The organism is Ochrobactrum sp. RH2CCR150, assembly GCA_014138095.1.
In the GTDB taxonomy this organism is placed as follows: Bacteria; Pseudomonadota; Alphaproteobacteria; order Rhizobiales; family Rhizobiaceae; genus Brucella; species Brucella gambitense.
Genome location: JACGXE010000005.1, coordinates 342257 through 399927, shown reverse-complemented (window position 1 = coordinate 399927; position 57671 = coordinate 342257). Strand labels below are relative to the sequence as shown.

Genomic DNA, 57671 nt, shown 5'->3' with positions numbered 1-57671 from the left:
AATTCGGCTGACACCGTGGCAAGGCGTGATCCTGCCAAATGTCGATGCAGCACGTTGCGACGATGCCATCCGGCAACTGCAAGCGCTGGGCCTTTCGACCGACGCCAAGGCACCACAATCGCGACTGCGTAGCTGCGCCGGGTCGAAGGGCTGCGTCTCGGCCCTTTCCGACACGCAGACCGATGCAAAAGAACTGGCGTTGCTCCTTGACGGCGACAGCGCAGAAGCGGTCCATCTCACCGGCTGCGCCAAGTCTTGCGCAGCGCTTGCGACACTACCTTACACGCTACTGGCCCGCACTCCGGGCCGCTACGATGTCTTTTTTGCAGGCAAGGCTGGACCATCCCGTTTCGGACGGCTATTGGCGACAGATGTGACCATCGACGCTGCCGCGCGCCTTCTCAATTCACCAGAGCGGAAACCATGACAGATTACATTCGCGACGGACAGGCCATCTATGACCGCTCCTTCGCCATTATCCGCACTGAGGCGGATCTGAGCCATATCCCAGCCGATCTTGAAAAACTCGCTGTGCGCGTCATCCATGCTTCCGGCATGGTGGATGTGGTGAGCGACATCGCCTTTTCGGACGGCGCTGGTCTGGCAGGCAAGCAGGCACTGGCCAGGGGTGCGCCGATCCTTTGCGATGCACGCATGGTTGCCGAAGGGATCACCCGATCGCGTCTGCCTGCCGACAATCCGGTCATCTGCACGCTGAACGACCCTTCCGTGCCTGAACTGGCAAAGAAAATCGGCAATACCCGTTCTGCCGCAGCACTCGATTTGTGGTTGCCGCACCTCGAAGGCAGTGTCGTCGCCATCGGCAATGCGCCAACCGCGCTCTTCCGGCTTTTCGAAATGCTGGATGCTGGTGCGCCCAAGCCCGCGCTTATCATCGGTATGCCGGTGGGCTTTGTCGGAGCGGCGGAATCGAAAGACGAACTCGCCGCCAATAGTCGCGGCGTGCCCTATGTCATCGTGCGCGGACGTCGCGGCGGCAGCGCCATGACTGCCGCAGCGGTCAATGCTCTCGCTTCGGAGCGCGAATAATGACGACAAAGGGCAAGCTATTCGGTCTGGGTGTCGGCCCTGGCGATCCTGAACTCATCACACTGAAAGCGCTTCGGTTGCTCAAAGCCGCCCCCGTGGTGGCCTATCACGCCGCCAAGGGCAAAAAGGGCAACGCACTCACTATCGTTGAGGACTATCTTTCGCCGGAACAGGTTCTGGTGCCGCTTATCTATCCGGTGACCACGGAAAAGCTGCCCGCGCACATGGACTATGAGCAGATCGTCAGCGATTTTTATGGTGAGATCACGACAACAATTGCCGGTTATCTCGATCAGGGACAGGATGTGGCCGTGATTGCGGAAGGCGACCCGTTCTTCTATGGCTCCTTCATGTATATCCATGACCGGTTGGCGGAAAACTATGAAACCACAGTGGTTCCCGGTGTCTGTTCGGTTCTCGGTGCTTCGGCTGTGCTTGGCGCGCCGCTTGTTTATCGCAACCAGACCCTGTCGATCCTCTCCGGCGTCATGGAAGCCGACGAATTGAAGCGCAGGCTTGCCGATACGGGTGCTGCGGCAATCATGAAACTCGGCAAAAATCTCGACAAGGTGCGTGACGTGCTGACCGATCTGGGGCTGATGGACCGCGCGCTTTATGTCGAGCGCGCCACCATGGCCAATCAGCGCATTGTACCGCTATCGGATGTCAGCGGCAGCGATTGTCCTTATTTCTCGATCATTCTCGTTCCCGGCCAGAAATGGAACGGCGCATGAAGCCGGCTATCGTTGCGCTGGCGGAAGCGGCGATCCCGACAGCGCGCCGTATTGCCGATGCGCTCGATCAGGCCGAAGTGCTTGGACTTCAGGAACGCGTCACGGGTGCGGACAGAACATTCGCCCATTTCGGTGACACCATACGCGCCTTCTATGAAGAAGGCCGCCCGGTCATCGCGCTCTGCGCCGCCGGTATTGTCATTCGCGCCCTCGCGCCGCTTTTGCAGAACAAGCGCATTGAGCCGCCCGTTCTAGCGATTGCCGAAGACGGCAGCGCTGTCGTGCCGCTTCTCGGCGGATTGTCGGGCGTCAACGACATGGCGCGAACCATCGCCGCTGCACTTGAGGTCGCCCCGGCAATCACCACATCCGGTGAATTGCGGTTCGGGATCAATCTGTTGCACCCGCCAGCGGAACTGACGCTTGCCAATCCAGATGCGGCAAAAGCCTTTACCTCCGACCTGCTGGCAGGCGCGAAACTGCATCTCGATGGGCGCTCCCGCTGGCTGCAAACGTCAAAACTGCCGTTCTCCGACGATGGCAGGCTTGCCATCAGCATCACGCCGGAAAACCGTGCACCGCTGCCAGGTGAGCTTATTTATCATCCGCAGGTCGTTGCCGTCGCAATCGACCAGCCGACTGACAATATCGCGGAAGCAATCATGAGAGCCTTCGACGAAGCGGGGCTCGCTCCGTCATCGCTCGCGCTGCTGCTTGCCCATGAACGCCATTGCGCTGCGCCGCAAATCCATGACGCGGCAAGCGCGCTCGGTGCAGAACTGCGCTTTGTACCAGCCGCTGAAAATGCGCTTGCTCTCGCCCATCTTTCGGTCGAGCAACCGCTGCGCGTGGCAGAAACGAACGGCGTTGTGCTGGCCGTCGCCCCTACCCCAGCCGACGTGCTGCGGGTCGGGCGTAAACGCGGGAAGCTGGTCGTGGTCGGGCTTGGCCCCGGTACGCGCGATCTGATGACACCTGCCGTGCAGCGCGACATCGAGCAGGCGGAAGATATTCTCGGCTACGAGACCTATGTGCGCATGGCTGGGCCGTTTCATGCCGGTCAAACCGTCCACATGACGGATAACCGCGAGGAGATGCAGCGCGCGCGCCATGCCTTCGAACTGGCGGCATCTGGCCGCACTGTGGCGATGGTATCGTCCGGCGATCCCGGCGTTTTCGCCATGGCGGCGGCTGTGGTCGAGGCGCTACATGAAGCCGAAAATCCTGCATGGCATGGGGTCGAACTGGTCATTCAGCCGGGCATTTCGGCTGCGATGGCCGCAGCGTCACGCATTGGTGCACCGCTCGGCCATGATTTCTGCATTCTCTCGCTGTCTGATAATCTGAAGCCATGGGACGTGATCGAAAAGCGTCTGGCGCTGGCGGCTGAAGCCGATCTCGCAATGGCCTTTTACAATCCGATTTCCAAGGCCCGCCCGCATCAGCTTGGCCGCGCACTGGAAATCCTACGCCAGCATCGCGCGCCGCAAACCCCGGTCGTGCTCGGTCGCGACATCGGCAGACCAGCAGAGACCACCCGCGTCACAACACTTGGGCAGTTGACGCCTGATGATGTGGATATGCGCACGGTGGTGATCGTCGGGTCATCCCACACGCAGCGGTTTGAGCGGGCAACAGGCGGCGAATGGGTCTATACGCCGCGCTGGTATGGCGAAAAGCCGGATAAATGATCAAACAAAAAGGCAGGGAAATCCCTGCCTTTTTCGTAACTTATCCAAGTTTATTGAATCAGTTCTTCTTCGCCTTGGTCTTCTTCGGCGCGGCTGCTGCGGCAGCGTCCGCCTTGGCGGCTGCGGCTTCAGCGGCAACCTGATCAGCACTCTTCGGCGAGGTGTCGATAACGGCACGCACGCCACCCTTGGCAGTGAGCTGGCAAACTGCGGTGCGCAGATCCACCTTCAGGTCCACATCCGTGCCGCCATTGGCGCCCGGGCGGGAATCGACAGCGCTGATAGCGTGCTCCGGCAGGAAGTACTTGTTGGCAGCAGCCGTGATGCAAGGCTGCGCCAGAGAATAGTCGACCGTCTTTACCGGGGTCGGGATGAAGCTCGGCAGCGAAGAGCTGGCTGCAGGCACCGGCGAGTCAGTCTTGCCGGGGGTGATGGCAACCGGTGCAGTCGTCGTACAGGCGGCAGCAAGCGGCGCCAACATGGCGATTGCAAAGAAACGGGCTCCGGTGCGGACTCGTCCGTACATAATGGTCTACCTCATAAGGTCTGCTGGATAGGTAAAATTTTAATTTCGATAACTATTCGCTTTTAGCCGATTGTCGAGTGGCAGGAACGCCACAGAGCCGGAATTTCGATTCGCATCCACAAAACTGTCGTCACTGTTTTGCGAGAATCCAGTTCAGCATCTCCCTCCAGTCGCTCATACGGATCGGTGTGCCGTGGTTGCCGGACTCAAACCGCCGGAACTGCACCGGATAGCCCGGCGCGCGCTTGCGGATATCTCGATAGAAAGCTTCTTGCCGATCAATTGCGAAAACCGGATCGCGGCTGCCATGCCCAAAGAAGACCGGCACTCGCCGCTTGAACGTCGCCGATGTAAAGAACCCGTCATCCCACAGCGAACCGAGCAGAATGAGCCCGGCAAGCCGAGCACCAGCTTTTTCATCGGACGCGATGCGCCAGCACAGCGAACCACCCTGCGAGCCGCAGGACAGGATCAGCGGTGCGGAAGGCGATGTTGCTTTCAAGGCGTCGATCAGTCCGGCGATCTGCGCTTCGCCCGTATCGGCGAAATCCTTGAAATCCGGTGTGACATAGAGACCGCCATTCAACGCAGCCAGATTCTTGACGCGATTGAAATTGCCGCCAAAGGTGAAATCATTCATTCCCTGCAAGCGGTTGCCGCCGCGCCCGTGCAGATAAATCACGATGAAGGACGCACCTTGCTGCTTACCAGCGGCCATCGCCTTCACCGGTCCAGCCGCAGTCTGAAAAGTGACATCCTTTTGATAGGCGCGCGCCTTCAGCGAGATATAGCTGTCCTTGACGCGCTTTTCCGGCACGCTGTCTCGACCGTTGATATCGCGCATCTCATTGTAATCAATGACTTTATAATCGCCGTTATCCGCGCTGCTCAACACGCCGGGATAAGCGAAGGCATCGTCCTTGAAGGGCGGCAATGGCCCTTGCGCGCAAGCAAGGGACACCGACAACAACAGCGCAGCAATGCCTCCAAGCCCGGCCCGCGCTGTTGCGTTCAATCGCTTCTTCATTCTGCCTCCTCCCCTCCGGTCAGCCGATCACAAGTCGAGCGTGTGATAGCGCCGGTTCAGATAGATGAGCGCGGTTGCATCGGGGTTTGAGCGCAGGGCAATCACTTCGCCGAAAAGCACATGATGCGTCGAATGATCCTGAATGCTGACAACCCGGCAGTCAAAAGCCGCCAGCGCATCGGTCAGTACCGGTGCGCCGGTGGCAAGCGTGTCCCACGTCGCCAGTTCGAAACGCTCATTCTGCGTCAGGCCGATGCGCCCTGAGAAGGCGTCGGCCAGCTGCTGATGCGTTCCGGCCAGCGTGTTGATGGAGAAAACGCCATTTTCGATGAACAGGCGATTGTCCTCGTGGACCTTCTGAAGGCAGATCAGCACGGTTGCCGGAGCGTCGGATACGGAACAAGCCGCCGTCAATGTCAGGCCCCGCCGCCCTGCCGGACCATCGGTCGCCACAATCTGCACCGCGCCAGCATAATGGCTCATGGCATCGCGGTAAGCCTTCGGCTCCACAGATGCCGCACTGGAGATGATGTTGTTTATCGTTTGCACGTCAGAATCGATCCATTGCCGACCGTAATATTTAGCCAAAATACTGGCATAGATTACGGGCATTGCACAAAGGCGCGGAAACCGCTACCCACTTTTCGATCACATTGCCACGAATTGTATAAAGAAGACCAATAACGTGATTGAGTCTGGGAAGCTTCCCGTTGCCACTCTGACAAGCCTTGCCATGCTGTTGCTGGCGGGATCGGGATTTGCTTATGCGGATAATATCCAGATTGGTCTGGCCGCACCGTTGACCGGCACCTTTGCTCCTTTGGGCAATCAGCTTGCACAAGGCGCACGCGCAGCCGCTGACGCAAAGGGTGCAGATCTCATCATCTTCGATGATCGTTGCGATGCCGAAGGCGGCAAACAGGCCGCAGAACGCTTCATCGCGCAAAATGTTCGTATTGCATCCGGCTTTCTCTGCGCCGAGGCGCTGGAGGCGGCAGTGCCCATTCTGGCCGAGCGCAATATTCCGGTTATCGTGTCGGGCGTCAGCGAGCAAACACTGGTCGAGCGTCGCGCCGCTTCGCCCTTGCCGGTGTTCCGCCTGAGCACGGGACTGGAGAAAGAAACGCAGGCGACGTCGAGTTTTCTCGGTAGTCTCTGGCGTGCGCAGCCTTTCGCGGTGATTGACGATGGCACTATTGAAGGGCGCGAGCGCGCAAGCCGGGTTCTGGCCAACTTGAAAGAACAGCAATTACAGCCGGTTTTCACGGACACCTATCGTCCCGGTCTCGAAAACCAGAATGCGCTTGTTGCCCGACTGAAACGCGCTGGCGCGACGCATGTCTATGTCGGCGGCGAGCGCGATGATGTTGCCGCTATTGGCGCAAGTGCTGCTTCACTCAATTATCCGCTGGTCATCGCTGGCGGCAGCCTGCTTGACGCCGCGCCCGGCGCACAGCGATTGAGCGACGGCACATTGATGACAGCGCCGCTAAAGCCGCAGGATCTGCCGACCGCGAAACCGGCGATCGACGCGCTGCATCAGGCGGGCCGCCTTGTGGAATCCTATGCGATTACCGGCTATGCAACTGTGCAGATCGCCGCCGATGCCGTCAGCAAAGCCGACGAACAAAAGCAGCCATTACTCGACACGCTGCGCAGTGCATCGTTTGAAACAGTGCTCGGCACGATCAAATTTGATGGTACCGGCATGCGGACGGACAACCCGAACCGCCTGCAGCGCTACGAAGGCTCGCGCTTCATACCAGCCGATAGATAAGTCCTACGATGCTGGCGGCGATCAGCAACCCTGTCATGAGGCTCATGGTCGCCCAGAACAGGTCCAGCGCGGCGTCAATATCGGTCGCTTCGGCTTCGCGCTTGCCCGACGCATTGAGCATCGGCCCTTCCACTTTTTCTTCGCCATATTGACGCGGACCGGCCAATGCCAGATTGAGCGCACCGGCAAAGGCAGATTCCGGCCAGCCCGCATTGGGTGAGCGATGCAGGCGCGCATCGCTGCGCATGACCGATAAGGCGGCCTTCGCTGCCCCCTTGCTGCGGGTGAGCGCGGTCGCCAGCGCAGCCAAAAGGCCGGTCAGGCGCGCGGGAATGTAATTGGCAACATCATCCAGCTTTGCAGCAAAACGCCCGAAGTGGCGGTAACGATCATTGAGATGTCCGATCATCGAATCGGCGGTATTGATCATCTTGTAGGCGAACAGCCCCGGCAGACCGCCGACAAGAAACCAGAAAGCCGGAGCAACAATGCCATCCGAGGCATTTTCCGCCAGACTTTCAATGGCAGCGCGGCTGACGCCACCTTCGCTCAACTGATCAGGATTGCGTCCAACGATCATCGAAACTGCCTTGCGCCCGCCCTCGATGCCTTTGTCACGCAGCCCGCGTGCAACCTCGCCGACGTGATCGGCGAGGCTCTTCTGTGCCAGTAGCACGGCAACAATGAGGATTTCCGCCACTGCCCCGGCAGAGCCAGCAAAGGGCAGCAGGTTTTCAATCAGCAGCCCCGCCAGAATACAGGCCGCGACCAGCGCTATGGTCAGCCACATGCCACTCCGGCGCAAAACCGCTTCTGGCAGCGTGCGGTCGTTGAAACGCTTCTCGCCCCAGGAAATGGCCTTGCCAAAAAGCACCACCGGATGTGGCAGTCTGTGCCAGAGCTGTGGCGGGTCGCCGACAACGCGATCAAGAATGAGCGCCAGCGAAAGGATAATCAGCTTTATTTCCATGGGTTTAACCGATATTCATGAATCACTTTTTCAAGCTGCTCTTCCCAGACAATGATTGAGCGCAGTTTCCAGACGTGCGAGATCGGCATCGTTATTGGCAAGGCCAATACGCAACCAATGTGGAGCATAAGTAAACTTGCGGACAAGAATATGCTCCGCACACAGTGCGTTGTACAATGCGTGTGCGTTGTCGTGGGCAACCAGTGAGAACAGCGCCGTGCCGCCGACTTCCCACAATCCGCACCGCGCAAGCACATCCGACAGTCTTCTGCGCCGAATGTCTATCCGCATGCGAAAAGCCTGCAATGTCTCGCCACCTGCAAAGGCGTCGGAAGCAATGACTAGCGCCGGTCCCGGCACCGCCCATGGACCCAATCGCCGCGCTATTGTCGCGACAATTCCAGCTTGCGCGACGGCAAACCCCAGACGCACACCAGCGAGACCGAAAAACTTGCCGAAGGATTTCAGCACGATCAGCTGCTCTTTCGACGCCATCGCTGCGACGCTCACTTCGGGATGGGGATCGGCAAAAGCCTCATCCACCACCAGAAAACCACCTCTCGCACCCAAAGTTCGGGCCAGAGCGAGCAATTCACCCGCAGCAATCACTCTTCCATCGGGATTGTTCGGATTGACGATCACCGCGACCGTCGCATTGACCGGAATATCGGCAATGCCAGCGCACTCTACGACCTGCCAACCCGACGCCGCGAAAGAAGCCGCATGTTCCTGATAAGTCGGCGTCAAAATAGCAACTGTCGCAGGCTTCGTCAGCGTCGGCATGATCTGGATCAGCGCTTGCGTGCCGGGTGCGGCAACGATAGGTGCGTCTTCCGGCAGCCCGTAATAGTCGCGCGCAAGCTTACAGGTTCCCTGCAACAGCCGATCATCCGGCAAGCGGTTCCAGACCTCGGCTGGAATGTCCGGCAATGGATAATGCTCAGGATTGATCCCGGTGGAAAGGTCGAGCCAGTCGCCCGTCATACCGCCGAAACGTGCAATCGCCTTGTCCAGCGCGCCGCCATGTTCAATGTTGGATATCACGCATGCTCTCCGGAAAAATCGATGACATGCATGAAGGAACCGGCGACCGGTCCGACCCGTAGACCGGCTTCGCCCAGATCGTCCCCCACCGCATCTCGGACTTTGAAAAGCCTGTCCGCTGCGCCTTCGCGCGTGATGCTGGCATAATGAAACTCGTGACTCTTCAACGGTACCTGCCAGGGCGAGCCATTCAACGGTTCCAGAACGCGATAACCAAGATGCAGCTTGCGTTTGGTAAAACTGGTTTGCAGCGGCAAAAGACCCAGCATCGGGTGCTGTTTGCCGCTGGCATCTTCCAGCGTTTCGCCCAGCACCATATAGCCGCCGCACTCGCCATAGACGGTCACGCCGCGCGCCGCCGCAGCCTTGATACTGTTCTGGAAATTCTGCGCGGCGGCAAGACGTTCCGCATGGAGTTCGGGATAGCCACCCGGCAGATAGATCGCATCGGCGTCTGGCGACGGCGCTTCATCGGCCAGAGGTGAGAAGAAGGAAATCTCTGCACCGCGCCTGCGCCATCCCTCGAAAAGATGCGTATAGGCAAAGGCAAACGCGTCGTCCCGTGCGATAGCAATGCGGCTTCCAAGCGGCGGAAGACGCGGCACATTGGCCATCTGATCGAAACGCTTTGGTGCCGACCAGATATGTTTTAGTGCGGCAAGATCGATATGCGCTTCAACCACATCTGCGGCATGGTCGAGAAAGCGTTCCAGATCGGCGTGTTCGCCCGCCTGCACGAGGCCCAGATGGCGTTCCGGCAAAACCAGTGCCGCATCGCGCGGCAATGCGCCTAGAACCGGAATGCCAAGCGGCTTGAGCGCATCGCGCAACATGGTTTCATGACGAGCGCTACCAACACGATTAAGCACGAGGCCTGCAACGAACACATCCTTGCGGAACCCGCTGAAACCGGAGACCAGCGCCGCAATGGAATGGGACTGTTTCGCGCAATCAACCACCAGCACCACCGGCAGATCGAGCAGCCTTGCCAGATCGGCGGAAGAACCCTGCCCGTCCAGAGCGCCGTCGAAAAGGCCCATCATGCCTTCTGCGATCAAAACCTTGCCGCCTTCGGTCATCCGGGCCGACAGGGCGCTGATCAATTCCACGCGCATCGCCCATGGATCGAGATTGAAGCAATCCGCACCGCTTGCAGCCTTGTGATAGGCGGGATCGATATAATCTGGCCCGGCTTTCACTGGCGCCAGAGCCACACCGGCCCGCTTCAAGGCGCGTAACAAACCAAGCGTTACCGTCGTTTTGCCCGAACCTGATGCGGGGGCGGCGATCATAAAACCCTTCATGCGCTCTGGCCTCCGCGTCTGATATCCAGCGGATCGCTGACAAGCTGGCGGCCTTGCGCAGCACCTATCCAGTCCAGACCATTGCGCAACCGGACCACCTCCCCGACCACCACGATGGCTGGTGGTTTGAGCCCTGAAGCTTCCACGTCAGCGGCAGCATGCGCCAGCGTCGTTTCGAGAACGGTCTGTTCCGGCAGGCTGGCATTGCAGACAAAAGCGACCGTTTCGTCAGGCGAACGTCCGGCAGCGATCAGCCGCGCCGTGATGAGATCGATGTGTTTCATTGCCATATACATGACAATAACCGGTGACGATTTTGCGATGCCATCCCAATCAATGCGGTCGGGCAGCAATCCCGTTGCATCATGCCCGGTCAGGAAAGTCACCGACTGGTTGATATCGCGATGCGTCGCGGCAATGCCCGCATAGGCCAATCCGCCGATCCCCGCCGTAATACCGGGGACGATGCGGAATGGCACGCTATGCTCCACCAGCGTCAGTGCTTCTTCAGCCCCCCGACCGAAAACAAACGGATCACCACCCTTGAGGCGCAGAACCTTTTTGCCCTGCCGCGCCAGTTCCACAAGCCGCAGCGAAATATCACGCTGTTTTGGTGACGGCTTGCCGCCCCGCTTGCCCGCATATTCCAGCACCGCCTGTTCGTTTTTCAGCGAAAGACAGGCTTCGTCCACCAGCGCGTCGTAAACGATGACATCTGCCTGTTGCAGCGCATTGACGGCATGAAGCGTTAGCAAACCCGGATCGCCCGGCCCGGCACCGACAAGCCATACATGGCCCGGCTCCATCGCTGGCAGGGCAATGCCCCGTTCTGTCGTCGATCCGATTCCGCTCATTCTCTTCAACCATTAATAAATCTGGCGGCACTGCTATCAGATACCTTATAAGGCATCCATGACCGACGAAACCGCAGATCCCAATAAAAAGCTTGGAAAAAGCGAGCTTAGGCGTGGCTGGACCACCGGCGCATGCGCAACCGCTGCGACCAAAGCGGCGCTGACAGCGCTTATCACCGGTGAATTCCCCGACCCGGTCGGAATCATCCTGCCAAAGGGCGAAGTGCCCTATTTCCAGCTGGCCTATGAAGGGCTCGGCGACGGCTATGCAATGGCGGGTATCGTCAAGGATGCGGGCGACGACCCGGATGTCACGCATGGCGCGACGATCATTTCCACCGTCTTCCCGGCACCGCCCGGAACCGGTGTGGTCTTTCGCGCTGGCGAAGGTGTTGGCACCGTCACGCGGGCCGGATTGCCAATTCCGCCCGGTGAAGCTGCGATCAACCCGGTTCCGCGCCGCATGATGACTGAAATCTGTGAGGAAATCTGCGCCGAGTATGGACTGCCTGCTGATCTCGTCATCACCATTTCCGTGCCCGATGGCGAAGAAATCGCCAAGAAAACATGGAACCCGCGCCTTGGCATTGTCGGCGGCATTTCCATCCTCGGCACCACTGGCGTCGTACATCCCTTTTCGTGTTCTGCCTGGATTCACTCCATTCATCGCGGCATCGATGTGGCGCGCGCAGCAGGCCAGAAGCATGTGCTAGGCGCGACAGGCTCGACATCGGAAGATGCCGCGCAGGCGATCTACGATCTGCCCGATTTCGCCATTCTCGACATGGGCGATTTCGCAGGCGGCGTGCTCAAATATCTGCGCGACCACCCGATCGACAAACTGACCATCGCAGGCGGCTTTGCCAAACTTACCAAGCTCGCCCAAGGCGCGCTCGACCTGCATTCGGCCCGCAGTCAGGTCGATATGGGCTTTCTGGCAGAGGTTGCCGAGCAGGCAGGCGCGCCGGGGAACCTCAAGGACCGGATTCTCTTTGCGAATACCGCCAAGGAAGTCCTTGATATGACTCAAACAATCGGCATCGATATCGCCACGCCGATTGCCGTCAAAGCGAAGGAAACAGCGATCGCAACCTTGCGCGGTGCGCCTGTCGAAGTAGAAATCATCATGACTGACCGGGTGGGAACCGTCCTTGCCCGCGTCTAGACCCAAAGTCCTCATTCTGGGCGGCACGACCGAAGCAGCACAGCTTGCGCAGGAGCTATCCGCCCTGCCAGTCGAAGTCGTGACCTCCCTTGCGGGACGCACCGCCAATCCGGCACCCTTGCCCGGCCCGGTGCGCAGCGGCGGTTTCGGCGGCGCAGACGGCCTCGCCGCCTATATCGCGGCTGAGAAAATCGACTACGTCATCGATGCCACACACCCCTATGCCACGCGCATTTCTCAAAATGCAGTGACGGCAACCGCCTTGACTGAAACGTCCCTGCTCCGGCTTGAACGCTCGCAATGGGTGCAACAGAATGGCGACCAGTGGATCATCGTGGCCAATGAAGAAGAGGCAGCAAAACTTATCCCGGCGGGGAAACGCGTCTTCCTCGCGCTCGGGCGTCAGCATATTGCGCCTTTCGCAACCCGAGCCGACGCGCATTTCATCATGCGCATGATCGACCCGACCGACGCCCCTTTGCCTGCGGATTGCGAAGTCCTGCTCGCCAGACCCGGTGACTATGTGCAGGAAAAACAATTTCTGATGGAAAAGCGTATCGGGCTGATCGTCTGTCGCAATTCAGGCGGCGACACGTCCTATGCCAAGATCAGAGCCGCGCGCGATCTCGCCTTGCCCGTCATGATGATTGCTCGCCCACCGGTCGTGGCTGAACACGTCACGGAGAGCGTGGAAGAAACGATCCGGCTAATCCGCTTACGATTCGGACTTTGACCGGGCCGCATGGCTATGCGCCTCATGATAAAGCGCCGAGTCCCGAAAATTCTTCGGATCAAGCCCGCGTCCGACAAAAATCATCGCAGTCCTTTTCAGATCAGCGGCTTCGGCCTTTCCCGCAATGTCCGACAGAGTGCCGCGCAGGATGAGTTCATCCGGCCAGCCGACACGATAGGCCACGACAACAGGGCAGTCCGCACCATAAAGCGGCGTCAGCTCACGTTCGATCTTGCCAAGATTGCGGATCGACAGGTGGATAACCAAGGTGGCACCCGAACGACCGAGTGTGGCAAGGTCTTCACCTTCCGGCATAGCCGAGGATTTCATTGACGTGCGCGTGAGGATGATCGTCTGGTTAACTTCCGGGATCGTCAGTTCCTGCTTCATCGCCGCCGCTGCTGCTGCGAAAGCGGGAACGCCCGGTGTCACATCATATGGAATGTCCAGCGCATCGAGCCTGCGCATCTGCTCGGCGACAGCGCCATAGATCGACGGATCACCGGAATGAACGCGGGCGACATCCTGCCCGTTCGCGTGCGCTGCGGCCATTTCAGCGATGATTTCATCGAGCGTCATGGATGAACTGTCGACAAGCCGCCCATCCGCCGGAGCCGACGCAACCACATCCTTTGGCACCAGCGATCCCGCATAAATGCAGACGGGGCATTTTTCGATCAGCCGCAGGCCGCGCACAGTGATGAGGTCTGCCGCACCCGGACCGGCGCCAATGAAATGAACGGTCACGTCTTTTTCCTTGTTCTCCTGCCCTTCGAATGCATTCGGCGAGAGAACAAAGTCAATTACTTTTCAGCGCCTTTCGGCATCAGATCCTCGATATCGTCAAAGATCGATTGCCATTCTTCTGGCGACAGCTCGAAGAAATTGAAGCTACGCAGCAAAAACGCACCCTCATTCGCGATGAAAGCGAGACGCGCCCGGCGGCCTTCGGGCGTCGAAACATCAAGCCCGTTCCACTGCTTGCGGTACCAGTCGCGGGTATCGTCCAGATGCTCGGTATTGGGGGTGAGGCTCGTCATCATTGCCGCGAAACGGGAATCATCTTCCGCATCGCTATCGCGCGTCACCTTGATATGCGCCGCGATATGCGCCAGCGGATCGGCCCCACTCCCTTTAACGGCATCGACTTCCGCATCGAAGCGGTCGCCCCATCGCGCGATCATGGCCTTCAACAGCCCGTCCTTGTTCTTGAAGCAATATTGCACGCCGCCCTTGGTCACGCCTGAAGCCTGAGCCACCGCGTCCATCGTCAGAGCCGCGACGCCACCTTCCGTGACGAGTTTTTCAGCCATGTCCAGCACGTGATCGCGATCAATCGTGCGGGGACGTCCCATCTTGTGCAACTTATTACTTTCCATACGGATGGATTTATATTATGTCACCCGGCTCGACAAGTTTAAATACAACCGTATTGAAAAGGTGAACTCCGATGTTGCCGCAAAATCGCTGGCTGGTTCTTGCAATCGTTTCCAGCGCGCTGTTCCTGATCGTCGTGGACATGACTGTGCTCTACACAGCCCTGCCGCACCTGACGCACGATCTGGCAGCCAGTGCTTCGGAAAAGCTCTGGATCATGAATATCTACCCGCTGGTGGTGGCGGGCCTGCTGCCCGGTCTCGGTACGCTGGGCGACAAGCTTGGGCACAAGCGCATGTTCATGACCGGCCTCGTCGTATTCGGTGTGGCATCGCTTTGCGCAGCCTATTCGCCCACCCCCGAAGCGCTCATCGCCGCGCGCGCATTTCTGGCCTGTGGCGCAGCCATGATGATGCCTGCGACGCTTTCAATCATCCGCCTGACCTTCACCGACGAGCGTGAACGCTCGCTTGCCATCGGCATCTGGTCGGCTATTGCGTCCGGCGGCGCGGCTCTCGGCCCGGTCGCGGGCGGCGTACTGCTCGAATATTTCTGGTGGGGATCGGTGTTCCTCATTAACGTGCCGGTTGTTGCGATTGCGTTTCTGCTGTCGGCCTACAATCTGGAAAATCGCCCCCTCGGCTCCGCGCGCAAGTGGGATCTTGTCGGCTCGATCCAGATCATGATCGCGCTGATTGCGCTGACTTATGCGGTCAAGGAACTGGCGAAGCGCGATGCATCAATGACTGTCTTCGCAGTCGTTTTCGCCGTCGGAGCCATCGCCGCCTTTATATTCGTGCGCAGACAGTTTTCTGGCAGAGAACCGCTGATCGATTTCTCGCTCTTTCAGAACCGGCTGTTTTCAATGGGCGTGTTCGCGGCGCTGGTCGCCTCGGGAGCAATCACCGGCATGGAGCTGGTCTTCAGCCAGCGCTTGCAACTGATCGAAGGCTTCTCGCCCTTGCAGGCGGGTCTCGCGATTCTGCCAATTCCGCTTGCCGCCTTCGTGGCGGGTCCACTGGCAGGCATGCAGCTCCCTCGCATCGGCGCGGGCCGATTGCTGACCGGCGCACTTGGCACCGCAGCGCTCGGCGTGATCGTCTATATCCTGACCTTCAAAGCGTCCGGCTACGGCTATCTCATCGGGCTTGCCTTGCTGGGCTTCGGCGTTGGCGCTGCAATGACCGCCGCGTCCTCCGCTATCATGGGTAATGCCCCAGCCGACAAGGTCGGCATGGCGGCATCCATCGAGGAAGTGTCGTATGAGCTTGGCAATGCGCTGGGCGTCACGATCTTCGGCGGCATCCTGTCGGCCTCGTATACGGCAAGCATCGTGCTACCTAAAGGCAGCACCATTGCGCCTGTCGTTCGCGACAGTCTGGATGAAGCGCTTCTGGTCGCCCAGAATTTGCCAAAGCTGGAGGCAGAAACTCTCGTTGCTCTGGCCTCAAGCGCCTTTGAGAACGCTTATGTGGCGGTGATTGTTGCGACCGCGGCCTTGCTGCTTTTCGCAACGATTGCGACCTGTCTTGTTCAGCGTCGTCGCAAGGCGGTCACAGTCTGAACGACTACACGGTGGTCCGGCTTCACGCTATCGCAATTGCGGCGGTGGCGTGAAGCACACCAGTCTTGTGAACAATCAGTTGGGCTGACGGTCCCGCCCCGGCAAGGGCGGCAGCTTCCGCTACTCCATGGCAACCGATGCGCCTGAATACTGCTTCGGACGGATTGGCGAGACGCGGCGTTTCTTCTTCCAGACGCCCGGCCTCATAGAAGCGCAAGGCGCACCCGTAATGAGCCGCCAGTTCCGTCCAGACGGACTCACTGGCTTTCGATGCCAGTGTGGCGATCATGTCGGGCTTGGGCAGTCCGCATTGCGATAAAACACTACCCGCAAGCGCCATCAGCTCAGCAAGCGTCGCGCCTGAAGAGCTGCCCATTCCCAGAACGGAAAGCCGTGCCTTACGCCCCACAGGGCGAGCCCCGTTGTGCCTGCTGCAATTCTTCATGCTTGATGCCCAGCACATCCGCGACGCGCTGGATCAGCACCGTTTCCGATTTGTCGATGCGGTTATCGGCACAGGCAATCGTCATCAGATCGCGCAACAGCGAGAGGCGACGTTCGGGGGCCATTTCGGCCAGCATGTTTGCCGCCTGCTTGGTCGTGGTTTCATAAGCGAAATCCTTCAGATATTCGGCCACTTCCGGAATATCTTCCGCAGCGATACCGAAATTCTTGAAGGCGATTTCCTTGAAGGCCGCGATTTCCGCCGGATGCTGGTCACCATCGGCGAACACGACGTGCAAAAGCAGCAGTAGTTCCGAAGCCAGCGCCGGATCATCGGCAACACGCTGCACGGCGCTCTTCTTGTTCAAAAATGCGCTAATGCGGTCGAAGATGCTTTCGCTCATAGGCGCCCCTCCGGGTTCGTGGTTAGAAGCACATCATTAATGCTGGCGCATCGGGAAAACAACGTTATGTTGCGATAACAGTTCCCGGACCCTCCCCATGCCAGAATTTCTCGACTCACTCACCCTGCTCCTGACGGCTGCTGCGTTCATCGCTGGCATCATCGATTCCATTGCCGGCGGCGGCGGTATGATCACCATTCCGGCTTTGCTGCTCGCGGGCATTCCCCCGGTTGAGGCGCTGGGCACCAACAAGCTGCAAGGTCTGTTCGGCTCGTCATCGGCGACAATCGCCTATGCCCGCAAGGGACACGTGAATATTCGCGAGCAATGGCAGGAAGCGCTTGCTTCGCTGGTCGGTTCTGTTTTCGGCGCGCTGCTCGCAACGGTCTTGCCCGTTGCAATCATGCGCACGGCGCTGCCGCTGCTGTTGATGGCAATCGCACTCTATTTCGCCCTGAAACCGAATATCGGCGATATCGACCGTTCCCGCCGCATTGGCCCGTTCCTGTTTGGCATAACCATCGTGCCGCTGATCGGCTTTTACGATGGCGTATTCGGCCCGGGCACCGGATCGTTCTTCATGCTCGCCTTTGTGGCGCTGGCAGGCTATGGCGTGCTGAAAGCAACAGCCCATACGAAGCTGTTGAACTGCGCCTCCAATGTCGGTGGCTTTGCGACTTTTGCAGCAGTCGGCGTCATCAACTGGAAAATCGGCATCTGCATGGGCATTGCGCAGTTCATCGGCGCGCAAATCGGCGCGAGCCTTGCGATGAAGGTCGGTTCGCGCATGATCAAGCCATTGCTGATCGTGGTCAGCCTCGCGCTGGCCGTGCGCCTTTTGATGGACCCGACCAATCCGCTCCGGCAATGGGTCGGTTTTTAAGCTTTTAAACCCTCAGCGCCACCAGAACGACGCCGCAGCCGATCAGCACAATACCGAACCAGTTGATGGTCGACATGCGCTCGCCGAGAAACACAGCACCGAACAGCGCCACAAGCACCACCGAAAGCTTGTCGACGGGTGCAACGCGCGCCGCATCGCCAATTTGCAAAGCACGAAAATAGGCAAGCCAGGACGCCCCGGTCGCCAGACCGGACAGGATGAGAAACAGCCACGACTTGGCAGAAATCTCGCCCGGCCTTTGCCATTGGCCGGTGATCGTCAGAAACAGGCACAGCGCGCCGATAATGACAAAGGTGCGGACCAGTGTTGCAAAGTCCGAATTGATGCCCTGAATGCCCACCTTTGCGAAAATCGCGGTCAGCGCGGCGAATACCGCCGACATCAGGGCCCAGAACTGCCAGCTTGCTACCATAATCAGAACTCTATCCCCTTCTGGGCTTTCACGCCCGAACGGAACGGATGCTTGATCATTTCCATCTCGGTGACAAGATCAGCCACCTCAATCAGCTCATCTTTCGCGTTCCGACCGGTCACGATAACGTGCTTCATCTCGGGCTTGGCTTTCAGCACTTCGACGATTTCTTCCACGGGCAGATAATCATAGCGCAGAACGATATTCAGTTCGTCGCAAAGCACCATGTCGATATCTTCATCCATGATCATGGCCTTGGCCTGTTCCCATGCGCCACGCGCCATGGCGATATCGCGGCTGCGATCCTGCGTTTCCCAGGTAAAGCCTTCGCCCAATGCCGAAATGGTCACCTGATCGGGGAATTTTTCCAGAACCCAGCGTTCGCCCGTGTCCCACGATCCCTTGACGAACTGCACAACACCGATCTTCATGCCGTGACCAAGCGCACGGAACACCATGCCGAAACCGGCAGTGGATTTACCCTTGCCCTTGCCCGTATGGACGATCACCAGACCTTTTTCCTCGGTCTTGGTGGCCTGAATCTTGTCGCGCGCGGCCTTCTTCTTGCGCATCTTGTCCGCATGGCGCGCATTCAGCTCATCTTCGGTCATCGACAGAAGTTTTTCAGATTTCTCAGCCATTTATCGCCCTTTCCGGATTCAACTTCTGAAGACTTTCCAATATGAACCGTGCCGAATTCGAACGCGGCGTCCAGAAACCACGCTCGACAGCATCGTTCAGCTTTGCGGCGGTTTCCGCCAGCGCTGCCGGGTTCTTTTCAGCCATGAAATCATGGACCGCCTTGTCGGCGATATAGGCCTGATAGACCGCCTCGAAATGATGGTTGCCAACCTTGCCGGTCGTCGCTGCAAAGGCGAACAGATAATCGACCGTCGCTGCGATTTCCGCCGCACCCTTATAGCCGTGGCGCATCACCCCTGCGATCCATTTCGGGTTGGCGGCGCGCCCGCGTACAACCCGCGAAAGCTCTTCTTCAAGCGTGCGGATCACCGGTTTTTCCGGCCGTGAATGGTCGTTGTGATAAACCGTTGGCATAGCACCGGTCAGGTTTTCAACCGTCGCAGCCATGCCGCCCTCGAACTGATAATAGTCGTCACTGTCCAGAAGATCGTGTTCCCGATTGTCCTGATTCTGCACGACGGCCTGCACTGAACGCAGGCGCTCTTCGAGAAGGCCGCGCTCTGCCTGCCCCTCCTCGCCTGCGCCATAGGCATAGCCGCCCCAGACAAGCCAGGCTTCCGCCAGATCATTGCGCCCGGCCCAGCCGTTTTCGTCGATCAGCGCCTGTAATCCAGCGCCATAAGCGCCCGGTTTCGAGCCGAACACGCGATAACCTGCACGGCGTTGCGCTGTCTTTTCGTCGGCTCCACTGGCTAGCAGACGCGCCTGCTCTGCCGCCATGCGCGCCGCAATCGGATTGTCTTCCGCGTCTTCGCCGAGTGCTCCCACCGCACGCACCGCCTTGTCGAACAAGGCGATCTGTTCGGGAAACGCATCACGGAAAAAGCCAGATATGCGCAAGGTCACGTCAACACGCGGACGCCCGAGCATGGCAAGCGGTACGATTTCGTATCCAGTGACGCGGCGCGAGGCCATGTCCCAGACGGGCTTTACGCCGATCAGCGCCAGCGCCTGCGCAATGTCATCACCGCCGGTGCGCATATTGGACGTGCCCCAAGCCGTGAGGCCGAAAGAGGTCGGCCATTCGCCATGGTCCTGCGTATAGCGCGTAACCAGCAATTCCGCCGATTTGCGTCCCAGTTCCCACGCGGCTGGCGTCGGCACAGCACGGCTGTCGGTCGAGAAGAAATTGCGCCCGGTCGGCAAGACATCGGGCCGTCCGCGCGTTGGAGCGCCGGATGGTCCCGGCGGCACGAAGCGCCCTTCGAGCGCAGTCAGCAGGCCTTCAATTTCTGCGGGGCCACAAGCGATTACGCTGGGGCGCAGATGATCGGTTATGGCTTGTAGCACGGCGCCGGTCTGTTGCCAGCCTTGCGGACAGGCCTGTTCGCCCGAGACGAGCCTGGCCGCCAGAAGTTCGATGCGCTCCACCGTGTCGCCCGTTATGCGCCAGGTCGCCGGGCTAACTTCAGCCAGCAATGCCGGCTTCGGCCCTGTCCACGGATCGGCCATGTTGCAATCGAGCGGATCGAAACCTTTATCCAGCCCTGCATCAGCGGCAATGGCGCGTTGCAGGCTTTGGTCACCGACACTTCCGCCCAGCGAAACCGGCACGCCACGCGGAACGCGGGCCAGCGCGACCAAAAGATCGGTCAAAAGCCGTGCCTGCGGCGCTTGTCCGAAAATATGCAACCCGTCTCGGATCTGCATTTCCTTCAAATCGCAGAGATAGGCGTCGAGCTTTTGCAGCGCCATGTCTTCATCGTCATGGTCATGAATGCCTGCGTCACGGTCGAGACCAATATCGCGCACCAGTTCGAGAATCTGGCCCTTGAGGCGTAACAGACGGCGCGGATCAACGCCCGACGCTTCATAATATTCATCGACGAGCGCTTCGAGGTCCTTCAGCGGACCATAGCTTTCGGCACGGGTCAAAGGCGGCGTCAGATGATCAATGATCACCGCGCCCGCACGGCGCTTGGCTTGGGTGCCCTCGCCCGGATCATTGACGATAAACGGATAGATATGCGGTGTCGGCCCGAACACAGCTTCCGGATAGCAATTTTCAGACAGCGCCAGCGCCTTGCCTGGAAGCCATTCAAGATTACCGTGCTTGCCCATGTGAACAATGGCATCAACATCCGCTATCTCACGTAGATAGGCATAGAAAGCGATATAGCCATGCGGCGGCACCAGATCCGGCGAATGATAACTTTCCTTCGGATCAATATTGTAGCCGCGTGCGGGCTGAATGCCGGTCAGTGTTTCGCCAAGCCGCATCAGCGGCAGCGCAAAAGCGTTGCGCTCCTCGTCGAAAAATGGATCAGCCTCCGGCTTGCCCCAGCGGGCGGTGATTTCCGCCTGAATCGCATCGGGAAGCTTTTCGAAGAAAGCTTTGTATTGATTGAGCGAAATGGTTTCGCGAATCTCTCGGCCATCGCGCGCGGCATTGGTCGGCCCCGCCATCAAAAGCTGCATAAGCGCATCGCCATCCGCAGGCACTTCGCCAGTCTGATAGCCTGCACCAGCCATGGCTCTTAGCGTTTCGACCGTTCCGGCAGGCGTATCCAGCCCGACGCCATTACCAAGCCGCCCATCACGGTTGGGATAGTTGGCAAGGATCAACGCTACACACCGTTCTGCGGCTTTCTTCCGCTTCAGTCGCACCCAGTTCGCTGCAAGCTTCGCCACAAAAGCCACACGGTTTTCATCCGGCTCGTGGGTGACGATATTTGCCTCCACCGTCGCATCGAATTGCCGTGCCGATTTGAACGAAACCGCGCGTGACAGAACGCGCCCGTCCACCTCCGGCAAGGCAACATTCATGGCCAGATCGCGCGCCAGCAAGCCCTGCTGGGAAGCTTGCCAGACCGCCTTCGGCGTGCCTGAAAAAATCACCTGCAAAACCATGTTGCCGCGCTTGTCGAGCACGGTTGGCTTGCGTTCTGCGCCCGGCGAGGAGATGGCAAACCCGGTCGCGTTCAACACAATATCCGGCGTGCAATCCTCGAAAACGCCGTCAACCACGGCAGCGGACAGCCGGTCCTTGAGGCTGGAGACGAACAGAGGCAGCGGATTGATGCCTTCCGCCTGCAAACCCGCAATCAACGCTTCGACAGGCTGGGTCTGGCCGCTTTGCACCAGCGCGCGATAGAGGACGATCGCCGCAACAGGCGCATCCTTGGTCCAGCGGCTGCGGATGAGATCGAGCGAAACCACCGCCTCACCGGGCCACCAAAGACCAGCTTTGAGCAGCGGTGCTGCTTCGGCTGGCTTTTCGCCGCCGTCAACCAGCGCCGTGCAATAATCGAGGAAGGCGCGCATATTGGAAGCGCCGCCCTCGATCAGATAATGCCACAGCGCTTCGCGGTCGGCGCTTGCAACCGTCGAAAAGCGATCCAGCCCATGATCCGGCTTGTCATCACCCGGAAGCACCGCAATCTTGACGCCGTGATTCACGGCGCAGGCGTGAAGCGCTTCCAGCCCATAGGGCCAGTACGTCTCGCCACCGATAATGCGCACGATAATCAGCTTTGCATGACGCGCCGTCCGCTCGACATAAGCGTCGACGGACATGGGATGCGTGAGGCTGAGAAAACTGGCGAGCCGCAGGCTTGGCCCGTCTGGCTCAGCGCGATGCGCCTGTGCAAGACTGGCCAGTTCCGTGTCGGCGGCGGAAAGGAACAGAATATCACCCGGCGTCTGGCCGAGATCGATGGCCTCATTGCCGTCGCTGATCGTTCCTTTCTGGGCAAGCAGAAGATGCATTACAAAACTGCGTCTTTCACGGCCTTGGTGATGGCGCCTTCATCGATCTCATGCAGGCCGATGACAACGAGACGCGTCGAGCGGGCTTCATCCTTGCCCCACGGGCGGTCGAAGTAATGCTCGATACGCGGGCCGACAGCCTGCACCACCAGACGCATCGGCTTACCCGGCACATCGACAAAACCCTTGAGACGCAGAACATCATGGTCAGCGATAATGGTCTTCAGCTTCTCGGCAAAGGCCTTCGGGTCCGAAACGGAACCGGCCTCAACAACAAAGCTCTCGAATTCATCGTGATCATGCTCATGACCATCGGCATGATGGATTTCATGATGCGACTTGCGGTTGGCGATATCGTCTTCCGTACCAACGCCAAGGCCAAGCAGCACATCAGCGCCAAGCTTGCCGAAGCTTGCAGGCACCATGTTGACGCGGCGCGACGAGCGCTCGGCAACATCAGCCTTCACGCTGTCGAGGCTCGAGGCGTCGATCAGATCAGCCTTGTTGAGCACGATCAGGTCGGCAGCATGAATCTGGTCTTCAAACAGTTCTTCAAGCGGGCTCTCATGATCAAGCGATTCATCGGCTACGCGCTGCGCATCCACCTTGTCATGATCGTCAGCGAACCGGCCTTCGGCAACGGCTGCGGCATCGATAACCGTCACCACGCCATCGACCGTGACCTGCGTCTTGATTTCAGGCCAGTTGAATGCGGCAACCAGCGGCTGCGGCAATGCAAGACCGGACGTCTCGATGACGATGTGATCCGGACGGTCCGGACGGTCGAGCAGCTTGGTCATGGTCGGAATGAAATCATCGGCAACGGTGCAGCAAATGCAGCCATTGTTGAGTTCGATCACATCTTCCTCGCGGCAGGTTTCGATGCCGCAACCTTTCAGAATGCCGCCATCAACACCAAGATCACCAAATTCGTTGATGATCAGCGCAATGCGCTTGCCATTGGCGTTTTCAAGCAGATTGCGGATCATCGTGGTCTTGCCCGATCCGAGAAACCCGGTGATCACGGTAGCCGGTATCTTTTGACCCTGCATAAAATTATCCCTTCATCTTGAGCGGCAAACCTGCCGCCATGAAATAAACTTCGTCTGCCGCAGCAGCGATGGCCTGATGCAAAAAGCCTGCATGATCGCGAAATTCCCGCGCCATGCGGTTTTCCGGCACAATGCCGAGCCCAACTTCGTTGGACACAAAAACCACCGGCCCGCCGAGGGCCGAAAGCACGGCAACCAGATCGTGTGATTCCGCGGCGATGTCGCGCTCGGCCATCATGAGATTCGTGACCCAAAGGGTCAGGCAGTCAACCAGCACGAATCTGGTCGATTGCGTCTGTTGTAGAAGTGCGCTCTTCAGATCGAGCGGCTCTTCTACGGTCTGCCATTGCGTACCGCGCCGGTCGCGATGCACCGCAATACGGCTTTCCATTTCTCCGTCGAAGGCGCGCCCCGTCGCCAGATAGACCGGTTGAAGCCCGGAGGCTTCAACCAGCTTTTCGGCATAGGACGACTTACCCGAACGGGCTCCGCCAAGAACAAAGGTTATTTTTCCGGGCAGAACCACGCTATCAGCCTTCCAGTTCGGATGCGGCGTAATGCTGGATGAACCAGCCAAGCGCCAGACCGATCACCGCCCACATGAACAGGTTCGTCGCCAGCGAAGCGACCGCATATTGCGATGCGAGCAGCGACGGAATTGGCGACGCAATATCCTCAGGATGCGGCGCACCATAGACCTGCGGGGCAATGATTGCGACGAGGCCGAGCAATTTTGCCCAGATTTCGTCGCGCAGCACGATCAAGTAGAGGCCGACACCGCTGAGTACGACTGTCGAAATCCACCAGAGCTGGCGCTGGGCGAGATCAGCCGCAGGCATTGCCGGCAGTTCCGGCGACAGACCGAGCGCAGGCATGAACGCCACCGCGAAGAAACCGGCCATGCCCCAGTAAAGGCCGTTCCGCACTGTGATTGGACGACCGAGCAGCAACGCAATACCGCCAAGCAGAAAAGCAAAACCAGAACCGGCAACCAGGTTGGCCAGGATCGTATTGCCAAGACGGCCGAACGGTAGTTCTGCCCCGGCTTCTTCTTCGGCTGGTGCGGCAGCTGCCGCATGATCATGGACAGGAGCTTCGGCACCGGCCTGTTCATGCGGCGCGGCTTCAGCCGGTCCATGACTATGGCCGCCGCCAGCCTCTTCATAAACTTCCGCCTGCAGAATAAGTGGCACGGTCTTGAGATACATGGCAGGCGTCACCAGAAGCCCTGCCAGAAGGCCCGCAGCAAGCGTAGCCAAAAGATAACGGATCAACATTTTAGTCCCCCAACTGCAAAAAATCGCCGATAGCCACAGCCATCGGACGCAAAGCAGTGTCAGCTTCCTTGAAAAACACGTCTACGTTCATTCCCCACGCAAACCGGCACGTAAACGCCGTTCGCAATGTCGACGCTAAAGCATCAATGGCAAGGAAAACCGTAAGAATGGCGGGTATCGTGCGCTGAATCGTGCAGCGTGTCCGAATGCGCAAGTCCAACGCCATAGACGAGGAAGGCGCCGAGGAGCAGGGAAACCACAGCCGTACCAAGACGCGCAGCCAAAGGCAGAGATACAGTGGTAGAGACAGAATTATTTATACGTGCAGCCATGACAACCTCCGTGCAGGCAGCAGGGAAAGACCTCCCAGGGGGCGCGGGTAAAATACCCTTCTGTAACAGGCAGGTCTCCTGGCTCACGGGTCGTCGGAAATGTCACCACCTTCCCGAAACATGATGCTTCAGTGGCTGCCGGTTGCCCGGCATGGCTTCATTCCTCTCCGCTCTACAGTCGCGGGGTCGGCTACGATAAAGACGCCCGGAATGGGTCCGTCCTTCGCATTCCCTCTTGGTCCCACCGGATTCGTCCAGCAAGAACCTGTCACATGTTTGGACATTAGGCCTTTGCTGATAGGCCGTCAATCAGGCGCGGGTGCGTAAGCTTTGCCCCTTGCACCGAACCCAGCTATCGATGGTCTCCGCCTTGGCATTGATCCTGGGCCAGAGCCACAGCATAACGCCCACCACCAAACTCCATGCAATCACCACATCCGATAAAAAATGCGCGCCCATGAAAACGCGATTCATGGACACCAGCACAAGGATTGGAATGAAAATCGCGGCGGACACGACGCGCCAACGTTCAGGGACGAATATTAAAAGCGACAGCATAGCAGCCGCAGCAGCCCCCTCACCTGATGGAAAGGAACAGTTTTTGCTGCATGTCGCCGCCATTTGCCATGCTGGTGTAAAATCCATTGCACCACCAAATTCCAGCAAATGTCTCGGTCGCGCCCGTCCAATAAGCAACTTCAAGCTATGTACCAAAGCACCTGGACCTAGAATGAAGGTCAAGAAAACGTACACTACCTTGTGTGGTGCGATTGATGGCAGCGGATGCCTCCACAACGCATACACAGTAAGTAAAATCAGCAATATCACCAGCAAATATAACTGACTGGCGCGATGAAAATCCCTTAGAATAATCCAACCAACTGAATCTGCCGCGAAAAAGGCCCCCGAGTGATAAAAATGCCGACTAAAAGCCAGATCAATTTGGGGCGAAACAATAAATAATGCGTTGATAGCTATGACTAAATATACATAGCTACCTTTTTGAAAGACACGATTAATACTTGTAAATAAAAATATATTATGCAAATTAATCTCACTAAAATATTCTTTATAGAATTAATATGAATATTTTGTTCGAAAATAGATCTAAAATTGTTAATTTTATGAGCAATTACATAATTCTAAGTATTTTATAAATAAGTATTATTCGGTTATTGATGATATCAAGAGTAAGCGTGCATAACTGAAATCATCCTAACACCACGAAGGCAGCCTGACATCAAATTAAGGAGAAGATCGCATCGATATCGAGACAGGCTTCCAGCCCCTCCGCCAGCTCATCTAGCGCCGTTTCAACACTTATGCGGTAATTCCCTGCGCCACCTTCGACACCTAGCGTGGCAAGAAATTGCTGCCGGAAGCGATCTGCGCCGAAAACGCCGTGCAGATAGGTCCCCATAATCCGGCCATTCGAAGAGACCGCACCATCATCATGATCCCCGATGCGCGCAAAAGGCCTGAACATATCGGCCCCTGTCGTGCGACCGATATGGATTTCATAGCCTTCGAGCGGCGCATCATAGAGCAATGAACTCGCTTCAACATTGCGGACGACTTTTTCCGGCTCCATGACGGTTTCAATATCCAGTAGCCCCAGACCTTCCGCTTCGCGCACCTGTCCTTCGATCCCATGCGGATCATGGATGCTGTGCCCCAGCATCTGAAAACCGCCGCAGATACCGAGCACATGTCCGCCGCGCTTCACGTGCGCAATCAGATCGCGATCCCAACCGTTTTCACGGAACGCCAGCAGATCGGCAATGGTGGACTTTGTTCCGGGCAGCACGACCAGACCGGCATCAGCCGGAAGCGGCGTGCCGGGCGGCACCATGATCACCTCCACGGCAGGTTCGACCTTCAGCGGGTCCAGATCGTCAAAATTGGCGATGCGCGGCAACATCGGAACCGCAACTTTCAGCGCCTTGTCTGCGCTGCGGACGGCACGCTCCAGAACCACCGAATCTTCGGCCGGCAATCTGGAAACAGCCTTGAGCCAGGGAACAACACCGAAAGAAGGCCAGCCGGTGAAGCGCCCGATTGCTTCCAGCCCGTCGTCGAACAGCGAAATATCGCCGCGAAACTTGTTGATAATGAAACCGCGCACCATGGCGCGATCTTCTTCCGGCAGGATTGTGTGTGTCCCTACCAGCGAGGCAATCACCCCGCCCCGATCAATATCACCGACCAGCACCACCGGCACATTTGCCCGTGTTGCGAAGCCCATATTGGCGATATCTCCGGCCCGAAGATTGATCTCCGCTGGCGAACCAGCCCCTTCAATTAAAACGAGATCTGCACCTTCGCTGACGATGGAAAAGGATTGCATCACCGACGCCATCAGTTGCGGCTTTAGTTCCTGATAATAGCGTCCGCGCGCTTCGCCGCGCACCTGGCCCTGCACTACGATCTGGCTGCCCATATCCGTCTGGGGTTTCAGCAAAACCGGGTTCATATGCACAGATGACGAAATGCCCGACGCCAGCGCCTGTAGCCACTGGGCACGACCGATTTCCCCACCGTCATCACTGACCGCAGCATTGTTGGACATGTTCTGAGGCTTGAACGGACGGACTTTCAGCCCACGATTGCGCGCCACGCGGCAGAGCCCCGCGACAAGCACGCTCTTGCCGACATCAGACCCCGTTCCCTGAAACATAATTGCCCGTACCATTTGACCTGCGTAGCCGAAACGGCAAGCCATGGCAATCTGGGTCCAGGCGCTGCGCGTTACGGCACATCCAACGCGCTGACTGATGCACCTTCTATGCAAAAATGCGCATCAGTTTATTACAAATGTGAGCAAGATTATTCCAATGGAGCGTTGGCAGTGCCCCGGTCTTATGCTCTAGTCCACCTCAGAGGAGCGGTGCTCATAGGGAGGAAACCATGGATGCTGCCGAACAGAACCAGTTCGAGCTGAACGAAGAACAGCTCGCCATTCAGGAGATGGCGCGCGGCTTCGCCAGCGACCGGATTGCACCCCACGCGCTGCAATGGGACCGTGACAAGCATTTCCCTGTCGATGCGCTTCGCGAGGTGGGATCGCTCGGCATGGGCGGCATCTATGTCCGCGAGGATGTGGGTGGATCGGCACTGAAACGTATGGATGCCGTGCTTATTTTCGAGGCGCTTGCCGCGGCGTGTCCGTCATTCTCGGCCTTTGTCTCCATACACAACATGGCTGCGTGGATGATCGACACATTCGGCAATGAGGCGCAACGCCAGCAGTTCCTGCCCAGTCTCACAACCATGGACTGGCTGGCCAGTTACTGCCTGACGGAACCGGGCTCCGGTTCGGACGCAGCCGCCCTTCGCACCCGCGCCACGCGGGATGGTGATCACTATGTCATCAACGGTGCAAAACAGTTTATTTCCGGCGCCGGAGAGACTGATATCTATGTCACCATGGTGCGTACCGGTGAGGACGGTCCGAAAGGTATTTCCACCCTCGTTGTGCCGAAAGATGCACCCGGCCTGTCATTCGGCGCTAACGAATACAAGATGGGCTGGAACTGCCAGCCGACGCGAACAGTCATTTTCGACAACTGCCGTGTACCAGTGGAAAATCGGCTTGGCGAAGAAGGCACAGGCTTCAAGATCGCCATGGCCGGTCTCGATGGTGGACGGCTGAATATCGGAGCCTGCTCGCTCGGCGGCGCGCAATCCGCGCTCGACAAGGCGCTGGAATATTGCGGCGAGCGCAAGGCTTTCGGACAAACGATAGACCGTTTTCAGGCCCTGCAGTTTCGCCTTGCGGACATGGAGACCGAACTTTCGGCAGCGCGCCTGCTGCTTTACGCAGCCGCCAGCAAGCTCGACCGCAAGACCCACGACGCTGGCAAATGGTCGGCCATGGCAAAGCGGTTTGTGACCGACACCGGGTTCAGTGTCGCCAATGAAGCGCTGCAACTCTTTGGCGGCTACGGTTACCTCCACGATTACGGGATCGAAAAGCTGGTCCGCGACCTGCGCGTGCACCAGATTCTGGAGGGGACCAACGAAATCATGCGCGTGATCATTGCAAGGCATATGATCGGTCGCTGAATAGCTATTTAGTATGGAGGAATTCACCATGGCCACTATCGCATTCATCGGCCTCGGCAATATGGGCGGCCCAATGGCGGCAAATCTGGTCAAGGCCGGACACACAGTGCGCGGCTTTGACCTGTTGCCGCAGCATCTTGAAGAAGCGCGCGCCAATGGTTTGCAGATCGCGACCAGCGCGGTGGATGCCGTTGCAGATGTCGACGCGGTCATCACCATGCTGCCCGCAGGCAAGCATGTTCTCGCCGTTTATGAGGAAATTGCCCCTAAGGCGCGAAAAGATTCAGCTTTTATCGATTGCTCCACAATCGACGTCGATTCCGCCCGCAAGGCGCACGCAATCGCGGCAGACCATGGGCATCTCTCCATCGATGCGCCAGTTTCGGGCGGCACCGGTGGTGCAGCCGCAGGTACACTGACTTTCATGGCGGGCGGCAGCGACAAGGCATTCGAACGCGGCGAGCCTATCCTCAAGCCAATGGCTGGCAAGATCGTGCATTGCGGCGGCGATGGAGCCGGACAGGCCGCCAAGATCTGCAACAATATGATTCTCGGCATCTCGATGATTGGCGTCAGCGAAGCTTTCGTTCTGGCTGAAAAGCTCGGCCTTTCGCATCAGGCGCTTTTCGACGTCGCTTCCACTTCGTCGGGTCAATGCTGGTCACTCACCACCTATTGCCCCGTACCAGGTCCGGTTCCGACCTCACCCGCCAACCGCGACTACAAGCCGGGCTTCGCCGCAGCACTGATGCTGAAGGATCTGAAGCTTTCGCAGGAAGCGGCGAAGAGCGCGGGCGCGGAAACGCCGCTTGGCGCCCATGCCGAAGCGATTTACTCGCTGTTTGACGGTGAAGGTCATGGCAGTGATGATTTTTCCGGCATCATCAATCATCTGCGCGAAAAATCCGGAGCAAAGTAAAAAAAGATCACATGCATGAAAAAACTTGCCTCAAAAAGGCAATGTTTAGATTTGCTTAATCGTCTGCTAACCGTACGGTAACGATGTTCGGATAAAAAGGAGCACGAGACAGGCTAAACCTCTCTCGCTGCTCCGGATCTGGTATTGCGTACCGGAGCTTTATGTATCTCTCACCAGCGTTTTTTCCGGTGAGATTGCCATGCGTAGTTGGCAAAACCGTGCGCCGTAAGGCAGCGCGGTTTTTGCCGTAAACGAAAATTTTATCAAATATTGTCCGCATATTTCGATTGTTTGGCGCTACGCGGATTGAAATCCGACCATATTCCTGTGACATGTAGCAGCCTGTTTGCGCCCATCTGGGGCACATCGTTCAGCATCGGGACTTCAAGCTTGACCGCATTAAGACAAACCGCGTCTACCGCAGACAAAGAAATATTGGGATTGCCTTGGGCGGTCCTATTCGTCGTGTGCTATTTCGTGTTTCAGGCCGTTCTGGTGACTTATATCTCCAACGGCGCTGGACTCGATGATGCGGAACAGCTCGCCAATATAGGTTATCTCGACTGGGGCTATGGCGGCTCGCAACCGCCGCTCTATACGTGGACGACCAATCTTGCCGCCTCCGTGCTAGGCACGTCCATGTTGACGCTTCAGATCGTGAAGTTCGGCATGCTGGCAAGCCTTTTCCTCAGCGTTTTTGGCGCTATGCGGCTCCTCGGCTTCTCGCGTGTTGTCGCCTCGGCCAGCATGCTCGGCCTGTTTCTCATTCCACAAATCGGCTGGGAATCGCAGCGCGCCCTGACCCATTCGGTCGCGGGCACGGCGGGATGCGGATGGACCTTCCTGGCCTTTGCCTGGCATATGCGCAAGCGCAGCGTGATCTCGGCTGCTCTTCTTGGCGTGGCCATGACCGCAGCGCTTCTCGGCAAGTTCAACGCATCATTCTTCCTGATCATGGTGATCGTAACCGGGCTTTCAGTCCCGGAATATCGGGCCGTGCTTCTGTCGAAACTATCGGTCGTCACCTTGCTCGCCTTCGCAATCTGCGTCGGACCGACGGCCACATGGATGTTCGCTCACAAATCGAGTGTCATTGCCCGTTCAGGCAAATTGCAGATGGGCGCATCCGGAAACCTGTTCTTCGATCGGCTGAACGGTATTGAGAGCTTCGTTGAAGCTGCCTTCCTGTTTTCGGTTCTGGCGCTTGCAATCGCGGCGGTCATCGCGCTCATCCATTTCAAGAAACGCACAGTGCCCACCACGCCTTATACGCCCGGCCAGACATTCATGCGCCGTCTGGTGGTTGTCGGTCTGCTGATTGTTTTCGTCGGCGTTGTTGTGACAGGCGCCAATGACGTCAAAGACCGCTGGCTTCAGCCTGTGCTGTTTCTTTTGCCCGCTGTGCTGGCTTTCCGTCTGGAGCGCTTCCGCATCGGCAGCCGCCCTGTTACGGAGTATGCGGTCATGGGCGCGGTAGTCGCCCTACTGGTTCCGCCGGTTTTGTCCTATTATCTCATCTATGGGTCGAGCACCCCGCCCTATGGGCAGCTTGATTATCGCCAGCTTTATACGGAAATCAGCAGCCACGGATCTTTCAAGACCATCGTGGCGGATAATGCACAGATACCGGGCAATTTCCGACTGTTCGATCCGTCGCTGAAGGTGGTTCACCCAGAAACGCCCAATGGGGCCAAGCAGATCACAGCGCCGATTCTGGTCATGTGGTTTGGTGATGCCACGCCGAACGCCCACATTGCAGGCCTTCTGGAGAGCGCCAATATTCAGGTGCCGACGACTGGTATCATGACGACAAGCATCGCTTATAAAACGCGCCCCGATATGCAGATGCCGGTGGGGTATTTCCTCGTCAAGGCGCAGTAAAGCATTATACAGCGCTCGTTCACGAGGACTGAGCTATGAATGAAAAGGCCCGGGATCAGATCCCGGGCCTTTTTCTTAATCCACCGTCTGTTGAACGGCGTGCGCTGTGCCTTTGACATCGCGCCCTACGCCGCGAACCGTATTGGCACAAGAAGCCAGAGTGAAGGCACAGAGAACAATAGCAACCGGGACAAGGCGGGTCAGTTTCATAGCGGTCTCTCCGATAGGTGTCGTTAAAGCCCAGATGAATGGGCGCACATGCCAGTATTGTGCCAGCATCCATCGGCCCACCCCGGACCCCGCCTCTGTTTGCTGGCCATGAAGCCGTTTCATCCGGCTGTCATACAGGAAACCTAGCGCAACCTTTTGTCCTGACAAGAGAAAGCATTACTTACACCCACAAGTTCTTGTGAGTTGTATCAGCAAGCGCGAAAAGTCTCGAAGCGTCCCGTGCGGCGATAAGCTTCGAAAACATTGCGCAAATTCTCCGCCACTGCATGAATATGCGGTCCGGCTTCAGGCCTGATAATCATGCCGAGCTGATAGCGCCCTAGCTCAGGCAAGTCATGCTCCGACCCCAACGCAACAATCCCCTCGCCGAGCAAGGTTTTCGCGAAAGGCGCGATGGCAAGATCGGCCATGATGGCCGCGCGCTGCCCAGTGGAATGTGAACTCATATAGGCGATGCGATAAGGACGGCCCGAGCTTTCGAGCGCTTCCAGCGCATTGCCGCGCCAGGCGCATCCTTCTTCCCAGATGGAAAGCGGCAACGGATCGCGGCGATAAGCCGTTCCGCATTTCGCGCCAGCCCAGACGAGTTCCTCATCGAGCAAAACTTCCGTGTCACCCTTGCCGGGCACCGTATGCGAAATATTGACCAGCGTAACATCGAGACGCCGCTCATCGAGACGCTTGCGCAGATTACTGCTCTGATCGATCACCACGTCTACCGTCACGCCCGGATGCGTTTCCGCAAAGCGCTTAAGAACAAGCGGCAGAACGCATTCGCCGATATCGTCGGGCGAACCAAGCCGCACCACGCCAGTGACGGTCGGTGCGACAAATTTGGAAACCGCTTCACGATTGAGCGCCAGAAGGCGGCGCGCAAAACCGAGCAGAACTTCGCCATCACTGGTGAGCGTCACCGAACGGGCATCGCGGTCAAACACGGCGACGCCGATCTGCTCCTCAAGTTTCTTGATCTGCATCGATACAGCCGATGGCGTGCGAAAAACCGCATTGGCGGCCGATGAGAAACTACCCGTGTCTGCAATCGCCACAAACGTGCGAAGGACATCGATATCAAGCATTGGCAAAGGATGCTGGACGGGCGCTGTCATGACGGGACTCCGATGATGATAAATCAAATTTTCTGATCTTAAGCCTTTTTATATTTCGTTTGATTGAACGTCAAGCACAGCGCACATTAACTCCATCGAAAACACACAACCCGCTGCAGCAGGCATTCAAACCAATCCATTCTCGCCCGAGGAGACCGAAAATGACCGTACAATGCCAAACCGTGGGCCAAACCGTGGGCCAAACTATTGGCCAACCCGCACGTCACAATCGCCGCCCAACGCCGTCGACATCCGCTTCTTCACTTGTCTGGTTGCGTCAGGCTTATTTCGAACTGCGGAGCCGGATTGATCAGTGGCGGCTGGACCGCAAGATTGCCCGCACCCGCCTCTCGATCCAAAATCTGCCGGAACATATCCGGCAGGACGTTGGCTGGCCGGCAATCGACGACCGTCTGCCAATCGTCCGTCAGGTTCGCTCCACGCGCCCGAACACTCCGCGTAAGGGCTGATTTGCGACAATTATTACTTTTCGAATGAGGGCGAGCCTGTTTCGCCCTCATTTTCACGACATAAAAATACCTTCTCGCGGCAGGCATTTAGCCGCACTTTGCAACCTAACCGTTCTGTGTCTCAATAAAGCACTATCCCGTTTGCGTCATTGTCCTCCCCTAGCATTTGCGGGCAATGATCCAGGGGGCGCCGGTCTGATAGCGACCGGCAAAAGCGGGGCAGAAATCGACCCCGCAGTCGTGACGGAGACATAAGCAGCACCGCGTCGGGAACCGCGGCGCCTGCTTCAAAAAATGGGAACGGTCCGGTTATGAACCAGGCTTCATCGATTAAGCGGTCTATTGTCTTTTTTCTGGTTCCGAACTTTTCGATGATCGCGTTTGCGACGGCCATCGAGCCGCTGCGCATCGCCAATCGTATGCTCGGCTACGAGGCCTATCACTGGCGCCTGACGTCGGTGGATGGCCAGCCGGTCACGGCATCGAACGGCGTGGTTTGCGCCGTCAATGCGTCGCTGGAAGACGAACGACGCTATCTGCAACGCGAACAGCGCCCGTCCATGGTGTTTGTCTGCTCCGGTGTCTATGTCGAGGACTTCCGCAACAAATCGGTCTTCGCCTGGCTGCGCGAAGAATATAATCGTGGCGTGGCGGTCGGCGGTCTTTGCACCGGCGCGCATATTCTCGCCGCAGCCGGACTTCTTTCCGGAAAGCGCTGCGCCATCCATTGGGAAAATCTGCCCGGCTTTGCCGAAGCATTCCCAAAGGCAGAGGTCTATGCGGACCTGTTCGAATTCGACAGCAATATCTACACCTGCGCTGGCGGCACTGCATCGCTTGACATGATGCTGAAGCTGATCGGCGATGATTTCGACGCCAATCTGGTCAACAAGATCTGCGAACAGGCGCTGACCGATCGCGTCCGCAGCCCGCAGGACAGGCAGCGCCTGCCGCTGCGCGCACGCCTCGGCATCCAGAACTCCAAGGTCTTGACCATTATCGAGATGATGGAAGCCAACCTGTCCGAGCCGCAGGCGCTGATCAATGTCGCTCATACGATCGGTCTGTCGCGCCGTCAGGTCGAGCGCCTGTTCCGGCAAGAGATGGGGCGTTCTCCCGCCCGCTATTATCTGGAAATCCGCCTTGACCGGGCGCGGCACCTGCTTTTGCAGTCATCCATGCCGGTCGTGGAAGTAGCGGTGGCATGCGGCTTCGTTTCGGCGTCGCATTTTTCCAAATGCTATCGCGAACTCTACGGGCGCTCTCCGCAACAGGAACGCGCAGATCGCAAAATGCTCATCGCGGCATAGTGGAAATCTGTGCTGCGAATGAGAACGCCGCCAATCGGGCGTTCGTGTAAAAGATAAGAAAATCAGAACCGTAAAGGGTCTTTCGGAATCAATCTCGCAAGACCGGGGGAAGCCCATTCCGGCATGTCGCTTGCAGAACAGGCTTATCGCGCAAAACCCCGGCTATGACCGGTAATCGACGCAGTCGTGTCACGCAGCGAATATGTCGTATAAAGGCAAATATCCTGCCCCATCAGCGATTATGGTTCTGTCAAATACCAACCAGGGTCACATAAAATGGCAGAGTTTCCTAAAAAGGCGAAAGTCGTAATCGTCGGGCTCGGTGGCATCGTCGGCGCATCCGTCGTGCACCACCTGATCGAACGGGGCTGGGACGACATCGTCGGCATCGACAAGTCGGGCATTCCGACCGATATCGGTTCGACAGCCCACGCGTCGGATTTCTGCTATGCGACCAGCCACGATTTTCTGTCCTGCTGGACCACGCTTTATTCCATCGATTTCTATGAAAAGATGGGGCATTACGCCCGCGTCGGTGGCCTTGAAGTTGCCCGTGTCGGCGACGATGGCCGCATGGATGAAATCAAGCGCAAGGTCGCTTCCGGCAAGGCCTTCGGCACGCGCGCACGCTTGATTGAACCGGCGGAGATCAAGGAAAAATTCCCGCTGATCGAAGAAAGCATGGTTCAGGGCGGTCTGTGGGACCCGGATGCCGGTCTGGTCATCCCGCGTTCGCAGACGGTTGCCGGCAAGCTGATCGATCAGGCCGAAGCTGCTGGCAAGTTGCAGAGCTTTGCCAACACGCCTGCCCAGTCGCTGCTGGTCGAAAACGGTCGCATCAAGGGTGTGGTCACGCATCGCGGCACCATCGAAGCCGATTATGTCGTGATCTGTGCTGGTCTCTGGGGACGTCTGATTGCCGAAATGGTCGGCGAAGACCTGCCCGTCATGCCAATCGACCATCCGCTGACATTCTTCGGCCCGTATAATGAATTCGAAGGCACCGGCAAGGAAATCGGCTGGCCGCTCATGCGCGATCAGGGCAATTCGGCCTATATGCGCGATACGGGCGACCCGAAGACTGCCGAAGGCGGCCAGATCGAATGGGGCTATTACGAAGAGACCAATCCGCGCCTCTGCCACCCCCGTGACCTGCTGGAAAAGCACGAAGCGCGCCTTTCACCATCGCAGCGCGACCTCGATATGGAACAGGTTCTGGAGCCGCTCGAGCGCGCTATTGAACTGACCCCGATCCTCGGTGAGCTTGGGTACAATGAAAGTCATTCCTTCAATGGCTTCCTGCAAGTCACAACCGATGGCGGCCCTTCGATGGGCGAAAGCCAGAAGGTACGCGGCCTCTGGTATGCAGTCGCCATCTGGGTCAAGGACGGCCCCGGCATGGGCAAGCTGATTGCCGATTGGATGACGGACGGTCGCACATCCATCGACCATCACGCCGTCGACTATTCCCGTTTCTATCCGCACCAGATGACCGAGCAGTTCATCTGGGATCGCTGCACCGAAACGGCGATGAAGGTCTATAATCCGGCTGTGCATCCCCGTGAGCCATTTTCCAAGGGTCGCAATATCCGCCGTTCGCCGTTCTATGAACGGGAAGTTGAGCTGGGCGGTCATTTCATGGAACTCGGCGGCTGGGAGCGTGCGCATGGCTATGCCGCCAATGAGCATCTGCTGGAAAAATATGGCAACCGCGTTCCCGTGCGTGAAAACGAATGGGACAACCGCCATTTCTGGCGCGTTTCCAATGCCGAACATCTCGAACTGACCGAAAATTGCGGCATCATCAATCTCTCGCATTTCGCGATGTACGATATTGAAGGCCCGGATCATGTCGAGCTGATGGAATGGCTATGCGCGGCCAAGATTGGCGGCGATGCCAATATCGGCAAGGGCATCTATACCCACTTCCTCGACGATGAAGGCATGGTGCGCGCCGACTTCACGGCAATCCGCATGGCTGACCGCATCCGCATGATCAACGGCGCCGATGCAGGCCCCCGCGATTTCCATTACATGCGTCGCGTGGCCGAGGATAAGGGCTTTGACGTCACCATCACCGATGTGACGGAAAAATATGTCACTGTCGGCATATGGGGCCCGAATGCTCGCGAGAACCTCAAGAAGGTTGTCGAAAATCCGGAAGGTCTGGATGCCGAGAACTTCCCCTTTGCGGCGATCAAGCCCATCAGGATTGCGGGCAAGGACGTCACTGCCTTCCGCATTTCCTATGTCGGCGAACAGGGCTGGGAATTGCACATGCGCTATGAAGATGGCCTCGCCGTCTGGGATGCGCTGCGCTCCACCGGCACAATTGCCGTGGGCGTAGAAACCTATGCCAATACCCGCCGCATGGAGAAAAGCCTGCGCCTTCAGAATGCCGACCTGCTGACGGAGTATAATCTCCTTGAAGCCGATCTGGCGCGCCCAAAGGTCAAGGAAGCCGATTTCCGCGGTAAGGCCAAGCATGTCGAGTATCGCACCCGCGAAAATCAGCCTGCCATGCTCTGCACGCTGATTATGACTGACAATATCGATTCGAAAGGCGTGGCGCGTTATCCCGTCGGCATCATGCCTGTCATGGAGCCGGAAACAGGAAAAACGCTGGTCGATGAGCTGGGCCGCCGCTCATTCACCTCGTCGGTGGCATTCGGCCCGACCATCGGCAAGAATATCGCGCTTGCCTATCTGCCATGGAGCCATTGTCAGGAAGGTCGCAAGCTGACCGTCGAATATTTCGGCGAAACCTATCCGGTGGAAGTGGCGTCCGTTGGCTACAAGCCGCTTTACGACCCGGAAAACCTCAAGCCGCGCAGCTGATCCAACCGAGCGACAAACAAAAAGCCGGGCATTTCGCCCGGCTTTTTCAATTCTACAGTTTGGCGATCTTATTTCAGCGTCGCCTTGCCGCCGGTAAGAGTGATGGTCTCATCACCCGTCAATGCTTCACGATCGCCGTTCGGAAAGGTCACGAAACAGCCGGAGGAACAGAAGTCGACAGTGTCGCCCGGTGCGACGACCATTTCACGCTTGGACGCACCTTCCGTGACCACGATGGTCTGCGCGGCGCTGTCCTTGTTGGAAATCTTGGCAGCGTAGGAACCGCCCATGGAAGCTGCAAGCATAATGACTGCGCCAAGACCGATCGTACCAAATTTGTTGATCTGAATTACGTTCATATCGTTTCGGCGTTTCCACCGCTCCCGCTTCTACAACCCCGATGAAAGCAAGTGCCCCGCTTTCATCCTCAAAGAACGACCCGGCGTTCTGTTGTTCATTTATAGTTGGACAAAACTGAACTGCAACTGAACGACACGTTCATTAGGCTTTATCGTCATTGTCATCCGTTGCCTTGGCTTTCTCTTCGCGCGCTTTCTTCTTCGGCGCAGCTGTAGGCGCCTTCTGCACGATCTCTGAAAGCTTCTCGATTTCCGGCAGGCTCAACACCAGATCGGTTGAAGACGAGGACAGATGTAGGCCCTCTTCGCGGAACCGTTCCACAATCTGAAACCGCAATTCGTTCTTGATGCCACCGGTCGAGGTGATGTCCGCAACAAACGCATAAATATCGAACACCATCAGCGAGTCGGTCATGCTTTGGAAAGCAACGAACGGCTCAGGATTTCTGAGAATGGAATGGTGGCCGTGCACGATCTCCAGCAACAGCGTATGCACACGTCTTGGATCTTCCGTATAGGAGGCCTGCACATTGATATCGATGCGGCCAAGCTTGTTGCGATGCGTCCAGTTGCCGACATTGCCGTTGATGAGCGTCGAGTTCGGCACAATGATCGATTGCTTCTGGAAGGTTTCCACTTCCGTTGCGCGCACACTGATCTTTTTCACGATGCCGCTGACCGTGCCCGCTTCCACCCAGTCGCCAACCTTGAACGGGCGTTCGGCGAGAAGAATGAGACCCGAAACGAAATTCTGGACGATATTCTGAAGACCAAAACCGATACCGAGGGAAAGACCACCGGCGATCAGCGCCAGATTGGACATATTGAACCCGGCCGCGGAGACGCCCATCAGGGCAGCAAGACAGAGCCCGACATAACCGACCACCGTGCGGATCGAGTTGCGCACGCCGGAATCGACGCGGCCTCTCGCCATGACGCTGTTGTCGAGCCAATTCTGAAACCAGCGCGTCAGCAAATATCCGATGATAAACAGCAGAACGCCGGTGAGCAGCCCCATCAGCGAAACCGACATATTGCCGATCTCAAAACCGGTCATCAGTTTGAAGAATGCATTCTTCAGTTCGGCCCACTGGAAGCCGAGCTGCATCAGCACCAGCGGGATACCGATCAGCGCGACGACCAGATTGATGAGAATGCCTGCGACGAGACCCAGCTGGTCCAATGTCGCATCATCGAAGTGAAAACGCTCGCGCAGACCTGCGCCGACCTTGCTGGATGCAAATGCCTGTTCTTCGGAAATGGCACGGCCCGTCAGAAAGCCGAGATACATCGTCACCAGAAACGCACCCGTGACGACGATCTGCTGCGACAGGAAGCGCGCCAAGCCGATATAGCCAAAAACGGCGGCTAAAATGGGCAGTAGTCCCAGAATGATCAGGAATGCCTTGAACCCACGCGGCCATGAGCGCACACCCTCATCATCACGCCGCACCACCGGTTTCAGGAAGGCGATGGCCAGAATGAGAATACCCACCATCACAGTCGCCAAAAGGCTTTGTGCCATGGTGAGCGACAAGGGCGACGACAGAAGCTTGTTGACCGTTCCGACAAAGGAATCGATGCCCGTTGTCAGTGCCGTCGCTGTTATCAGCAGGCCAAGAACCCGTCCGGGGCGCGGGGCAACCGGCACGAGCCGCCATTGCGGCATGTCGGGGCTGATACAGGCTGCTGCAAGCCGATGGATGAAGAAAACGAGGCCGAGGACGATGAACAGCGATTCCAGTATCGACGCAACGTCCGTCCTTAGAACATTGAAATAATTCAGGAAGAAATAGGTGGTCGCCAGAAAGACGCCAATTGCCGCCGACGGAATGACCGTGGACCAGAAAGCAACCAGAAGACGGCTGAGATAGGATGGCGACTCGATGGTTGGATCTCGCTGATAAAGCGTACCCAGAACACGCCGCGCACCAAGCTGGATCACCAGTGCGCCGACGAATGCGAAAAATGCAGCGGCCAGGAACGAATTCAGCTTGAAAGTGACGACGAAGCGCCACCATGACTGGATGATGCGCCACAGCGACACCACCTGATTGCTCGCCGCTGCTGCAACCTCGGTGCCGAGTGCAGAGTCAAGATTGACGCGCTGCGACAGCGTTCTCGCAAAAAGGTCGCGACGCAGATCGCCGATCTTTGCCGACATCTGATTGACGTTCAGCGATGTATCTTCCGTGTCCCCGATCATCGCATTGATCGCCGCTTTTTCGGCGGTGAGCTTCTTGCGCTCATCGGTGACGATGCCCGGTTCCGTCGCCTCGCCGGTCGGCGCAGGGCCGAGCTGCTCCAGACGTGTATTGATTTCGGTCAGGCGCGGACGGAAGGCGACACCCGCATCGAGAAGCTTTTTGGAAAGCCCGTCCAGCTGAAGCTTCAGATTGGCCAGAGTTTCGTCGCTGGTTCCAGATTTTTGCAGCTGTTCACTGATCTTCTGCGCCTGTTGCTTCAGATCGTCAATGATCGGCTTTTGCTGCTGTACAATGGCCGGTATCGGCGGATGAGGCTCCTGATCGCCATCGTTTGCCGGCGCAGCCTGAGCGCCGTCATTTGAAGGACTGGCAGGCGCTTGATTGGCTGGGGCCGGTTGCGCAGTCTGCTGCGCTTGCGGCTTGTTATCCTGCGCGCTGGCGGGCGCAATGGCGGACGCCATGCCGCCCGACGAAAGCGCACCGATCAATAGAGAAAATGCAAGAATCCGAAACGTCGATAAATAAGCCAATTTCAAATCTGCCGTTAAGAAGATCACTGTTTCAACATAAAGCGCCGTAGAACGGAAACAAGGCGGGTTGCAAGAGAGAATCCCATTTGCTCCCCAAAGTCTCCAATCGTGCATTTCGTCAGCCCTCGCTGCCGAACGACAACGAAACCACGGCAAATCGCCAGTATTTCCTTGTTCACACCGGCACAAATGGCTAATGAGGATTCGTGGACAGTGCGGTAGCTGGCTCAAATCCTGAGCGAGACTCTAACGAAAGTCTGGGCGGTTTTATGATAGGCATGAACAGCACAGGGCATCATAGACAGCATGGCTTCATGCTGTTGATGGCATGCGTGCTGTCTTTTGCAGCTCTGTTGTTCGCCGTAGACTTTTCCGCACTCAACGAAAAGGCGAGCGACGATACTTCGCGCAGCCTGCCCAAGATGCTTGCAGCCAGACAGGCTGAAAGCGTCCCCGCGGCCCCGGTCCGGCAGCAATCGGCACCGGCGTCGCAGCCAATGCGCGCCATTCTCATCGAAGCTATTGCCGCGAAAATCAAGGCAGCTTACCCGCTGGGTGGCGACACGGTCCTGGCCGTTACCGGAACTAGCCTTTCCTTTGCCAATGCGAAATCCGCAGAGGCAGAGCTTGGCTTTCAGCGTTTCACGGCTGCCCAGCAATATTTTGGTTTTGCCCGCGCGCCTCCTGTAGGCGCATAATAGGCACCACAAGCGGACTGGCTTTTCCAGTCCCGAACCCTTTTACGTAAAACAGCGTCATCCACCCCCGCACAGATTTTGGCTCTCCATGTCGGTCAGTCATTCGGGATTTGAGATGACGCGCAGACCCGGAACCACAATCCATGCGTACTTCGAAATGGGTCGTAGCGCTGTACAGCCTGATCGTCGTGATCGGGCTTATCATCGCCTTGCCCAACTTCTTCACACAAAAACAACTTGATGCGATGCCGTCATGGTTCCCGAAGCGTCAGGTGACGCTCGGTCTCGACCTGCGCGGCGGTTCATATCTCGTGCTGGAAGTGGACGCAGCCGGCCTCAAAAAGGACCGCCTGCGTGCGCTGCTGGACGATGCCCGCAGCAAATTGCGCACAGAGCGCATCCAGCCGCAGTCGATCCGCGCCGTGGGCGATGCCGTCATCGTGGCAATCCCCGATGCTGATCAGCGCGCAAAGGCGGAAACGGCGCTTCGCACGCTCATCTCACAGGTCAACACCAGCGGCTTCGGCACAGCGATCAATGATATCGACGTCAATTCGACCGATAATCAGATCCGCCTGACGCTGACCGAGGCGGGCTTCAACTACCGCCTCGATGCAGCGCTGCAGCAGAGCCTTGAAATCATCCGCCAGCGCGTTGACCAGGTCGGCGTTGCCGAACCGTCGATCCAGCGCGTCGGTTCCGATCGTATCGTGGTTCAGCTGCCGGGTCTGCAGGATCCAGCCCAGCTCCGCCAGCTTCTCGGAAGCACGGCGAAGATGAGCTTCCACATGGTTGCCGACGCCAATCCGAATGACACACCGCCTCCGGGCGTGACGATCATGCCGGATTCCAAGGACCCGAATGTCAAGTATCCGATTGAGGATCAGGTCGCTCTGTCGGGCGAGCGCCTGACCGATGCGCGCGCCGGTTTCGACCAGCGCACCAATGAGCCAATCGTTTCCTTCCGTTTCGACAGCCTTGGCGCGCGTCAGTTCGCCGATATCACCACCAAGAACGTGAACCGTCCTTTCGCCATCGTTCTCGACGGAAAGGTCTTGAGCGCCCCGGTCATTCGTGAGCCGATCACGGGCGGTTCGGGCCAGATCAGCGGCAGCTTCACGGTTCAGGACACCGTGGTTCTCTCCGCGCTTCTGCGCGCTGGCGCCTTGCCTGCACCGCTGACCGTCATCGAAGAACGCACCGTTGGTCCTGACCTTGGCGGCGACGCCATCAAGATGGGTCTGATCACCGGCATCATCGGCTTCGCGCTCGTGGCCGTGTTCATCGTTTTGCTCTACGGCCTCTGGGGCATGATCGCCAATGTGGCGCTTCTTCTGCACACATTGCTGACCTTCTCCGCGCTGAGCCTCATCGGTGCAACACTGACCTTGCCCGGTATCGCCGGTATCATTCTGGGTATCGGTATCGCGGTCGACGCGAATATTCTTATCAACGAACGTATCCGCGAAGAAACGCGCAAGGGTCTCGGCGCCATGGCCGCGCTGGACAAAGGCTTCCACAGCGCCTTTGCAACCATCGTCGACTCCAACGTCACTTCGCTGATTTCGACGCTGCTCCTGTTCATGTTCGGTACGGGCCCGGTTCGCGGCTTCGCCATCACCATGATGCTCGGCATCGCGATCTCGATGTTCACCGACGTGACGCTCGTGCGCATGGCAATGGGCTGGTTCGTGCGCAGGCGCAAGCTGAAGGTTCTGCACATCGAGCCGATCCTGAGATTCGCGCCGGAAGGCACCAACTATCGCTTCATGAATGCGCGTTTTGTCGGCATCGGCGTGTCCATCGTGTTGTCGATTGCCTCGATCGTACTGTTCTTCAAGCCGGGCCTGAATTACGGCATCGACTTCAAGGGCGGTATTCAGGCCGAAATCACCACGTCACAGCCAGCCGATCTCGCGCAGCTTCGCGCCAAGCTCGGTGCGCTGGAACTGGGTGAAGTTGCGCTTCAGAGTGCAGGCAGCGCCAATGAAGTGCTCATCCGCATCCAGCGTCAGGATGGCGGCGAAGAAGCACAGACGGTAGCCGTCAACAAGATGCGCGAAGCCGTTACCGAACTCGATCCGGGTGTGAAGATCGAACGGACGGAAGTCGTTGGACCGAAGGTCTCCGGCGAGCTGGCCCGTTCAGGCTTCATCGCTGTCGTGCTCTCGGCACTCGGTATGCTGGTCTATCTCTGGTGGCGGTTCGAGTGGTTCTTCGCGCTCGGTGCGATTATCACGCTCATCCTCGACACCACGAAGATCGTCGGTTTCTTCGCGCTGATGCAGCTCGATTTCAACCTGACGGCTATCGCGGCCCTTCTGACGATCATCGGTTACTCGGTGAACGACAAGGTCGTGGTCTATGACCGTATGCGTGAAAACATGCGCCTCTATAAGTCGAAGCCGCTGCGCGAGATCATCGACATGAGTATCAATCAGGTGCTCGTGCGTTGTATCTACACTTCGGTCGTGACTTTCCTGTGTATGTTCCCGATGGCAGTTTGGGGCGGCAGCGCCGTCCATAATTTCGCCGTGCCGATGCTGTTCGGTATCGTCATTGCGACGTCGTCGTCGATCTTCATCGCAGCGCCGATTCTGCTTCTGCTGGGTGACTGGTGGCAGCACCATAAGGAGGCTCACAAGCCTGCTGAGGAAAAGGCCATCGCGCAGAAGTAATCCAATTGCCGGGCAGGATTTCCGTCCTGCCCGGCTCCCATAATGAACTGAATTCAATAGAGGGAAACGGCACCCTATGCCCCATGACACGCCTTTGATTGCGACAATCGTCATCGGGTTATGCCTTGCCTTCATCTTCGGTGCGATAGCCACCCGCCTCAAGATTTCCCCATTGGTCGGCTACCTTCTGGCTGGCGTTATTGCCGGTCCGCACACGCCGGGTTTTGTTGCCGATCAGGGCCTCATTCTGCAGCTCGCCGAAATCGGCGTCATCCTGCTGATGTTCGGTGTCGGCCTGCATTTTTCTCTGAAAGACCTGCTATCCGTCAAAGCCATCGCCGTTCCGGGCGCATTGGCGCAGATCGCCGCCGCCGCTGCCCTGGGCACCGGGCTTGGACTAACGCTCGGCTGGGACGTTGAAGCAGGACTGGTCTTCGGCCTCGCCCTTTCCACGGCCAGTACGGTTGTACTTTTGCGCGCCATGCAGGAGCGCCGCCTCATCGATACCGAACGCGGTCGCATCGCGGTGGGTTGGCTGATCGTTGAAGATCTTGCCATGGTCATGGCGCTGGTTCTGCTGCCAGCCGTTGCCAGCGTTACCGGCCGCGCGACCAGTGCCGCAGCCAGCGACCCGCTTGCCGCATGGCTTGGTCTCGGCATTGGCGGCATCATCCTCCTGACCATCGCCAAAGTGGTTCTGTTCGTCGCCCTGATGCTGGTTGTCGGGCGCAAGGTGATCCCATGGCTTCTCAACGTCGTCGCACAAACCGGTTCCCGCGAATTGTTTCGCCTTGGCGTTCTGGCCATCGCGCTTGGCGTTGCCTTCGGCGCAGCGCATCTCTTCGGCGTATCCTTCGCGCTTGGCGCATTCTTCGCCGGAATGGTGATGAGCGAATCCGAACTCAGTCACCGCGCCGCTGAAGAGTCCCTGCCATTGCGCGATGCTTTCGCGGTTTTGTTCTTCATCTCGGTCGGCATGTTGTTCGACCCGATGAGCCTGCTGAAAGACCCCCTGCCCCTGCTGGGCACGCTGGCGATCATTCTGATCGGCAAGTCTGTCGCGGCTTTCTTTATCGTGCGGGCGTTCCGCCGCCCGGTCAGCACCGCGCTGACGATTTCCGCAAGTCTGGCGCAGATCGGCGAGTTCTCATTCATCCTCGCTGGGCTTGGCGTCAGCCTCAATCTGCTGCCGCCCGCCGGACGCGACCTCATTCTCGCAGGCGCGATCCTGTCGATCTTCCTCAATCCAGTGATGTTCATCGTTGCGGAGCGGATGCGGCCCTGGATCGAAAAGCGCAGCACATCCGAAAGCGGCAACGACAGCGCGAGCGATACCGCCATCGACGTTTCCGAACCGGAACCATTGCCGCACACACGCCTGACTGGCCACACAATCATTGCCGGCTACGGACATATCGGCAGCAGGCTTGTCAGCAGTTTGCAGGAACGCGCCATGCCGTTCCTCGTCATCGACGATTCGACGAAAATCTGCGCCGCATTGCGGGAAAAAGGCATCGAAGCTATTGCAGGCAATGCCTCTGATACCGAAATATTAAACGCAGCGAATCCGGGGCTTGCCAAAAATCTGGTCATTGCGATTCCGAATGCCTTCGAGGCCGGACGCGCAACTGCTCTGGCCCATGCGGCCAACCCGGATATTCACATCGTTGCGCAGGCCAGTTCGCAGGCCGAAGCACAATATCTGACCGATCTCGGTGCAACCTCCGTCATTCTTGGCGAAGAAGAGATTGCAAAAGCAATCGCCAAGGCCATCGGTGCAGAAGTTTCAAATACGGGCGGCAATGCTTCCGCCCGGTCGCCACAGCAGCACGCTCAGGCACAGGACGACAGTTCGGTGGTTGCGGCTGATGGCGAAGCACAGGCCATATAAGGGGAACATGATGAGAGCTGAAGGGGCGGTAATCGGTTAATGAAAGCAAAGGATTATATCTGGCCAGTCATCGGTGTCTGCGCTGTCGGCGTTTCAGCCTGGCTTCTCTATCGTGAACTTCGCAGCATTTCGCTCGATGATGTTCTGGACAGCCTCTACGCCATTCGCACACATCACTGGGTACTGGCAGCGGCGGCGGCCCTTCTCGCCTATAGCTCGCTCGCCGGTTACGACCGGATCGCGCTGCTCCATCTCCGGCGCAAGATTTCCTGGCTTTTCATCGCGCTTTGTTCCTTCACCACCTATGCCCTGTCGCACAATATCGGGGCATCCGTCGTCTCCGGCGCTGTCGTTCGCTACCGAGCCTATTCCTCGCAAGGCATGCCGGGCAGCGAGATCGCCGTCCTCATCGCCTTCTGTTCGTTTACGTTCATTCTCGGTGTCATCATCACCTCCAGCGTGGTCCTGTTGCTGGAGCCGCATGTTCTCATGCGCTTCAACGAAGACCTGACGCCCACTGTCGCCATGGTCATCGCCCTGATCATGCTGGCCTTCGTCCTCCTCTATGTTCTGGGCAGCTGGATGCAGCTGCGCCCGCTTCAGATCGGCAAGTTCCGGCTCGAATATCCGCGTATGTCGGTCGTCGTGCAGCAGTTGGTCGTCGCACCTCTCGAACTGATCGGCGCTGCGGGCATCATCTATTTCGCCCTGCCCGAAGCGGGCAATCCCGGTTTCCTGATTGTGCTCGGCATTTTCCTCGTCTCCTTCTCGGCCGCGCTCATTTCGCATGCGCCGGGCGGCCTTGGCGTGCTTGAACTGGTTTTCTTGACCGGCCTTCCGGACATGAACCAGGCCGATGTGCTGGCGGCACTGATCGTGTTCCGCCTGCTCTATCTCCTGATCCCTTTCGCCATGTCGCTGGTGGTGGTGCTGGTTTTCGAGAAATCGCAGTTCCTGCTGCGCTGGAATGAAAAGCACAACAAGTGAGACCCCATTCAGGCGGAGAATAATTTTCACTTATCCGCCTGAATTTGAATTCCTTTTCCTTAAAATAGCAGGTTTCAGCGCCTATTTTGGAAACTGCTTCGCAAGACGTATCCAGATCGGGACGAAAAGCGGAACAGTAAAAGCCCTCCCAAGGCTCTGATCTCTGTGATGTCGCAATTGCAGCAAAGCCCTCTGGCGCTTTGGCTGCAATTGCCGGAAAAGGAAACAACGCATGCCTGCGACACTTATCATCCCCGGTTACAAGGGATCGGAAGCAGGCCACTGGCAGCGCCAATGGTTGCATGACGATCCGTCAGCATTACTGGTTGAACAGGACGACTGGCATTATCCAGTGCTATCTGACTGGATGCATGCGCTCGAAGCAAAACTGGCCGAAAATCCCGGCGCAGTTCTGGTCGCCCATAGCCTCGGCTGTGTGCTCGTTGCTCATCTGGCAAGCCGTCCGGCTGCCGCACATGTTGCGGGCGCGCTTCTCGTTGCCCCTGCCGATGCGGAAACGATGGCCTCCAGAGACAGCCGTTTCCAAAGCTTTGCACCGCTGCCGCGCCATGAGCTGGGTTTCCCATCCATCGTCGTCGCCAGCCGCAATGACGATTATATGCGCTTTGCCAAGGCAGAGGCTCTGGCGAATATCTGGGGTTCAGGCTTTGTCGATATCGGTCATGCCGGTCACATCAATGTTGCAAGCGGTTTCAGCCGTTGGCCAGAAGGCGTCATTCTCGCCTCTTCCCTGCAAAGGGAGCCGCAAAAGGCAATCCTCCCCTCCCAAGCTGCCCAACTGGCCGCCTGATCATTTTAACGCCGTGTGACCTTCTAGGCGCACGGCGTTAAGCGTGTTGCTTGCGCTCCAGCAGGAATTTCAGCACCAGCGTCAAAACGGCAATCAATGCGAGTGTAGAAGCCGCGGCGAAGGCTCCGGCAACATTATAGTCATTGAACAGAAGCTCCACCTGCAACGGCAAGGTGTTCGTCTTGCCACGAATGGCCCCGGACACGACAGACGTCGCGCCAAATTCGCCCATCACGCGTGCATTGCACAGCACCGCGCCATAGAGTAGTGCCCATTTGATATTCGGCAGCGTGACATAGAAGAAGGTCTGCCAGCCATTGGCGCCGAGCGTCATCGCCGCTTCTTCTTCATCGCTGCCTTGCACTTCCATCAGCGGGATCAATTCACGCGCCACAAAAGGCGACGTGACGAACAGGCTGACCAAGAAGATCGCCGGGACCGTGAACATGATCTTGAGATCATAGCTTTCGAGCAGCGGTCCAAGCAGCCCCTGCGAGCCATAGAGGAAGAGATAGGTTACGCCCGCGACAATCGGCGAGATCGAGAAGGGAATCTCGACAAAGGTAATCAGCAGCCTGCGCCCCGGAAAACGAAACTTTGTCACCAGCCACGCGACGCAGACGCCGAACGCCATATTGATCGGCACGACCACGATTGCGACCAGCACCGTCAACCAGATCGCATGCAACGTATCGGGTTTGAGGATTTCGCCAAAGAACGCGCCCGCGCCCTTGCTGAATGCATAGGTGAAGATGATCGCCAGCGGTACGCCGATGCACAATACCGACAGCAGGGCGGCAAGCCAGATCAACAGGCTGCGAACCGGCCCCGGCGCGTTGCGTGCCAGATTAGCGCTCTGCATAACGAAGCTGCCTTGCCTGAATGAGGTTGGTGATGAGAAGCATCAGAAATGCTGCAACCAGCATGACAAAAGCCAGCGCTGCCGCCGCCGGATAATCATATTCGTCGAGCCGAATGAAGATCAGAAGTGATGTCACTTCTGTCTCGAATGGCAGATTGCCGGAAATGAAAACAATGGAGCCGAACTCGCCAAGGCTGCGCGCAAAGGACAGCGACGCGCCCGCAAGAAAGGCCGGGAAGATCGTCGGCCAGACGATATAGGCGAAAATCTGCCAGGGCTTCGCGCCAAGACTGCGCGCGGCTTCTTCCACATCGGCATTCATATCTTCCAGCACCGGCTGCACCGTGCGGATGACGAAGGGAATGCTCGTGAAAGCCATGGCGATGGAAATGCCCAGCGGCGCATAGGCGACCTTGATGCCGAGCGGTTCCAGAAACTGACCAAACCAGCCGTTCTGCGCAAAGACAGTCACCAGTGCGAGACCCGCAATGGCCGTCGGCAGGGCGAAAGGCAGGTCGACGGCAGCATCCATCAGACGCTTGCCGGGAAACTCATACCGCGCCAGCACCCAAGCCAGCAGCAGGCCGAACAGACCGTTGAATACGGTCGCAAGCGCTGCCGTGCTGAGCGTAACGCGATAGGTGGCCAGTGCGCGGTCAGAGGTGACGATGGACCAGAAGTCGCTCCAGCCAAGGCTTGCGGTTTTCATGATCATGGCGAGCAATGGCAAAGCCACAATGACCGTCAGATAAAACAAGGTGCAGCCGAGGGTCAGACCGAACCCCGGCAGTACCGAATTGCGTTTCATGCTGAGAAGCGACACTGAATTATTCCATATAACGGCAGGAGCGCACGTCGCCGCACGCTCCTTCGGACTGGCTAAATGATCGCTTACTTCTTGGTGAAGAGCTGATCAAGCACGCCGCCTTCGGCAAAATGCTCTTTCTGCAACTTGTCCCAGCCGCCGAACACATCCTCGACCGTCACGAGACGCACATCCGGATAGATATCCTTGTGTTTTTCGATGACCGCCTTGTCGTGCACGCGGTTGAAATTCTGAGCGAGAATCTCCTGACCTTCCGGCGCATAGAGATAGTTCAGATAGGCTTCGGCGATCTTGCGCGAGCCGCGCTTGTCCACGACCTTGTCGACGACTGTGACCGGGAATTCGGCCAACAGGCTGACCTGCGGAACGACAACGTCATATTTGTCTGCGCCCAGCTGCTTTTGCGTGCCAAGGGTTTCGGCCTCGAAAGTGACCAGCACATCGCCGATACCGCGTTCTGCAAAGGTCGTGGTTGCACCACGACCGCCGGTGTCGAAGACCGGCACATTCTTGAAGATCTTGCCGACAAATTCACGCACCTTGGCGTCGTCGTTGTTGAAAGCTTCCTTCGCATAGGCAGTTGCCGCCAGATAGGTATAGCGCGCATTGCCCGAGGTCTTCGGATTCGGGAAGACAACCTTCACGTCGTCGCGGGCGAGATCGTCCCAGTTCTTGATGTTCTTCGGGTTGCCAGCGCGCACCAGAAATGCCGGGAAGGAATAATAGGGTGACGAATTGTTCGGCAGACGCTTCTGCCAGTCAGCCGGGATCAGATTGCCCTTGTCGTGCAGAACCTGCACGTCGGTCACCTGATTGAAGGTCACCACATCGGCTTCAAGACCTTCGAGAATAGAGCGGGCCTGTTTGGAAGAACCGGCATGCGACTGGTTGACGGTCAGCTCTTCGCCGGTCTTCGCCTTCCAGTCGGCGATGAACGCCTTGTTGACCTGCTCGTAAAGTTCGCGAGCGATATCATAGGAAACGTTCAGGATTTCCTTCGGCTCTTCAGCCTTGACTGGTGCTGCACCCAGTCCGAGCGCCACAGCCGCATAGAGAAAAATTTTCCGCATTAGACACATCCCCACCGCCCTGCACCTGCAAAGCGTTCATACAGACGATTGAACTTGGAAAGAAAACCTATCGAATGATGGTTCAAAATCAACTTAAATCATTGATTTAAATGAATAAACTACTTTCTAGCAGCTCCTTGGAACATGTGCCCAAGCGTCATCTGTGAGGTAGAAAATTATTCCTCAAAATATCTGTAATCAGAAATGAGAAAACAAAAAGGCCGGAGACTTTCGTCTCCGGCCCCGATTTTTTTCTGCGTAAAACCTTACCAGAAACCGCGATGCTGCCAGCACCACAGAAAATTATGCTCACTGCGCTCGAGCCGGCTGCGTCGACGCGCTGCGATTTCCTCAGCGCTCAGCTTCATTTCCCGCCACGGCTGCGCCAGAAACGCGGGAATGCCCAAGAAGGCGTTTTTCAGTCCGGTGGTCAGCACCTGCACGTTTCGCATCAAACCAGGCCTCCTGTCCGCGTTATCGCGTCCCCATCTCAGCATTGTCGCCCGCTAGGCACGCCCTGTTTCCAGACACGCTTTCGCCGCAACAATGAACGATGTGTTAATTTTGAAGGCTTCTACGCAGAAGTCAATAACCTACTCATTTTATCGGAGTTAACAGGGTGAAATATTTTGCGAGCGACAGGCCGCCGCCCGCAAAATCATACCGCTTTACACTTCGTAGTCGTTGACGGGCTTGATATGGACCTTGTCCACATTGCGCCCCTTCATGGCGTCGATCCTGAACTCGAAGCCGTCTTTGACGAAGCTTTCGCCTCCCAGCGGCAGATGGCCAAGATGCCAGAGCACATAACCGGCCAGCGTCGTATAACGGTCGCTATCATCCACCAGATCACGTTCCAACAGACCGCTCAGGCGACGAATATCCGCGAAGCCATCGACGATATAACCGCCCTGCCCGTCCGATTCGGCGACGGATGCTTCTTCGTCCTCATCGGGAAACTCGCCAGCGATAGCCTCAAGCACGTCCGTTGGCGTGACGACGCCTTCGAATGAGCCGTGTTCATCAACGACGACCGCAAGCTGCACCGGCGAAACACGCAGCTGTTCCATCACACGCAGCACATTGGCGCTTTCATGCACAACAAGCGGCTGCTTGACGACCTGATCCCAGTTGATGGACTTTTTGTCGGTCATATCGAGCAGCAGATCGCGGACAGAAGCCACGCCGACGAATTCGTCGACCTGACGGCGAGCAACCACGACACGCGAATGCGAAAGCTTGCGAATCGCTTCGTGCAATTCATCTTCACTTCCATCGATGTCGAGCCATTCGACTTCATTACGCGGTGACATGATCGAACGTACCGGGCGATCCGCCAGATCCAGAACGCCGCGGATCATTTCCTTTTCTTCCGGGAGGAAGACGTCATTGGCGGCGGTCTGCTGCGCAATCACGTCGACGGTGTCCGAAAGCGGGTTCTCGCCACGCCCGCCGCCAAGCAGACGCAAAACCGCGCCTGCCGTCCGCTCGCGCAGATCGTTGGTCGTCACCAGTTTTTCACGATTGCGGCGCGACATCTGATTGGCCGCTTCGATAAGCACCGAGAAGCCGATAGCAGCGTAGAGATAGCCCTTCGGAATATGGAAGCCAAAGCCTTCCACCACGAGGCTGAAACCGATCATCATCAGGAAGCCAAGGCAGAGGATAACCACCGTCGGATGCTTGTTGACGAAGTCCATCAGCGGCTTGGAAGCCAGCATCATGACACCGATTGCGATAATGACGGCGATCATCATCACCGGCAGATGCTGTACCATACCGACAGCCGTGATCACGCTATCGAGCGAGAAAACCGCATCAAGGACGACAATCTGGACAATGACCTGCCAGAATACCGCATGGACCACGCGCGAGCTTTTCGCGCCATGCGCGCCTTCCAGGCGTTCATGCAGCTCCATCGTGCCCTTGGCCAGCAGGAACAGACCACCGATCAGCATAATGATATCGCGTCCGGAGAACGACATATCCATGACTTCGATCAAAGGTTCGCGCAGCGTCACGATCCACGAGATCGAGGCAAGCAGGACAAGGCGCATGAGAAGCGCAAGGGCAAGACCGATGACGCGTGCGCGGTTACGCTGATGCGGCGGCAGCTTATCGGCCAGAATGGCGATAAAGACGAGATTGTCGATGCCGAGAACGATCTCAAGCACCACCAATGTCACCAAACCTATCCAGGCATTGGGGTCGGCAATCCAGTCCATGGACCAGTCCATGATATGTCGGCTCCTTTAAAGCACATCCCGGAAGACTATTTTCGGGAGAGATGTGAGAATAAACAGATGCTTAGAGCGCCGTCTTGAATCAAAAAGACAGCACCCCAAACGGGTCAGAAAGAACGGAATTCAGAGAAACCACCGCAAACGCTTTCAGGCCGGAACGCGAAATTGCGATCCAGCCGAAAAAATCCACAGGCGGCGGAGACAGGCTTTAAGCCTATGAAGCGACAGGTTCCCGCGAGGGAACCGGTACTTCGGTAAGACGAATCGTCAGAACTGTCGTCGGGCATTAAGCGCGATGAACCTTTTGTAGGGCGCTGTATCGGCTTTATCGCCGACCTCGGGCACCAATTGCTATACGAAACATACGATTGTTATTCGCAATATATTCAGCAGGCTGGCAGGCACAACCATACGACCAGCTGCCAGCGTTGCCTTATTATGCAGACGATCGCCCATCAGGCAAGAGCGTCCACCTTATTCCTTATTCAGCAGGCGAAACCTGTACCCGCCGCGATTTGCGCTCACGACGCGGCGGACGCGCCTTGAAGAAACGAACACCGATAACGGTGAAGATCAGCGTCAGCACTGTAATGCCGATGGCGAACCAGAACATGTGATCGCTATCCATCTTGGCAAAGATACCTGCGCCACGCCCGGCCAACCAGCCTGGAAGGAACATCAGGGGGGCCCAAACCAGCGCGGACAGCACATTTGCGGTCTGGAAGCGTGTCTGGTCCATCGACATCATGCCGGCAACCATCGGCACCGTGCAGCGCACAGGCCCGAAAAAGCGACCGAGGAAGACGGCGGAAAAGCCATAGCGGCGGAACAGCAGGCGCGCACGCGCCACACCGCTGCGATGCTTGTTCAGCGGCCATTTGTGAATGATGTTGCGGCCCAGCCACCAGCCGAGGAAATAGGAGATGATATCGCCAATCACCGCGCCGATAATCGCGCCGATGATGACTGGAAGCGGCTCGATGATGCCAGCGCCAACAAGGCCGCCAATGGCAATCATGATCGGGGTGGCTGGAATGAACATTCCGATGATCGCGAGAGATTCGCCGAAGGCAATGACACCAACAATAGGACCGGCCCATACCCGATGATCGGAAATGAAATGCCCGAGATTGCTGATAATGCTTTCCATGCTTTCCTCAAATGCCGCGAACCGGATCTTGAAGCGATTTACCCGCCTCGGTTTTCTCTGCAAAGGCTATCCGGTGCATGACGCGCCTTGCTCGGATTATAATGCTGTTCGATCAGCACGGGTTTGTGATCAAGATTTGATTACCCGGTGATCAAGACATTTATATGCTCTAACTTCTCAGACAAGCATCAAAAAATGATGACGTGGCTGCGACATTTGAAGCGTGAACCTACGCCCCCGAAGCCGTAACCTGCTTCGCCTACCGCACGGACGTATCCGCAAGCACGAATCCAGTATTTCGCGAATATGGAGTCGGCCATGCGCGCTTACAACGCTGGAAGCGCAAAAAAATGAATCAAATCAAGAATCTTTTGCTTTCGATTCTTCGGGATTCGCCGACACAATCACAACTTTTGCGAACACAGGAACGAAATTCCCGACAAAGATGCAAAGCCGGATTTCTCAAAACCCAGCGTTTCCGGGCTTTTGAACAAAGATGTAAGTTTTTTTCGAAAAATTTCGATTGGAGGCTAGACAGCTGGAAAATCGACCGGTATACACCCGCTCACTTCACCGGGGCCGCTGCCTCGGCAAAGCGAGTGGGTGATTAGCTCAGTTGGTAGAGCAGCTGACTCTTAATCAGCGGGTCGTAGGTTCGATCCCTACATCACCCACCATTTTCTCTTCTGAAAACAAACGCTTCCGCTGATTGACCCCGTAAAATACGGGGCCGAAGTGATCTCAAGATCGCACCGAAAACTCCCATTTCCCCTCCCGTCTGAACATGGCCTTGCCTACAGTCTGCACGCTTAAAAACGCGCGTCGTAGCGTCGGACTTTCACGATTCTCATATCGCTGAAATTGCCCTGCCCCCGGCAGATCGCCGAGCTCAGCCACGCCAAAGCTATGGGCACATTACAAATTCATTACATATAATTAATTGGCATATTCATATGCGGTTCATCTAAAAAGAAACACATTACTGGCACGCCAATTGACGGCGCCCCTGTAAAGAGTAATGGAGTTGAACAACCATGAAATATAGAACCGCAATTCTCGCTGTAATCGCATCTACAATGCTTGCCGGGCCTGTATTGGCACAGGACAACAGCAATGCGAATACAACAAAGCCGGCAACGGAAGCGGCTGCTACACAGGATAAGGACGTCAAGACCAGGCGTGGGCCAATCGATCTGGAGAAGTTCTCCCGCATGGAAGAGCTTAAAGCTGCCGACACCAATGGTGACGGCATCCTGTCCCGTGACGAAATTGAAGCTCTGGCGCTCAAGCGGTTTGTAAAGCGTGAGGCCGACCGCCTGGAACGTCGTCTCGACGTCAAGGGTGACGGCAAGATCACCCTCTCGAACATCGAAAATCAGCGCAAGAAGGAATTCGCCGCACTGGACCGGAACGATGACGGTGTCATCGACCGCAAGGAAATGCGCGCCGCCCATATGGGTCGTCACGGCATGGGCCCACACCATGGCCGTCACGGCATGGGACAGCACCACAAGGGTGGCGACCATAAGGGTCCCATGAAGGACCAAAAAGAAAAGCCTCAGGAATAATACCTGAAACAAAAAAGCCCGGGCGCAATGGCCCGGGCTTTTTTAATGACTCGCCTTGGACGATCAGGAGCGGATCACGCCCTTCTTGAAAATGATATTGCCGTAAAGCCGACGCTCGCCCGTGCGGATCACAGCGAATGCCTCCGTGGCACGATCGTAGAACGCAAAGCGCTCCAACGGATCGACGGCAATCTTGCGTCCCTCGGCCACTTCAATCACCGCTTCGAACTCGCCATAAATGGCTGGCGTATCGTTCGGCGCCTTCATTACAGCAGCGGGCTTGTCGACAAAATCATCGAGCGGCAGAACCGACAAGACCGCTTCGGCCATGGCAGTCGCACTGATGCCCGGAAAATCCAGCGCTGGCACGCCCGAGGCTTGCGCCGGATAGTTTGCATCCACGATCACGAGATCGTCGCCATGCCCCATATCTGCGAGGAGCGAGAGGAGCGAGCCGGTCAGCAAAGGGTTGATGTTTTTCAGCATAGTGTCTGATTCCAGATTTGAGGCATCTTCGATGCGAAAACCTATTCAAACGGCTGCCCATATGCAAACGCCGGCTGCGATGCAGCCGGCGTTTGTTTCAATCATGATCGAAAGAGGGCTTACTCGGCCTTGGCTTCGATATTCACCTTGTCGAGCAGCGACAGAGGATCCTGAGACGCCGAGATCATCTCCAGTGCACCAATGCCCTTCTCTGCCTTCGACGTAACCGTCAGCTCGAAGATATTCGGCTTGGCGAGGAAGGTAGAGAATGCGGTTACCGCGTCCTGAAGCTTTGGCTGATCCGTTGCCAGTTCCTGCAGGAATGCGGCGGCGATCATGGAGAAGGTGCTGCGCACCTCGTCTTCCGTCATGTCGTTTTCTTCCGCATAGAGCTTGAGCGCCTTGGCGATCAGGCCCTTTTCCTCAACCTTTACCTTCACTTCGCGGGCCTTGAGGCCAAGAGCGGCAACCTGTGTCATCACCTTGTCGCCCGAGAAGAACTCCTTGGTGAAACCGCCCATCAGGCCGTTGACCGAGACACTGCCCATATCCTTGCCGCTGACGGAAATATCCGAAATGACGAGGTTCTGGTTCGGTTCATCCCAGTTCATGGCCATGTTGGACGAGATCGTCACCTTGTCATAGCCAAGCTTGCGCAACTGGTCGTAAATCTCGTCATTGCCGGATTGCGGCACCGGAAGCGTCATGTCCTCATAAGTCACGCGAATATCGGTCGGAATACCGTTCTGCGGCTTGTTGAGCGCGACTTCGTAGTTCTTCAGAGAAAACTTGATGCGCTCTGGAACCGTCGGAGCCTTGGCTTCTTCAGCAGGCTCTGGCTGTGCCTCTTCAGTCGCTTCCGGCTGAGCATCTTCACCTTCGGTCGCAGGCTCTTCGGTCGAATCCTGCGGGGCACCTGCAATATCGACGCCCTGATCATCCGTAGCGACTGCGGCATCATCGCCAGCCGCATCGACCGTTTCCTGATCGCCGGCATCATCTGTGGTTTCGTCGTTGCCGGTCACTTCATTAACGACTTCCGGCTCGTAAGGCAGATCGGCGTCGACACCCGCAATACGCATGGTGCCAAATTCAGGCAGCAGCGTTGTGAAGGGGAAATTCACTGCTTCTTCATCGCTAAGCGCAGCGAGCTTCTTCAACGCTTCGGCGGTCGGGGCCCAGGAGAAGCCCTGCATCGAAGCTTCATCGACCTTCACGTGATCCGTGCCATCGCCGATGTTGATGCCTTTGACGGTAGCGTCAATCTTGCTGTTATCGAAAGCAATCGAAATCTGCGCGATATCGCCCTTGCCCTTGGTGGTATCGGACGGCTCGATCTTGAGGCCGAGCAACTCCATGTCGCCCTTGCCGATCGTATCGACAATCGACAGCAGGCGCAGGAAGAATTCACGCTGTTCGGCTGGCGTCAGA

Annotated in this window: 53 protein-coding genes, 1 tRNA gene and 1 riboswitch (2 of these 55 running past the window's edge); of the genes, 22 read left to right on the top strand and 32 right to left on the bottom strand. The window is 57.4% G+C overall.

Going from position 1 to position 57671, the window contains the following annotated elements; all coding sequences use genetic code 11:
• The 4 genes in view from cobG to cobJ are tightly spaced (each overlapping or abutting the next) and all read left to right on the top strand, a layout consistent with a single transcriptional unit that may run on beyond the window.
• On the top strand, window positions 1–427 hold the 3' portion of the coding sequence (cobG, locus tag FHW03_RS13865; protein ID WP_182521148.1) for a precorrin-3B synthase. Its footprint begins 899 nt before the window's first position; 427 of the gene's 1326 nt are visible here — the last part of the coding sequence; its start codon lies off the left edge, out of view; the stop codon is at window positions 425–427.
• Window positions 424–1050 (top strand): precorrin-8X methylmutase, encoded by a 627-nt coding sequence (locus FHW03_RS13860; RefSeq protein ID WP_182521147.1) that lies wholly within the window; start codon window positions 424–426, stop codon window positions 1048–1050. The genes cobG and FHW03_RS13860 overlap by 4 nt, the downstream gene beginning before the upstream one ends.
• Window positions 1050–1784, top strand: a complete 735-nt coding sequence (locus tag FHW03_RS13855; RefSeq protein WP_182521146.1) for a precorrin-2 C(20)-methyltransferase — start codon at window positions 1050–1052, stop codon at window positions 1782–1784. Before FHW03_RS13860 ends, FHW03_RS13855 begins: the two co-directional genes overlap by 1 nt.
• Window positions 1781–3475 carry a precorrin-3B C(17)-methyltransferase gene (gene cobJ / locus FHW03_RS13850; protein WP_182521145.1) on the top strand — a complete coding sequence of 565 codons (1695 nt, stop codon included), beginning with the start codon at window positions 1781–1783 and terminating at the stop codon, window positions 3473–3475. Before FHW03_RS13855 ends, cobJ begins: the two co-directional genes overlap by 4 nt.
• Window positions 3476–3533: 58 nt before the next feature.
• On the opposite strand, the gene FHW03_RS13845 is transcribed toward cobJ, so the two are convergent.
• From FHW03_RS13845 to FHW03_RS13835, 3 genes are all read right to left on the bottom strand, one after another.
• Window positions 3534–4001, bottom strand: a complete 468-nt coding sequence (locus FHW03_RS13845) for a hypothetical protein (protein WP_182521144.1) — start codon at window positions 3999–4001, stop codon at window positions 3534–3536.
• 130 nt (window positions 4002–4131) lie between these two features.
• Window positions 4132–5028 (bottom strand): alpha/beta hydrolase, encoded by an 897-nt coding sequence (locus FHW03_RS13840; RefSeq protein WP_182521143.1) that lies wholly within the window; start codon window positions 5026–5028, stop codon window positions 4132–4134.
• A gap of 27 nt (window positions 5029–5055) precedes the next feature.
• Window positions 5056–5577 carry a flavin reductase family protein gene (locus tag FHW03_RS13835; protein ID WP_280994303.1) on the bottom strand — a complete coding sequence of 174 codons (522 nt, stop codon included), beginning with the start codon at window positions 5575–5577 and terminating at the stop codon, window positions 5056–5058.
• A 184-nt stretch (window positions 5578–5761) separates the two neighbouring features.
• Here FHW03_RS13835 and FHW03_RS13830 point away from each other — a divergent pair, with 184 nt between their 5' ends.
• Window positions 5762–6805 (top strand): ABC transporter substrate-binding protein, encoded by a 1044-nt coding sequence (locus tag FHW03_RS13830; protein ID WP_182521198.1) that lies wholly within the window; start codon window positions 5762–5764, stop codon window positions 6803–6805.
• On the opposite strand, the gene cbiB is transcribed toward FHW03_RS13830, so the two are convergent.
• Genes cbiB through cobA form a run of 4 tightly spaced genes read right to left on the bottom strand, consistent with a single transcriptional unit; the run spans window position 6786 to window position 10977 of the window.
• Window positions 6786–7775, bottom strand: coding sequence for an adenosylcobinamide-phosphate synthase CbiB (gene cbiB, locus FHW03_RS13825; RefSeq protein ID WP_182521141.1), 990 nt, complete (start codon window positions 7773–7775; stop codon window positions 6786–6788). The genes FHW03_RS13830 and cbiB overlap by 20 nt on opposite strands.
• A 30-nt stretch (window positions 7776–7805) precedes the next feature.
• The gene (cobD, locus tag FHW03_RS13820; RefSeq protein ID WP_182521140.1) at window positions 7806–8819 is read right to left on the bottom strand and encodes a threonine-phosphate decarboxylase CobD; all 1014 of its coding nucleotides are present in this window, start codon (window positions 8817–8819) and stop codon (window positions 7806–7808) included.
• Window positions 8816–10123 (bottom strand): cobyrinate a,c-diamide synthase, encoded by a 1308-nt coding sequence (locus FHW03_RS13815; protein ID WP_182521139.1) that lies wholly within the window; start codon window positions 10121–10123, stop codon window positions 8816–8818. The genes cobD and FHW03_RS13815 overlap by 4 nt, the downstream gene beginning before the upstream one ends.
• A complete protein-coding gene (cobA, locus tag FHW03_RS13810; RefSeq protein WP_182521138.1) occupies window positions 10120–10977 on the bottom strand; it encodes a uroporphyrinogen-III C-methyltransferase in 858 nt (285 codons plus the stop codon). The genes FHW03_RS13815 and cobA overlap by 4 nt, the downstream gene beginning before the upstream one ends.
• A 58-nt stretch (window positions 10978–11035) precedes the next feature.
• Between cobA and FHW03_RS13805 the strand changes: the two genes are divergently transcribed.
• Entirely contained in the window at window positions 11036–12142 is a 1107-nt protein-coding gene (locus FHW03_RS13805) for a cobalt-precorrin-5B (C(1))-methyltransferase (RefSeq protein ID WP_182521137.1), read from the top strand.
• Entirely contained in the window at window positions 12129–12875 is a 747-nt protein-coding gene (locus FHW03_RS13800) for a cobalt-precorrin-6A reductase (protein ID WP_182521136.1), read from the top strand. Before FHW03_RS13805 ends, FHW03_RS13800 begins: the two co-directional genes overlap by 14 nt.
• Here the strand turns inward: FHW03_RS13800 and cobM are convergent.
• Together cobM and FHW03_RS13790 are read right to left on the bottom strand one after the other, a co-directional pair.
• Window positions 12858–13622, bottom strand: coding sequence for a precorrin-4 C(11)-methyltransferase (gene cobM, locus FHW03_RS13795; protein WP_182521135.1), 765 nt, complete (start codon window positions 13620–13622; stop codon window positions 12858–12860). The genes FHW03_RS13800 and cobM overlap by 18 nt on opposite strands.
• A 56-nt stretch (window positions 13623–13678) precedes the next feature.
• Window positions 13679–14239: a TetR/AcrR family transcriptional regulator gene (locus FHW03_RS13790; protein WP_377514838.1), complete on the bottom strand. Its 561-nt coding sequence runs from the start codon at window positions 14237–14239 to the stop codon at window positions 13679–13681.
• 86 nt (window positions 14240–14325) lie between these two features.
• Here FHW03_RS13790 and FHW03_RS13785 point away from each other — a divergent pair, with 86 nt between their 5' ends.
• The gene (locus FHW03_RS13785; protein WP_182521133.1) at window positions 14326–15816 is read left to right on the top strand and encodes an MFS transporter; all 1491 of its coding nucleotides are present in this window, start codon (window positions 14326–14328) and stop codon (window positions 15814–15816) included.
• A 22-nt stretch (window positions 15817–15838) separates the two neighbouring features.
• Here FHW03_RS13785 and FHW03_RS13780 read toward each other — a convergent pair whose 3' ends face one another.
• Together FHW03_RS13780 and FHW03_RS13775 are read right to left on the bottom strand one after the other, a co-directional pair.
• Entirely contained in the window at window positions 15839–16192 is a 354-nt protein-coding gene (locus tag FHW03_RS13780; RefSeq protein WP_182521197.1) for a cobalamin biosynthesis protein, read from the bottom strand.
• 22 nt (window positions 16193–16214) lie between these two features.
• Window positions 16215–16664, bottom strand: coding sequence for a TerB family tellurite resistance protein (locus FHW03_RS13775; RefSeq protein WP_078339313.1), 450 nt, complete (start codon window positions 16662–16664; stop codon window positions 16215–16217).
• A gap of 97 nt (window positions 16665–16761) precedes the next feature.
• On the opposite strand from FHW03_RS13775, the gene FHW03_RS13770 reads away from it, so the two are divergent.
• On the top strand, window positions 16762–17547 hold the full coding sequence (locus tag FHW03_RS13770; protein WP_182521132.1) for a TSUP family transporter: 786 nt from the start codon (window positions 16762–16764) through the stop codon (window positions 17545–17547).
• Between the two features lie 4 nt (window positions 17548–17551).
• Here the strand turns inward: FHW03_RS13770 and FHW03_RS13765 are convergent, their stop codons facing one another.
• The 9 genes from FHW03_RS13765 to FHW03_RS13725 form a co-directional block, all read right to left on the bottom strand.
• The gene (locus FHW03_RS13765; protein WP_182521131.1) at window positions 17552–17980 is read right to left on the bottom strand and encodes an EamA family transporter; all 429 of its coding nucleotides are present in this window, start codon (window positions 17978–17980) and stop codon (window positions 17552–17554) included.
• 2 nt (window positions 17981–17982) lie between these two features.
• Window positions 17983–18621 (bottom strand): cob(I)yrinic acid a,c-diamide adenosyltransferase, encoded by a 639-nt coding sequence (gene cobO / locus FHW03_RS13760; RefSeq protein WP_113533814.1) that lies wholly within the window; start codon window positions 18619–18621, stop codon window positions 17983–17985.
• A complete protein-coding gene (gene cobN / locus FHW03_RS13755) occupies window positions 18614–22390 on the bottom strand; it encodes a cobaltochelatase subunit CobN (protein ID WP_182521130.1) in 3777 nt (1258 codons plus the stop codon). The genes cobO and cobN overlap by 8 nt, the downstream gene beginning before the upstream one ends.
• Window positions 22390–23442 carry a cobalamin biosynthesis protein CobW gene (cobW, locus tag FHW03_RS13750; RefSeq protein WP_182521129.1) on the bottom strand — a complete coding sequence of 351 codons (1053 nt, stop codon included), beginning with the start codon at window positions 23440–23442 and terminating at the stop codon, window positions 22390–22392. Before cobW ends, cobN begins: the two co-directional genes overlap by 1 nt.
• A gap of 4 nt (window positions 23443–23446) precedes the next feature.
• Window positions 23447–23968, bottom strand: a complete 522-nt coding sequence (gene cobU, locus FHW03_RS13745) for a bifunctional adenosylcobinamide kinase/adenosylcobinamide-phosphate guanylyltransferase (RefSeq protein WP_182521196.1) — start codon at window positions 23966–23968, stop codon at window positions 23447–23449.
• Window positions 23969–23972: 4 nt separating this feature from the next.
• A complete protein-coding gene (locus FHW03_RS13740; protein WP_182521128.1) occupies window positions 23973–24719 on the bottom strand; it encodes a CbtA family protein in 747 nt (248 codons plus the stop codon).
• 143 nt (window positions 24720–24862) lie between these two features.
• Entirely contained in the window at window positions 24863–25051 is a 189-nt protein-coding gene (locus FHW03_RS13735; protein WP_078339321.1) for a CbtB domain-containing protein, read from the bottom strand.
• 50 nt (window positions 25052–25101) lie between these two features.
• Window positions 25102–25335, bottom strand: a riboswitch (cobalamin riboswitch).
• 25 nt (window positions 25336–25360) lie between these two features.
• Window positions 25361–26098 (bottom strand): phosphatase PAP2 family protein, encoded by a 738-nt coding sequence (locus tag FHW03_RS13730; protein WP_210277264.1) that lies wholly within the window; start codon window positions 26096–26098, stop codon window positions 25361–25363.
• Between the two features lie 193 nt (window positions 26099–26291).
• Complete coding sequence (locus FHW03_RS13725; protein ID WP_182521127.1) at window positions 26292–27743, bottom strand: cobyric acid synthase; 1452 nt, start codon at window positions 27741–27743, stop codon at window positions 26292–26294.
• A 215-nt stretch (window positions 27744–27958) separates the two neighbouring features.
• Here FHW03_RS13725 and FHW03_RS13720 point away from each other — a divergent pair, with 215 nt between their 5' ends.
• From FHW03_RS13720 to FHW03_RS13710, 3 genes are all read left to right on the top strand, one after another.
• Complete coding sequence (locus tag FHW03_RS13720) at window positions 27959–29116, top strand: isobutyryl-CoA dehydrogenase (protein WP_182521126.1); 1158 nt, start codon at window positions 27959–27961, stop codon at window positions 29114–29116.
• A gap of 28 nt (window positions 29117–29144) precedes the next feature.
• Window positions 29145–30035, top strand: a complete 891-nt coding sequence (gene mmsB, locus FHW03_RS13715) for a 3-hydroxyisobutyrate dehydrogenase (protein WP_182521125.1) — start codon at window positions 29145–29147, stop codon at window positions 30033–30035.
• Between the two features lie 441 nt (window positions 30036–30476).
• The gene (locus FHW03_RS13710; protein ID WP_377514804.1) at window positions 30477–31916 is read left to right on the top strand and encodes an ArnT family glycosyltransferase; all 1440 of its coding nucleotides are present in this window, start codon (window positions 30477–30479) and stop codon (window positions 31914–31916) included.
• 75 nt (window positions 31917–31991) lie between these two features.
• Here the strand turns inward: FHW03_RS13710 and FHW03_RS13705 are convergent, their stop codons facing one another.
• Both FHW03_RS13705 and FHW03_RS13700 read right to left on the bottom strand, forming a co-directional pair.
• Window positions 31992–32126 carry an entericidin EcnAB gene (locus FHW03_RS13705; protein WP_182521123.1) on the bottom strand — a complete coding sequence of 45 codons (135 nt, stop codon included), beginning with the start codon at window positions 32124–32126 and terminating at the stop codon, window positions 31992–31994.
• Window positions 32127–32335: 209 nt separating this feature from the next.
• A complete protein-coding gene (locus FHW03_RS13700; protein WP_182521122.1) occupies window positions 32336–33256 on the bottom strand; it encodes a LysR family transcriptional regulator in 921 nt (306 codons plus the stop codon).
• A gap of 161 nt (window positions 33257–33417) precedes the next feature.
• Here FHW03_RS13700 and FHW03_RS13695 point away from each other — a divergent pair, with 161 nt between their 5' ends.
• The 3 genes from FHW03_RS13695 to FHW03_RS13685 all read left to right on the top strand — a co-directional run bounded on the left by FHW03_RS13695 (window position 33418) and on the right by FHW03_RS13685 (window position 37874).
• The gene (locus FHW03_RS13695; RefSeq protein WP_182521121.1) at window positions 33418–33726 is read left to right on the top strand and encodes a hypothetical protein; all 309 of its coding nucleotides are present in this window, start codon (window positions 33418–33420) and stop codon (window positions 33724–33726) included.
• Between the two features lie 311 nt (window positions 33727–34037).
• Complete coding sequence (locus FHW03_RS13690; RefSeq protein ID WP_182521120.1) at window positions 34038–35036, top strand: GlxA family transcriptional regulator; 999 nt, start codon at window positions 34038–34040, stop codon at window positions 35034–35036.
• Between the two features lie 276 nt (window positions 35037–35312).
• Window positions 35313–37874 (top strand): FAD-dependent oxidoreductase, encoded by a 2562-nt coding sequence (locus FHW03_RS13685; protein ID WP_182521119.1) that lies wholly within the window; start codon window positions 35313–35315, stop codon window positions 37872–37874.
• A 68-nt stretch (window positions 37875–37942) separates the two neighbouring features.
• On the opposite strand, the gene FHW03_RS13680 is transcribed toward FHW03_RS13685, so the two are convergent.
• On the bottom strand, window positions 37943–38233 hold the full coding sequence (locus tag FHW03_RS13680; RefSeq protein WP_078339330.1) for a hypothetical protein: 291 nt from the start codon (window positions 38231–38233) through the stop codon (window positions 37943–37945).
• 142 nt (window positions 38234–38375) lie between these two features.
• Entirely contained in the window at window positions 38376–40970 is a 2595-nt protein-coding gene (locus tag FHW03_RS13675; RefSeq protein ID WP_182521118.1) for a mechanosensitive ion channel family protein, read from the bottom strand.
• 269 nt (window positions 40971–41239) lie between these two features.
• Between FHW03_RS13675 and FHW03_RS13670 the strand changes: the two genes are divergently transcribed.
• From FHW03_RS13670 to FHW03_RS13650, 5 genes are all read left to right on the top strand, one after another.
• Window positions 41240–41668 (top strand): hypothetical protein, encoded by a 429-nt coding sequence (locus tag FHW03_RS13670; RefSeq protein ID WP_182521117.1) that lies wholly within the window; start codon window positions 41240–41242, stop codon window positions 41666–41668.
• A 143-nt stretch (window positions 41669–41811) separates the two neighbouring features.
• Window positions 41812–44346 (top strand): protein translocase subunit SecD, encoded by a 2535-nt coding sequence (gene secD / locus FHW03_RS13665; protein ID WP_182521116.1) that lies wholly within the window; start codon window positions 41812–41814, stop codon window positions 44344–44346.
• 76 nt (window positions 44347–44422) lie between these two features.
• Window positions 44423–46237 carry a YbaL family putative K(+) efflux transporter gene (ybaL, locus tag FHW03_RS13660; protein ID WP_182521115.1) on the top strand — a complete coding sequence of 605 codons (1815 nt, stop codon included), beginning with the start codon at window positions 44423–44425 and terminating at the stop codon, window positions 46235–46237.
• A gap of 39 nt (window positions 46238–46276) precedes the next feature.
• The gene (locus FHW03_RS13655) at window positions 46277–47224 is read left to right on the top strand and encodes a lysylphosphatidylglycerol synthase domain-containing protein (protein ID WP_182521114.1); all 948 of its coding nucleotides are present in this window, start codon (window positions 46277–46279) and stop codon (window positions 47222–47224) included.
• 232 nt (window positions 47225–47456) lie between these two features.
• Window positions 47457–48035: an alpha/beta hydrolase gene (locus FHW03_RS13650; RefSeq protein ID WP_182521113.1), complete on the top strand. Its 579-nt coding sequence runs from the start codon at window positions 47457–47459 to the stop codon at window positions 48033–48035.
• 37 nt (window positions 48036–48072) lie between these two features.
• On the opposite strand, the gene cysW is transcribed toward FHW03_RS13650, so the two are convergent.
• The 6 genes from cysW to FHW03_RS13620 form a co-directional block, all read right to left on the bottom strand.
• Window positions 48073–48897 (bottom strand): sulfate ABC transporter permease subunit CysW, encoded by an 825-nt coding sequence (cysW, locus tag FHW03_RS13645; protein WP_182521112.1) that lies wholly within the window; start codon window positions 48895–48897, stop codon window positions 48073–48075.
• Complete coding sequence (gene cysT, locus FHW03_RS13640; protein WP_182521194.1) at window positions 48884–49705, bottom strand: sulfate ABC transporter permease subunit CysT; 822 nt, start codon at window positions 49703–49705, stop codon at window positions 48884–48886. The genes cysW and cysT overlap by 14 nt, the downstream gene beginning before the upstream one ends.
• A gap of 83 nt (window positions 49706–49788) precedes the next feature.
• Window positions 49789–50793 carry a sulfate ABC transporter substrate-binding protein gene (locus FHW03_RS13635; RefSeq protein ID WP_182521111.1) on the bottom strand — a complete coding sequence of 335 codons (1005 nt, stop codon included), beginning with the start codon at window positions 50791–50793 and terminating at the stop codon, window positions 49789–49791.
• Between the two features lie 266 nt (window positions 50794–51059).
• A complete protein-coding gene (locus FHW03_RS13630; RefSeq protein WP_182521110.1) occupies window positions 51060–51245 on the bottom strand; it encodes a hypothetical protein in 186 nt (61 codons plus the stop codon).
• 216 nt (window positions 51246–51461) lie between these two features.
• The gene (locus FHW03_RS13625) at window positions 51462–53030 is read right to left on the bottom strand and encodes a TerC family protein (protein WP_182521109.1); all 1569 of its coding nucleotides are present in this window, start codon (window positions 53028–53030) and stop codon (window positions 51462–51464) included.
• A 487-nt stretch (window positions 53031–53517) separates the two neighbouring features.
• On the bottom strand, window positions 53518–54186 hold the full coding sequence (locus FHW03_RS13620) for a DedA family protein (RefSeq protein WP_078339340.1): 669 nt from the start codon (window positions 54184–54186) through the stop codon (window positions 53518–53520).
• A gap of 601 nt (window positions 54187–54787) precedes the next feature.
• On the opposite strand from FHW03_RS13620, the gene FHW03_RS13615 reads away from it, so the two are divergent.
• Both FHW03_RS13615 and FHW03_RS13610 read left to right on the top strand, forming a co-directional pair.
• Window positions 54788–54863 (top strand) — tRNA-Lys (locus FHW03_RS13615).
• Between the two features lie 357 nt (window positions 54864–55220).
• Window positions 55221–55754: a calcium-binding protein gene (locus FHW03_RS13610; RefSeq protein ID WP_182521108.1), complete on the top strand. Its 534-nt coding sequence runs from the start codon at window positions 55221–55223 to the stop codon at window positions 55752–55754.
• A 63-nt stretch (window positions 55755–55817) separates the two neighbouring features.
• Here FHW03_RS13610 and FHW03_RS13605 read toward each other — a convergent pair whose 3' ends face one another.
• Window positions 55818–56240, bottom strand: a complete 423-nt coding sequence (locus tag FHW03_RS13605; RefSeq protein WP_182521107.1) for an RbsD/FucU domain-containing protein — start codon at window positions 56238–56240, stop codon at window positions 55818–55820.
• 119 nt (window positions 56241–56359) lie between these two features.
• Window positions 56360–57671, bottom strand: the 3' portion of a protein-coding gene (locus FHW03_RS26065; RefSeq protein WP_182521106.1) for a hypothetical protein. The gene runs 893 nt beyond the window's last position; only the last 1312 of its 2205 coding nucleotides appear in the window; its start codon lies off the right edge, out of view; its stop codon occupies window positions 56360–56362.

Bases quoted from the DNA above. Each gene is read 5' to 3' on its own strand.
- FHW03_RS13670 (WP_182521117.1), top strand. From the start codon at position 41,240: ATGATAGGCATGAACAGCACAGGGCATCATAGACAGCATGGCTTCATG.
- secD (WP_182521116.1), top strand. From the start codon at position 41,812: ATGCGTACTTCGAAATGGGTCGTAGCGCTGTACAGCCTGATCGTCGTG.
- FHW03_RS13855 (WP_182521146.1), top strand. From the start codon at position 1,050: ATGACGACAAAGGGCAAGCTATTCGGTCTGGGTGTCGGCCCTGGCGAT.
- FHW03_RS13840 (WP_182521143.1), bottom strand. From the start codon at position 5,028: ATGAAGAAGCGATTGAACGCAACAGCGCGGGCCGGGCTTGGAGGCATT.
- cobO (WP_113533814.1), bottom strand. From the start codon at position 18,621: ATGGCTGAGAAATCTGAAAAACTTCTGTCGATGACCGAAGATGAGCTG.
- FHW03_RS13700 (WP_182521122.1), bottom strand. From the start codon at position 33,256: ATGACAGCGCCCGTCCAGCATCCTTTGCCAATGCTTGATATCGATGTC.
- cobA (WP_182521138.1), bottom strand. From the start codon at position 10,977: ATGAGCGGAATCGGATCGACGACAGAACGGGGCATTGCCCTGCCAGCG.
- FHW03_RS13775 (WP_078339313.1), bottom strand. From the start codon at position 16,664: ATGAGCGAAAGCATCTTCGACCGCATTAGCGCATTTTTGAACAAGAAG.
- FHW03_RS13630 (WP_182521110.1), bottom strand. From the start codon at position 51,245: ATGCGAAACGTGCAGGTGCTGACCACCGGACTGAAAAACGCCTTCTTG.
- FHW03_RS13605 (WP_182521107.1), bottom strand. From the start codon at position 56,240: ATGCTGAAAAACATCAACCCTTTGCTGACCGGCTCGCTCCTCTCGCTC.
- FHW03_RS13650 (WP_182521113.1), top strand. From the start codon at position 47,457: ATGCCTGCGACACTTATCATCCCCGGTTACAAGGGATCGGAAGCAGGC.
- FHW03_RS13830 (WP_182521198.1), top strand. From the start codon at position 5,762: ATGCTGTTGCTGGCGGGATCGGGATTTGCTTATGCGGATAATATCCAG.
- FHW03_RS13805 (WP_182521137.1), top strand. From the start codon at position 11,036: ATGACCGACGAAACCGCAGATCCCAATAAAAAGCTTGGAAAAAGCGAG.
- cysW (WP_182521112.1), bottom strand. From the start codon at position 48,897: ATGCAGAGCGCTAATCTGGCACGCAACGCGCCGGGGCCGGTTCGCAGC.
- FHW03_RS13635 (WP_182521111.1), bottom strand. From the start codon at position 50,793: ATGCGGAAAATTTTTCTCTATGCGGCTGTGGCGCTCGGACTGGGTGCA.
- FHW03_RS13845 (WP_182521144.1), bottom strand. From the start codon at position 4,001: ATGTACGGACGAGTCCGCACCGGAGCCCGTTTCTTTGCAATCGCCATG.
- FHW03_RS13655 (WP_182521114.1), top strand. From the start codon at position 46,277: ATGAAAGCAAAGGATTATATCTGGCCAGTCATCGGTGTCTGCGCTGTC.
- cobJ (WP_182521145.1), top strand. From the start codon at position 1,781: ATGAAGCCGGCTATCGTTGCGCTGGCGGAAGCGGCGATCCCGACAGCG.
- FHW03_RS13610 (WP_182521108.1), top strand. From the start codon at position 55,221: ATGAAATATAGAACCGCAATTCTCGCTGTAATCGCATCTACAATGCTT.
- FHW03_RS13780 (WP_182521197.1), bottom strand. From the start codon at position 16,192: ATGGGCAGCTCTTCAGGCGCGACGCTTGCTGAGCTGATGGCGCTTGCG.
- FHW03_RS13725 (WP_182521127.1), bottom strand. From the start codon at position 27,743: ATGGTACGGGCAATTATGTTTCAGGGAACGGGGTCTGATGTCGGCAAG.
- cobW (WP_182521129.1), bottom strand. From the start codon at position 23,442: ATGCAGGGTCAAAAGATACCGGCTACCGTGATCACCGGGTTTCTCGGA.
- FHW03_RS13860 (WP_182521147.1), top strand. From the start codon at position 424: ATGACAGATTACATTCGCGACGGACAGGCCATCTATGACCGCTCCTTC.
- cobN (WP_182521130.1), bottom strand. From the start codon at position 22,390: ATGCATCTTCTGCTTGCCCAGAAAGGAACGATCAGCGACGGCAATGAG.
- FHW03_RS13695 (WP_182521121.1), top strand. From the start codon at position 33,418: ATGACCGTACAATGCCAAACCGTGGGCCAAACCGTGGGCCAAACTATT.
- cysT (WP_182521194.1), bottom strand. From the start codon at position 49,705: ATGAAACGCAATTCGGTACTGCCGGGGTTCGGTCTGACCCTCGGCTGC.
- FHW03_RS13620 (WP_078339340.1), bottom strand. From the start codon at position 54,186: ATGGAAAGCATTATCAGCAATCTCGGGCATTTCATTTCCGATCATCGG.
- FHW03_RS13770 (WP_182521132.1), top strand. From the start codon at position 16,762: ATGCCAGAATTTCTCGACTCACTCACCCTGCTCCTGACGGCTGCTGCG.
- FHW03_RS13685 (WP_182521119.1), top strand. From the start codon at position 35,313: ATGGCAGAGTTTCCTAAAAAGGCGAAAGTCGTAATCGTCGGGCTCGGT.
- FHW03_RS13680 (WP_078339330.1), bottom strand. From the start codon at position 38,233: ATGAACGTAATTCAGATCAACAAATTTGGTACGATCGGTCTTGGCGCA.
- FHW03_RS13720 (WP_182521126.1), top strand. From the start codon at position 27,959: ATGGATGCTGCCGAACAGAACCAGTTCGAGCTGAACGAAGAACAGCTC.
- FHW03_RS13785 (WP_182521133.1), top strand. From the start codon at position 14,326: ATGTTGCCGCAAAATCGCTGGCTGGTTCTTGCAATCGTTTCCAGCGCG.
- FHW03_RS13740 (WP_182521128.1), bottom strand. From the start codon at position 24,719: ATGTTGATCCGTTATCTTTTGGCTACGCTTGCTGCGGGCCTTCTGGCA.
- FHW03_RS13765 (WP_182521131.1), bottom strand. From the start codon at position 17,980: ATGGTAGCAAGCTGGCAGTTCTGGGCCCTGATGTCGGCGGTATTCGCC.
- FHW03_RS13735 (WP_078339321.1), bottom strand. From the start codon at position 25,051: ATGGCTGCACGTATAAATAATTCTGTCTCTACCACTGTATCTCTGCCT.
- FHW03_RS13690 (WP_182521120.1), top strand. From the start codon at position 34,038: ATGAACCAGGCTTCATCGATTAAGCGGTCTATTGTCTTTTTTCTGGTT.
- cbiB (WP_182521141.1), bottom strand. From the start codon at position 7,775: ATGGAAATAAAGCTGATTATCCTTTCGCTGGCGCTCATTCTTGATCGC.
- FHW03_RS13815 (WP_182521139.1), bottom strand. From the start codon at position 10,123: ATGAAGGGTTTTATGATCGCCGCCCCCGCATCAGGTTCGGGCAAAACG.
- FHW03_RS13705 (WP_182521123.1), bottom strand. From the start codon at position 32,126: ATGAAACTGACCCGCCTTGTCCCGGTTGCTATTGTTCTCTGTGCCTTC.
- FHW03_RS13625 (WP_182521109.1), bottom strand. From the start codon at position 53,030: ATGGACTGGTCCATGGACTGGATTGCCGACCCCAATGCCTGGATAGGT.
- ybaL (WP_182521115.1), top strand. From the start codon at position 44,423: ATGCCCCATGACACGCCTTTGATTGCGACAATCGTCATCGGGTTATGC.
- mmsB (WP_182521125.1), top strand. From the start codon at position 29,145: ATGGCCACTATCGCATTCATCGGCCTCGGCAATATGGGCGGCCCAATG.